Source organism: Paraburkholderia caribensis (assembly GCF_002902945.1).
GTDB classification, from domain to species: Bacteria; Pseudomonadota; Gammaproteobacteria; order Burkholderiales; family Burkholderiaceae; genus Paraburkholderia; species Paraburkholderia caribensis.
The window spans coordinates 3557779-3615449 of the sequence record NZ_CP026101.1 but is presented as its reverse complement, the minus strand read 5'-3'; the positions used below and the strand labels follow the sequence as shown (position 1 = coordinate 3615449).

The 57671-nt window shown below is 60.6% G+C and carries 49 protein-coding genes, 1 tRNA gene, 2 pseudogenes and 2 riboswitches (2 of these 54 only partly in view); of the genes and pseudogenes, 33 read left to right on the top strand and 19 right to left on the bottom strand.

The genetic code is table 11. From position 1 onward, the window contains the following. From C2L66_RS16105 to C2L66_RS16050, 12 genes are all read left to right on the top strand, one after another. Positions 1-758 carry the 3' portion of a ParB/RepB/Spo0J family partition protein gene (locus tag C2L66_RS16105; protein ID WP_054929321.1) on the top strand. It extends 133 nt beyond the left edge of the window, so only the last 758 of its 891 coding nucleotides appear in the window; its start codon lies beyond the left edge, outside the window; the stop codon is at positions 756-758. 12 nt (positions 759-770) lie between these two features. Continuing rightward, positions 771-1919 (top strand): SLC13 family permease, encoded by a 1149-nt coding sequence (locus C2L66_RS16100; RefSeq protein ID WP_060599494.1) that lies wholly within the window; start codon positions 771-773, stop codon positions 1917-1919. Between the two features lie 281 nt (positions 1920-2200). Continuing rightward, positions 2201-2746: an ATP synthase subunit I gene (locus C2L66_RS16095; RefSeq protein ID WP_054929319.1), complete on the top strand. Its 546-nt coding sequence runs from the start codon at positions 2201-2203 to the stop codon at positions 2744-2746. Positions 2747-2906: 160 nt separating this feature from the next. After that, positions 2907-3758 (top strand): F0F1 ATP synthase subunit A, encoded by an 852-nt coding sequence (gene atpB / locus C2L66_RS16090; RefSeq protein ID WP_054929318.1) that lies wholly within the window; start codon positions 2907-2909, stop codon positions 3756-3758. Positions 3759-3831: 73 nt separating this feature from the next. Beyond that, positions 3832-4101, top strand: a complete 270-nt coding sequence (atpE, locus tag C2L66_RS16085) for a F0F1 ATP synthase subunit C (RefSeq protein ID WP_007180033.1) — start codon at positions 3832-3834, stop codon at positions 4099-4101. Between the two features lie 138 nt (positions 4102-4239). After that, positions 4240-4710 carry a F0F1 ATP synthase subunit B gene (locus C2L66_RS16080; protein ID WP_054929317.1) on the top strand — a complete coding sequence of 157 codons (471 nt, stop codon included), beginning with the start codon at positions 4240-4242 and terminating at the stop codon, positions 4708-4710. 2 nt (positions 4711-4712) lie between these two features. Further along, positions 4713-5252, top strand: coding sequence for a F0F1 ATP synthase subunit delta (locus C2L66_RS16075; protein WP_054929316.1), 540 nt, complete (start codon positions 4713-4715; stop codon positions 5250-5252). 58 nt (positions 5253-5310) lie between these two features. Beyond that, the gene (gene atpA / locus C2L66_RS16070; RefSeq protein ID WP_054929315.1) at positions 5311-6852 is read left to right on the top strand and encodes a F0F1 ATP synthase subunit alpha; all 1542 of its coding nucleotides are present in this window, start codon (positions 5311-5313) and stop codon (positions 6850-6852) included. A gap of 90 nt (positions 6853-6942) precedes the next feature. After that, positions 6943-7830 carry a F0F1 ATP synthase subunit gamma gene (gene atpG, locus C2L66_RS16065; RefSeq protein WP_054929314.1) on the top strand — a complete coding sequence of 296 codons (888 nt, stop codon included), beginning with the start codon at positions 6943-6945 and terminating at the stop codon, positions 7828-7830. Positions 7831-7922: 92 nt separating this feature from the next. Further along, positions 7923-9317: a F0F1 ATP synthase subunit beta gene (atpD, locus tag C2L66_RS16060; protein WP_035987422.1), complete on the top strand. Its 1395-nt coding sequence runs from the start codon at positions 7923-7925 to the stop codon at positions 9315-9317. Positions 9318-9395: 78 nt separating this feature from the next. After that, positions 9396-9821: a F0F1 ATP synthase subunit epsilon gene (locus tag C2L66_RS16055; RefSeq protein ID WP_028364002.1), complete on the top strand. Its 426-nt coding sequence runs from the start codon at positions 9396-9398 to the stop codon at positions 9819-9821. Positions 9822-10021: 200 nt separating this feature from the next. Beyond that, positions 10022-11752, top strand: coding sequence for an AMP-binding protein (locus C2L66_RS16050; protein WP_060599495.1), 1731 nt, complete (start codon positions 10022-10024; stop codon positions 11750-11752). Between the two features lie 790 nt (positions 11753-12542). On the opposite strand, the gene C2L66_RS16045 is transcribed toward C2L66_RS16050, so the two are convergent. Next, on the bottom strand, positions 12543-13325 hold the full coding sequence (locus tag C2L66_RS16045; protein ID WP_060599496.1) for a transporter substrate-binding domain-containing protein: 783 nt from the start codon (positions 13323-13325) through the stop codon (positions 12543-12545). 172 nt (positions 13326-13497) lie between these two features. Here C2L66_RS16045 and hemE point away from each other — a divergent pair, with 172 nt between their 5' ends. The 4 genes from hemE (at position 13498) to C2L66_RS16025 (ending at position 19153) form a co-directional block, all read left to right on the top strand. Continuing rightward, entirely contained in the window at positions 13498-14601 is a 1104-nt protein-coding gene (gene hemE / locus C2L66_RS16040) for a uroporphyrinogen decarboxylase (protein ID WP_060599497.1), read from the top strand. A gap of 446 nt (positions 14602-15047) precedes the next feature. After that, positions 15048-17306 carry a primosomal protein N' gene (locus C2L66_RS16035; RefSeq protein WP_060599498.1) on the top strand — a complete coding sequence of 753 codons (2259 nt, stop codon included), beginning with the start codon at positions 15048-15050 and terminating at the stop codon, positions 17304-17306. Positions 17307-17492: 186 nt separating this feature from the next. Next, positions 17493-18917, top strand: coding sequence for a YeiH family protein (locus C2L66_RS16030; protein WP_060599499.1), 1425 nt, complete (start codon positions 17493-17495; stop codon positions 18915-18917). Next, positions 18914-19153, top strand: a complete 240-nt coding sequence (locus tag C2L66_RS16025; protein WP_054929308.1) for a hypothetical protein — start codon at positions 18914-18916, stop codon at positions 19151-19153. The genes C2L66_RS16030 and C2L66_RS16025 overlap by 4 nt, the downstream gene beginning before the upstream one ends. A 54-nt stretch (positions 19154-19207) precedes the next feature. Here C2L66_RS16025 and C2L66_RS40675 read toward each other — a convergent pair whose 3' ends face one another. Further along, the gene (locus C2L66_RS40675; RefSeq protein WP_054929355.1) at positions 19208-19414 is read right to left on the bottom strand and encodes a hypothetical protein; all 207 of its coding nucleotides are present in this window, start codon (positions 19412-19414) and stop codon (positions 19208-19210) included. A gap of 260 nt (positions 19415-19674) precedes the next feature. On the opposite strand from C2L66_RS40675, the gene putA reads away from it, so the two are divergent. Next, positions 19675-23637, top strand: a complete 3963-nt coding sequence (gene putA / locus C2L66_RS16020; RefSeq protein ID WP_060599500.1) for a trifunctional transcriptional regulator/proline dehydrogenase/L-glutamate gamma-semialdehyde dehydrogenase — start codon at positions 19675-19677, stop codon at positions 23635-23637. Between the two features lie 87 nt (positions 23638-23724). After that, positions 23725-24873 carry a branched-chain amino acid ABC transporter substrate-binding protein gene (locus tag C2L66_RS16015; protein WP_054929306.1) on the top strand — a complete coding sequence of 383 codons (1149 nt, stop codon included), beginning with the start codon at positions 23725-23727 and terminating at the stop codon, positions 24871-24873. A 297-nt stretch (positions 24874-25170) separates the two neighbouring features. On the opposite strand, the gene C2L66_RS16010 is transcribed toward C2L66_RS16015, so the two are convergent. From C2L66_RS16010 to gcvT, 6 genes are all read right to left on the bottom strand, one after another. Then, positions 25171-26871 (bottom strand): thiamine pyrophosphate-binding protein, encoded by a 1701-nt coding sequence (locus C2L66_RS16010; RefSeq protein WP_060599501.1) that lies wholly within the window; start codon positions 26869-26871, stop codon positions 25171-25173. Between the two features lie 77 nt (positions 26872-26948). Next, entirely contained in the window at positions 26949-28337 is a 1389-nt protein-coding gene (locus tag C2L66_RS16005) for an L-serine ammonia-lyase (protein ID WP_060599502.1), read from the bottom strand. A 76-nt stretch (positions 28338-28413) separates the two neighbouring features. Further along, entirely contained in the window at positions 28414-29550 is a 1137-nt protein-coding gene (locus tag C2L66_RS16000; RefSeq protein ID WP_060599503.1) for an alginate lyase family protein, read from the bottom strand. A 135-nt stretch (positions 29551-29685) separates the two neighbouring features. After that, the gene (gcvP, locus tag C2L66_RS15995; protein WP_060599504.1) at positions 29686-32616 is read right to left on the bottom strand and encodes an aminomethyl-transferring glycine dehydrogenase; all 2931 of its coding nucleotides are present in this window, start codon (positions 32614-32616) and stop codon (positions 29686-29688) included. Positions 32617-32683: 67 nt separating this feature from the next. Continuing rightward, positions 32684-33064, bottom strand: coding sequence for a glycine cleavage system protein GcvH (gene gcvH, locus C2L66_RS15990; protein ID WP_054929301.1), 381 nt, complete (start codon positions 33062-33064; stop codon positions 32684-32686). Positions 33065-33167: 103 nt separating this feature from the next. Continuing rightward, positions 33168-34286 carry a glycine cleavage system aminomethyltransferase GcvT gene (gene gcvT, locus C2L66_RS15985; protein ID WP_060599505.1) on the bottom strand — a complete coding sequence of 373 codons (1119 nt, stop codon included), beginning with the start codon at positions 34284-34286 and terminating at the stop codon, positions 33168-33170. A gap of 89 nt (positions 34287-34375) precedes the next feature. Beyond that, positions 34376-34517, bottom strand: a riboswitch (glycine riboswitch). 51 nt (positions 34518-34568) lie between these two features. Beyond that, positions 34569-34681: riboswitch (glycine riboswitch) on the bottom strand. 253 nt (positions 34682-34934) lie between these two features. On the opposite strand from gcvT, the gene C2L66_RS15980 reads away from it, so the two are divergent. Further along, positions 34935-35750, top strand: a complete 816-nt coding sequence (locus C2L66_RS15980; RefSeq protein WP_060599506.1) for a hypothetical protein — start codon at positions 34935-34937, stop codon at positions 35748-35750. Between the two features lie 22 nt (positions 35751-35772). On the opposite strand, the gene C2L66_RS15975 is transcribed toward C2L66_RS15980, so the two are convergent. Both C2L66_RS15975 and C2L66_RS15970 read right to left on the bottom strand, forming a co-directional pair. Then, entirely contained in the window at positions 35773-36132 is a 360-nt protein-coding gene (locus C2L66_RS15975; RefSeq protein WP_060599507.1) for a hypothetical protein, read from the bottom strand. A gap of 96 nt (positions 36133-36228) precedes the next feature. Next, positions 36229-37278 (bottom strand): oxidoreductase, encoded by a 1050-nt coding sequence (locus C2L66_RS15970; protein ID WP_060599508.1) that lies wholly within the window; start codon positions 37276-37278, stop codon positions 36229-36231. A gap of 337 nt (positions 37279-37615) precedes the next feature. Between C2L66_RS15970 and C2L66_RS15965 the strand changes: the two genes are divergently transcribed. Beyond that, complete coding sequence (locus tag C2L66_RS15965) at positions 37616-39703, top strand: UvrD-helicase domain-containing protein (protein ID WP_060599509.1); 2088 nt, start codon at positions 37616-37618, stop codon at positions 39701-39703. 101 nt (positions 39704-39804) lie between these two features. On the opposite strand, the gene C2L66_RS15960 is transcribed toward C2L66_RS15965, so the two are convergent. Then, positions 39805-40743 (bottom strand): c-type cytochrome, encoded by a 939-nt coding sequence (locus C2L66_RS15960; RefSeq protein ID WP_054929295.1) that lies wholly within the window; start codon positions 40741-40743, stop codon positions 39805-39807. 340 nt (positions 40744-41083) lie between these two features. Between C2L66_RS15960 and C2L66_RS15955 the strand changes: the two genes are divergently transcribed. The 4 genes from C2L66_RS15955 (at position 41084) to C2L66_RS15945 (ending at position 43767) form a co-directional block, all read left to right on the top strand. Continuing rightward, positions 41084-41159: transfer RNA gene (locus tag C2L66_RS15955), tRNA-Arg, on the top strand. 245 nt (positions 41160-41404) lie between these two features. Beyond that, positions 41405-42124 (top strand): transcriptional regulator domain-containing protein, encoded by a 720-nt coding sequence (locus tag C2L66_RS40670; RefSeq protein ID WP_148654548.1) that lies wholly within the window; start codon positions 41405-41407, stop codon positions 42122-42124. A gap of 158 nt (positions 42125-42282) precedes the next feature. Beyond that, positions 42283-42546 (top strand): AlpA family transcriptional regulator, encoded by a 264-nt coding sequence (locus C2L66_RS15950; RefSeq protein ID WP_060602420.1) that lies wholly within the window; start codon positions 42283-42285, stop codon positions 42544-42546. Between the two features lie 87 nt (positions 42547-42633). After that, on the top strand, positions 42634-43767 hold the full coding sequence (locus tag C2L66_RS15945; protein WP_082670299.1) for a phage/plasmid replication protein, II/X family: 1134 nt from the start codon (positions 42634-42636) through the stop codon (positions 43765-43767). On the opposite strand, the gene C2L66_RS15940 is transcribed toward C2L66_RS15945, so the two are convergent. Beyond that, a complete protein-coding gene (locus C2L66_RS15940) occupies positions 43764-44135 on the bottom strand; it encodes a helix-turn-helix domain-containing protein (protein WP_060599512.1) in 372 nt (123 codons plus the stop codon). The genes C2L66_RS15945 and C2L66_RS15940 overlap by 4 nt on opposite strands. A 180-nt stretch (positions 44136-44315) precedes the next feature. On the opposite strand from C2L66_RS15940, the gene C2L66_RS15935 reads away from it, so the two are divergent. From C2L66_RS15935 to C2L66_RS15925, 4 genes and pseudogenes are all read left to right on the top strand, one after another. Continuing rightward, positions 44316-44765, top strand: coding sequence for a hypothetical protein (locus C2L66_RS15935; protein WP_148654549.1), 450 nt, complete (start codon positions 44316-44318; stop codon positions 44763-44765). A gap of 186 nt (positions 44766-44951) precedes the next feature. Beyond that, a pseudogene (locus C2L66_RS41655) lies at positions 44952-45098 on the top strand (hypothetical protein); the annotation flags it as partial. Between the two features lie 165 nt (positions 45099-45263). Beyond that, positions 45264-45587, top strand: a pseudogene (gene gspG, locus C2L66_RS41650) (type II secretion system major pseudopilin GspG); the annotation flags it as partial. 26 nt (positions 45588-45613) lie between these two features. Further along, complete coding sequence (locus C2L66_RS15925; RefSeq protein ID WP_060599515.1) at positions 45614-46111, top strand: YccF domain-containing protein; 498 nt, start codon at positions 45614-45616, stop codon at positions 46109-46111. A 314-nt stretch (positions 46112-46425) separates the two neighbouring features. Here C2L66_RS15925 and C2L66_RS40660 read toward each other — a convergent pair whose 3' ends face one another. From C2L66_RS40660 to C2L66_RS15910, 3 genes are all read right to left on the bottom strand, one after another. Beyond that, entirely contained in the window at positions 46426-47070 is a 645-nt protein-coding gene (locus C2L66_RS40660; protein ID WP_148654550.1) for a hypothetical protein, read from the bottom strand. Positions 47071-47161: 91 nt separating this feature from the next. Then, positions 47162-48292 carry an SH3 domain-containing protein gene (locus C2L66_RS15915; protein ID WP_060599517.1) on the bottom strand — a complete coding sequence of 377 codons (1131 nt, stop codon included), beginning with the start codon at positions 48290-48292 and terminating at the stop codon, positions 47162-47164. 104 nt (positions 48293-48396) lie between these two features. Beyond that, entirely contained in the window at positions 48397-48978 is a 582-nt protein-coding gene (locus tag C2L66_RS15910; protein ID WP_060599518.1) for a recombinase family protein, read from the bottom strand. Positions 48979-49188: 210 nt separating this feature from the next. Here C2L66_RS15910 and C2L66_RS15905 point away from each other — a divergent pair, with 210 nt between their 5' ends. Then, complete coding sequence (locus tag C2L66_RS15905) at positions 49189-49785, top strand: hypothetical protein (protein WP_148654551.1); 597 nt, start codon at positions 49189-49191, stop codon at positions 49783-49785. A gap of 77 nt (positions 49786-49862) precedes the next feature. Here C2L66_RS15905 and C2L66_RS15900 read toward each other — a convergent pair whose 3' ends face one another. Both C2L66_RS15900 and C2L66_RS15895 read right to left on the bottom strand, forming a co-directional pair. Further along, positions 49863-50651, bottom strand: a complete 789-nt coding sequence (locus tag C2L66_RS15900) for a hypothetical protein (RefSeq protein WP_148654552.1) — start codon at positions 50649-50651, stop codon at positions 49863-49865. A gap of 71 nt (positions 50652-50722) precedes the next feature. Then, positions 50723-51862 carry a tyrosine-type recombinase/integrase gene (locus C2L66_RS15895; RefSeq protein ID WP_060599521.1) on the bottom strand — a complete coding sequence of 380 codons (1140 nt, stop codon included), beginning with the start codon at positions 51860-51862 and terminating at the stop codon, positions 50723-50725. 375 nt (positions 51863-52237) lie between these two features. Between C2L66_RS15895 and C2L66_RS15890 the strand changes: the two genes are divergently transcribed. From C2L66_RS15890 to C2L66_RS15875, 4 genes are read left to right on the top strand one after another with little or no spacing between them, the layout of a single operon-like run. After that, positions 52238-53125 (top strand): class I SAM-dependent methyltransferase, encoded by an 888-nt coding sequence (locus C2L66_RS15890; RefSeq protein WP_158512151.1) that lies wholly within the window; start codon positions 52238-52240, stop codon positions 53123-53125. Positions 53126-53148: 23 nt separating this feature from the next. Next, positions 53149-54345 carry an aminotransferase class I/II-fold pyridoxal phosphate-dependent enzyme gene (locus tag C2L66_RS15885; protein ID WP_060599523.1) on the top strand — a complete coding sequence of 399 codons (1197 nt, stop codon included), beginning with the start codon at positions 53149-53151 and terminating at the stop codon, positions 54343-54345. Further along, complete coding sequence (locus C2L66_RS15880) at positions 54342-55523, top strand: DegT/DnrJ/EryC1/StrS family aminotransferase (protein ID WP_060599524.1); 1182 nt, start codon at positions 54342-54344, stop codon at positions 55521-55523. The genes C2L66_RS15885 and C2L66_RS15880 overlap by 4 nt, the downstream gene beginning before the upstream one ends. Before the next feature lies 1 nt (position 55524). Beyond that, the gene (locus C2L66_RS15875; RefSeq protein WP_201001484.1) at positions 55525-56274 is read left to right on the top strand and encodes a WbqC family protein; all 750 of its coding nucleotides are present in this window, start codon (positions 55525-55527) and stop codon (positions 56272-56274) included. Positions 56275-56276: 2 nt separating this feature from the next. Here C2L66_RS15875 and C2L66_RS15870 read toward each other — a convergent pair whose 3' ends face one another. After that, a complete protein-coding gene (locus C2L66_RS15870; protein WP_060599525.1) occupies positions 56277-57251 on the bottom strand; it encodes an aspartate aminotransferase family protein in 975 nt (324 codons plus the stop codon). Between the two features lie 66 nt (positions 57252-57317). Further along, on the bottom strand, positions 57318-57671 hold the 3' end of the coding sequence (locus C2L66_RS15865) for a DegT/DnrJ/EryC1/StrS family aminotransferase (RefSeq protein WP_082670301.1). It continues 888 nt past the right edge of the window; only the last 354 of its 1242 coding nucleotides appear in the window; the start codon falls outside the window, past its right edge; it ends in the stop codon at positions 57318-57320.

Below are 57671 nucleotides of genomic sequence, written 5' to 3'. Positions count from 1 at the left end.
GCAAGTATCAACCGCGCACGCGGATGGACGAGGGTGCGCTGCAGGAACTGGCGGCCAGCATTCGCGCTCAGGGACTGATGCAGCCGATTCTGGTGCGGCCCGTTTCTCCCGAGAAGTTTGAAATCATCGCCGGCGAGCGGCGTTTTCGCGCTGCGCGGCTCGCTGGTCTCGATGAAGTACCTGTCCTCGTGCGCGACGTGCCCGATCAGGCCGCCGCCGCGATGGCGCTTATCGAGAATATCCAGCGGGAAGATCTGAATCCTCTTGAAGAAGCGCAGGGTATCCAGCGGCTACTCGATGAGTTCAGCTTCACGCATGAACAGGCGGCCGAGTCGGTGGGGCGCTCGCGCAGCGCGGTGTCAAATCTGCTGCGTCTGTTGAATCTCGCGTCTCCTGTGCAAACGATGCTGCTCGCCGGCGACCTCGACATGGGCCACGCGCGCGCACTGCTGGCCGTGGACGGAGCCACGCAGATTACGCTCGCGAACCAGGTCGTCAACAAGCGCATGTCGGTGCGCGAAACCGAAAAGCTGGTCACGGCGACGACCAAAGCTGTACCCGCTGTGAAGGCGAAAGCGAACAACGACGGCGGCCGCGACACGCGACGGCTCGAAGAGGAACTGTCGGATCTGCTTGCCGCCACGGTGAAGATCAAGCTCGGACGCCGTGGGCGAGGGCAGGTGCTGGTCGATTTCGGCGACCTCGACGCGCTGGAAGGCATTCTCGCCCGCTTGCGCGGCAACGCAGCTGCTGCATAAGAACCGTCTCCGATGCCCGTTGCCGAACAAGCGCTAAGATCGCATCGCAACCTGCTGCGTACGATCATCCACTATGCAACGAAGGAGCCGGTCCTCACCGTGCTCGTCGTTGCGTTGATCGCATTGCAGGTTTTTCATCCGCATCCGTGGGGATCGTTGCCCGCGCTGGTCGACTGGCAGACGGTGATGACGCTTGCCGGCCTGCTGATCTTGACGAAAGCCGTCGAATATTCAGGATTCCTGATATGGCTCGCGCATCGCGTCGTCCATCACATCCGGTCGCAGCGAGCGTTGGCGTATCTGTTGATCACGCTCGCGGCTGCGCTGTCGACGTTGCTCACCAACGATGTCGCGTTATTCGTCGTTGTACCGCTGGCACTGTCGCTGAACGAGTTGACGCCGCTGCCGCTCAAGCGGCTGGTCATTTTCATCGCGATAGCGGTCAACGCTGGCTCGATCCTCACGCCCTTGGGCAATCCGCAAAACCTGTTTCTCTGGCAAACGAGCGGCGTCTCATTCGGCGGATTCGTGCTGGCGCTCGCGCCTTTGTGCTTCGCGCTGATGGCGATGCTGTACGCGTTGGCCGCGGTATCGTTCAAGCGGACCGCGCTGGATCTGTCGAACGACACAGAACCGCATCCCGTCGATCGTCCGTTGCTTGGCGTTGCCGTCATTTTGTTTGCAGCATTCGTGCTTCTCGCCGATTCTCATCGGGCGGGCATCGGACTGATTGGCGTCGGCGTCGGATTTATCTTCTGGCGGCCGCGAATCGTTCTGAAGATCGACTGGCTCTTGCTGCTGATCTTCGTATTCATGTTCATCGTATTGAGAAGCGTTGCAGCGCTGCCGTGGGTACACAACGCTGTCGGGCAGTTGCATCTCGCAACGCCACTGCGCGCCTACGCGGCGGGCGCCGTGCTCTCCCAGTTCATCAGCAATGTGCCCGCAGCGATCATGCTGGCCGAGTTTTCAAGGGATTGGCGAGCGCTTGCGTTCGGCGTCAGCGTCGGCGGCTTCGGATTCGCGATCGGTTCGCTGGCGAATCTGATTGCAGTGAGGCTTTCAGGACAGCGTGGAATGTGGGCGCAATTTCACCTCTTTTCGATCCCGTTCTGGGTCGTGAGCGGTGCAATCGGCGGCTGGCTTCTGTTGCGTTTTTGACACTCGTGCGTGTGGCAAAAACACGCGTTCAAACGTGCCGCTCTAGCATAGTCCGGCCCGCATTTCCCGGTCTCCCGCGACGTCCTTACATTTGCAGTCCGACAGCATGAAAATCGGAGCTTTCCCGTATCGTGAAGCACCGTTTCATGCGGGTTATTGGTCGGGCTAAAGTCTTGAATTGCCTGCAACTATCGCTTACAATCGCCCGGATTTATTTGCTAGGCAATCCCGTAAGCGGTGCGAAAGCTCGCGGACTGAACAGGACTCTGCGGAACACTGCGATGGCGGTCAAAGCGTCGAACCAAACGCCGCAACAACGGCACGACGAAAACCGTCACGAGCGCAGCGGCCCGCAAGCGACTGACGGTCAGCGCGCCGTGCATGACGAGGCGTGGGATGCCGAGCAGCAAGATAACAATATCGTTCCGCTCACGCGGGCCGAGGCCGAAAAACTGTTCGGCCCGAACGTGAGTCGTCCATCGCGCGTTACACCGTTCAAGGTCGTGATTGCGCAAATGGTTTTGTCCCTGGGTGCGACGCTGTTGTGGTGGCTGTTCTACGAGCCGCCGGGCGCTGCTGCGCTGTCCGCCTTCCTGGGAGGAGCGATTTGCTGGGTGCCGAGCGCATTGTTCGCGGCACGTCTTAAGAAGTTGAGCGGCGCCCAGACAGCCATGAGCTGGATGATCGGTGAAGCGCTCAAGATGGGGACAACGATCGCGATGTTTATTGCCATCGCCTTCTGGTATCACGACGTACGGTGGATTCCGCTGCTCGTGACCTATCTCATCGCTCTCAAGACGTACTGGATTGCGCTCGCCTGGCGATGAAGCAAACGAGACATTAGGCTGGTGCGAGGCGTGAACAACGCTGCGTCAGCAACGAGGCGCGCGGGTTCGACAAAGACCCGCGCTGGCGTGTTCCCGCAATAAAGCATTGCGGCGGGAGCGGCCCGGAAAGATTTTCGACAATTTGGGTGGCATTAACGATATGGCAGCTAGCGAAGGAACGCGCGCTCTGGATCCGTCCGAGTACATTGCGCACCACTTGCAGAATTTTTCCACCGCTCATCAGACGTCGATTTTCGACATCCACGTCTGGAATCTCGATACGCTTTTCTGGTCGATCGTGTGCGGTCTCGTCACCATTTTCATCTTGCGTCTCGCTGCGCGTAAGGCGACCTCCGGCGTGCCGGGCCGCTTCCAGTGCGCAGTCGAAATGCTGGTCGAGATGGTCGAAGACCAATCGAAGTCGATGATCCACGGCAATCGCACGTTCATCGCACCGCTCGCGCTGACCGTGTTCGTCTGGGTCGCGCTGATGAACTCGCTCGACTTTCTTCCCGTCGACCTGCCGGGCCGCGTGATCGGCGCGCTGGGTCTGTCGGAAGTCATCCCGCACCACCGCATCGTTCCGACTGCCGACCTGAACGGCACGCTCGGCATCGCGCTCGGCGTGTTCGTGCTGATGATTTACTACAACTTCAAGATCAAGGGCGCCGGCGGCTTCGTGCACGAGTTGCTGTCCGCTCCGTTCGGCGCGCATCCGCTGCTGTGGATCCCGAACCTTGCACTGAACATCATCGAGTTCGTCGCGAAGACGGTTTCCCTCGGCATGCGGCTGTTCGGCAACATGTACGCGGGCGAGCTGTTGTTCCTGCTGATTGCCCTGCTCGGCAGCATCTGGAGCTTCGGCGCGGACACGACGGTGCTTGGCTTCATCGGCCACGTGATCGCGGGCAGCGTGTGGGCGATCTTCCACATCCTGATCGTTCTGCTGCAGGCGTTCATTTTCATGATGCTGACGCTGGTGTACATCGGCCAGGCACACGACTCCCACTAACGTGGCGTCGTAAAGAAAGAATCGTAGTTTTTTAAATCCCAGTTCCAAAAAGACTTTTCACAAAGGAGTGATCATGCAAGCTTTCATCGCCAACATCCAGGGTCTGACCGCCATCGGTATCGGCATCATCATCGGCCTGGGTGCTATCGGCGCCTGTATCGGTATCGGTCTGATGGGCGGCAAGTACATCGAAGCATGCGCTCGCCAGCCGGAACTGATGAACCCGCTGCAAACCAAGATGTTCCTGCTGGCTGGTCTGATCGATGCGGCGTTCCTGATTGGCGTTGGTGTGGCAATGCTGTTTGCGTTCGCGAACCCGCTGCTGTCGAAGCTGGCAGGCTGAGGTTCCTCGGAAGTGTGCGCCTGATCTATAACTGATAAGGCGCGAAGCGGAACGGGCACTAAGGCGCTGATCGAGCAATGAATCGATGAGCGCCTTGCCGTTTCCTCCTCCCGACCAAGCAACGTTTAAGGAAACACCGTGAATCTCAACGCAACCCTGTTTGCGCAAATGGTCGTGTTCCTGATCCTCGCGTGGTTCACGATGAAGTTCGTGTGGCCGCCGCTGATCAACGCCCTCGACGAGCGCTCGAAAAAGATCGCCGACGGCCTCTCGGCCGCTGAAAAGGGCAAGTTGGAACTCGAAGCCGCGCACAAGCGCGTCGACCAGGAACTCGCTCAGGCACGCAACGACGGCCAGCAACGTATTGCTGACGCCGAAAAGCGTGCAGTCGCGGTCGCTGACGAAATCAAGGCACAGGCGCAAGCCGAAGCGGCGCGCATCATCGCTCAGGCGAAAGCCGACGCGGAACAGCAGGTCGTGAAGGCCCGTGAAACGCTGCGTGGCGAAGTCGCTGCGCTCGCCGTGAAGGGCGCCGAGCAGATCCTGAAGCGCGAAGTCGACCAGGCAGCTCACGCTGACCTGCTGAATCAACTCAAAGCCGAGCTCTGATCATGGCCGAACTTGCAACCATCGCCCGTCCGTACGCAGAAGCGCTGTTTGGCGTGGCCGAAGCTGGTGACACCGCCGCCTGGTCCACGCTCGTGCAGGAGCTGGCACAGGTTGCGCGTCTGCCCGAAGTGCTGTCGATTGCCTCGAGCCCGAAAGTCAGCCGTGCCCAGATCAGCGAACTGCTGCTGGCCGCGGTGAAATCGCCGCTCAAGGACAACCCGCAGGCGAAGAATCTGGTTCAGATGCTGGTCGACAATCATCGTCTGCCGCTTTTGCCGGAAATCGCCACGCAGTTCGAAGAGTTGAAGAACGCCCGCGAAGGTGCGGCCGATGCGCTGATCGTCAGCGCATTCCCCCTCGAAGGTGCGCAGCTGAACGACCTCGTCGCAAGCCTCGAACGCAAATTCAAGCGCAAGCTGAAGCCGACGGTCCAGGTGGACTCGTCGCTGATCGGCGGCGTTCGCGTGACGGTTGGCGACGAAGTGCTCGATACCTCGGTCCGCGCGCGGCTCGCCAGCATGCAGACGGCTCTGACGGCCTGAAGCCCTCACGTGGTTGTGACGGCTGGCACGCAACAGAATTGACTATCAGGAGCGAATAATGCAACTCAATCCCTCTGAGATCAGCGAGCTGATCAAGAGCCGGATCCAGGGCCTTGAAGCGAGCGCAGACGTTCGCAACCAGGGCACCGTGATCTCCGTGACCGACGGTATCGTGCGTATCCACGGCCTGTCGGAAGTGATGCAGGGCGAAATGCTCGAATTCCCGGGCAACGTGTACGGCCTCGCGCTGAACCTCGAGCGTGACTCGGTCGGCGCGGTGATTCTGGGCGAATACGAAAGCATCTCGGAAGGCGACGTCGTCAAGACGACGGGCCGCATTCTCGAAGTGCCGGTGGGCCCGGAACTGATCGGCCGCGTGGTCGACGCACTGGGCAACCCGATCGACGGCAAGGGCCCGATCAACGCGAAGAAAACCGACGCAATCGAAAAGATCGCGCCGGGCGTGATCTGGCGTAAGTCGGTGTCGCAGCCGGTGCAAACCGGTCTGAAGTCGATCGACTCGATGGTGCCGATCGGCCGTGGTCAGCGCGAGCTGATCATTGGCGACCGCCAGTGCGGCAAGACGGCCGTCGCAGTCGACACGATCATCAACCAGAAGGGCAAAGACCTGATCTGTATCTACGTCGCGATCGGGCAGAAGGCTTCGTCGATCGTGAACGTGGTTCGCAAGCTCGAAGAAACGGGCGCGATGGAATACACGATCGTCGTCGCAGCTTCGGCTTCGGAATCGGCAGCGATGCAGTACCTCGCACCGTACGCCGGCTGCACGATGGGCGAATACTTCCGCGACCGCGGCCAGGACGCACTGATCGTTTATGACGACTTGACCAAGCAAGCTTGGGCATACCGTCAGATCTCGCTGCTGCTGCGCCGTCCGCCGGGCCGTGAAGCTTACCCGGGCGACGTGTTCTATCTGCACTCGCGTTTGCTGGAACGTGCGGCTCGCGTCTCGGAAGAGTATGTCGAGAAGTTCACGAACGGCGAAGTGAAGGGCAAGAGCGGCTCGCTGACGGCACTGCCCGTCATCGAAACGCAGGCAGGCGACGTGACCGCATTCGTTCCGACGAACGTGATCTCGATTACCGACGGCCAGATCTTCCTGGAAACCGACCTTTTCAACGCAGGTATCCGCCCGGCAATTAACGCTGGCGTGTCGGTGTCGCGCGTTGGTGGCGCGGCACAGACGAAGGTCGTGAAGAAACTGTCGGGCGGTATCCGTACCGACCTCGCACAGTACCGTGAACTGGCAGCGTTCGCGCAGTTCGCATCGGACCTCGACGAGGCAACCCGCAAGCAGCTGGAGCGCGGCCGCCGCGTGACGGAACTGCTGAAGCAGCCGCAGTATCAGCCGCTGCAAGTGTGGGAGCTGTCGGTGTCGCTGTTCGCAGCGAACAACGGCTACCTCGACGATCTGGAAGTGTCGCAAGTGCTGCCTTTCGAAAAGGGCCTGCGCGATTTCCTGAAGTCGAAGCACGCTGACCTGATCAAGCGCATCGAAGACAACAAAGACCTCTCGAAGGACGACGAGGGCGCGCTGCATGCCGCACTCAAGGACTTCAAGAAGTCGGGCGCTTATTGATCCGCGAGTGATCCGCAAGGCATAAACGGACCTTGAAGCAGCGTGGGCGCGTGAAAGCGTGTCCGTGCTGCTTCGATCAAGGAGCAAGCAATGGCTGGAATGAAGGAAATTCGCGGCAAGATCAAGAGCGTGCAAAACACGCGCAAGATCACGAAAGCGATGGAGATGGTGGCCGCATCGAAGATGCGCCGCGCTCAGGAGCGCATGCGCGCTGCTCGCCCGTACGCCGACAAGGTCCGCGATATCGCTGCGCACATGAGCAGTGCTACGCCGGAGTACCGTCACCCGTTCATGGTCACGAACGAAGGGGCGAAGTCGACGGGCTTCATCCTTGTCACGACTGACAAGGGTCTGTGCGGCGGTATGAACACGAACGTGCTGCGCGCTTCGCTCCAGAAGTTCAAGGAGCTGGAAGGCCAGGGCAAGACGGTCGAAGCGACGGCAATCGGCGGCAAGGGTCTGGGTTTCCTGAACCGTCTGCGCGCGAAGATCGTGTCGAACGTCGTGCAACTGGGCGACACACCGCACCTCGAGAAGCTGATCGGCGCAGTGAAGGTTCAGCTCGACATGTACTCGGAAGGCAAGGTTTCCGCCGTGTACATCGCGTACACCCGCTTCGTCAATACGATGAAGCAGGAGCCGGTGATCGAGCAACTGCTGCCGCTGTCGGCGGAACAGTTCGAGAGCAAGGGCGACAAGGATGGTCCGACGCCGAAAACGTCGTGGGACTACATCTACGAGCCGGACGCGCAAACCGTCGTCGACGAATTGCTGGTGCGTTATGTCGAAGCGTTGGTCTATCAGGCCGTCGCGGAAAACATGGCATCGGAACAGTCGGCACGGATGGTCGCAATGAAGGCCGCTTCGGACAATGCGAAGACGGTCATCAACGAACTGCAGCTCGTGTACAACAAGAGCCGTCAGGCAGCGATCACGAAGGAACTGTCGGAAATCGTCGGTGGCGCCGCGGCAGTCTGACGCTAACGTCGACACGCGGAAGCGCCTTCTGGCGAGTCCACCGAAACTGCGCCGTTGCGCGAGTGAAGAATTGAGTATCTAAAGGAAAAGCGATGAGTACTACTGCTTTGGTAGAAGGCAAGATCGTACAGTGCATCGGCGCGGTGATCGACGTGGAATTCCCGCGTGAGAGCATGCCGAAGGTTTACGACGCGCTCATTCTCGAAGGTTCGGAACTGACGCTCGAAGTCCAGCAACAGCTGGGCGACGGCATTGTCCGTACCATCTGTCTGGGTTCGTCGGACGGTCTGCGCCGTGGCGTCGTGGTGAAGAACACCGCGAAGCCGATCAGCGTGCCCGTTGGCAAGCCGACTCTGGGCCGCATCATGGACGTGCTGGGCCGTCCGATCGACGAAGCCGGCCCGATCTCGAGCGAAACGACCCGCTCGATCCACCAGAAGGCACCGGCGTTCGACGAACTGTCGCCGTCGACGGAACTGCTCGAAACGGGTATCAAGGTTATCGACCTGATCTGCCCGTTCGCAAAGGGCGGTAAGGTTGGCCTGTTCGGCGGTGCTGGCGTGGGCAAGACCGTCAACATGATGGAGCTGATCAACAACATCGCTAAGGAACACGGTGGTTACTCCGTGTTTGCCGGTGTTGGCGAGCGTACCCGCGAAGGGAACGACTTCTATCACGAAATGAAGGACTCGAACGTTCTGGACAAGGTCGCGCTGGTGTACGGCCAGATGAACGAGCCGCCGGGCAACCGTCTGCGCGTCGCGCTGACGGGCCTGACGATGGCCGAGCACTTCCGTGACGAAGGCCTCGACGTGCTGTTCTTCGTCGACAACATCTACCGTTTCACGCTGGCCGGTACCGAAGTGTCGGCACTGCTGGGCCGTATGCCTTCCGCAGTGGGCTATCAGCCTACGCTGGCTGAAGAAATGGGCAAGCTGCAAGAGCGTATTACGTCGACGAAGACGGGCTCGATCACGTCGGTTCAGGCCGTGTACGTCCCTGCGGACGACTTGACCGACCCGTCGCCGGCTACGACCTTCGGCCACCTGGACGCAACCGTCGTTCTGTCGCGTGACATCGCTTCGCTGGGTATCTACCCGGCAGTGGACCCGCTCGATTCGACCTCGCGTCAGATCGACCCGCACGTGATCGGCGAAGAGCACTACTCGATCACGCGCCGCGTTCAGCAGACGCTGCAGCGCTACAAGGAACTGCGCGACATTATCGCGATTCTGGGCATGGACGAACTGTCGCCGGAAGACAAGCTGTCGGTCGCGCGCGCTCGTAAGATCCAGCGTTTCCTGTCGCAGCCGTTCCACGTTGCTGAAGTGTTCACGGGCTCGCCGGGCAAATACGTGCCGCTGAAGGAAACGATCCGTGGCTTCAAGATGATCGTCGACGGCGAGTGCGATCACCTGCCGGAGCAGGCGTTCTACATGGTCGGCACGATCGACGAAGCCTTCGAAAAGGCCAAGAAGATCCAGTAAAGGCTGGGTGTAAACAGGCGGACGCTGCATCGGTGATTCAGCGTCCACGCAATTACGCTCAACTCGGAGTCGACATAAATGGCAACCATCAAGGTAGACGTCGTCAGCGCGGAAGAGCAGATCTTCTCGGGCGAGGCGAAGTTCGTTGCGCTGCCGGGCGAAGCGGGCGAGCTCGGCATTCTGCCGGGTCACACGCCGCTCATCACACGGATTCGTCCGGGTGCCGTGCGCATCGAATCTGAAAACGGCGAAGAGGAATTCGTGTTCGTCGCTGGCGGCATTCTCGAAGTTCAGCCGGGCGCGGTGACGGTTCTGGCCGACACGGCGATCCGCGGCAAGGATCTCGACGAAGCGAAGGCCGAGCAGGCTCGCAAGCGCGCAGAAGAAGCGCTGCAGAACACCGGCTCAAACCTCGAGTACGCGACTGCGCAAGCGGAACTCGCGTATGCGACGGCTCAGCTGGCCGCGATCCAGCGCCTGCGCAAGCTGCGCGGACAGCAGTAAGCAGCACAATTGAAAAGCAGCCCTCGTGGCTGCTTTTTTTTGCCATCTACTTGACGTTTACGGAAAGGTCAGCAAAATCGTACCGACGCCCGAAACAGCTAGAAAGCTGCGGGTAAGACTTGATGCCGGACGGATCATTCGCGCGGCACAATCGGTCGCACACTCATTCGAATACTGGATTCATCTCTGGAGACAACACCATGGCAACGCAAGCGGCGGGAGTGGACGCAGTCATCGAACCGAAAGACGGGCTGTCGTACGTGCGGGGTTCGACTGACGTACCACTGAGCGAATCGACGGTCGGACAGTTTCTTGTCGATACGGCACGGCGTTTCCCCGAGCGGCCGGCTGTGGTGTTCCGTGAGCAGGAGATTCGCTGGAGTTGGCAGGAATTTCAGCAAGAAGTCGACGTTTTGGCAGCGGGATTGCTGGAGCTCGGCATCCAGAAGGGCGACCGCGTCGGCATCTGGTCACCGAACCGCGTCGAGTGGCTGATGACGCAATTTGCGACGGCGCGTATCGGCGCCGTGCTCGTCAATATCAACCCCGCTTATCGTCTGGCCGAACTTGAGTACGCGTTAAACAAGGTCGGCTGCAAGGCGATCATTTCGGCGGAGAAGTTCAAGTCGTCGATGTATCTGCAGATGCTGCAGGAGTTGGCACCCGAACTGGCGTCGGCCGCACCCGGAGATTTGCGCGCAGCACGGCTCCCCGACTTACGCATGGTGATCCGGATGTGCGACACCGAGACACCCGGCATGCTGACGTTCTCGGATGTCATCGAACGGGGGCGCGCGTCATTCGATCCGGCAAGACTCGACGCGATCGGCGCCACGCTCAACGCGAATGAGCCGATCAACATCCAGTTCACGAGCGGCACGACGGGAAATCCGAAAGGCGCGACGCTGACGCACCGGAACGTCGTGAATAACGCACGATATATCGCGATGGCAATGCGGCTCACCGAGCAGGATTCTCTGTGCATCCCGGTACCGCTGTACCACTGCTTCGGGATGGTGCTTGCGGTGCTGGCGTGCGTTTCGGTCGGAGCCGCGATGGTATTCCCCGGCGAGGCGTTCGATCCCGGTGCGACGCTCAAAGCCGTCGCCGAGGAAAAGTGCACGGCGTTGCATGGCGTACCGACCATGTTCATTGCCGAGCTGGATCATCCGGACTTCCGGACTTTCGATCTCACGCGTCTCCGCACGGGCATCATGGCAGGCTCGCCTTGCCCGATTGAAACGATGAAACGCGTCGTGTCGCAGATGCACCTGGATGAAATCACGATCGCCTACGGGATGACTGAGACCAGTCCGGTGTCGTTCCAGAGCTCGACGACTGATCCCCTGGACAAACGGACGACAACGGTCGGCCGGATTCAGCCGCATCTGGAAGTGAAGGTGGTCGACGCGCTCGGCAATATCGTGCCCGTGGGCGAAACGGGCGAGCTGTGCACACGCGGCTATTCGGTAATGAACGGTTATTGGGGCGACGAAGCGAAGACGCGGGAAAGCGTTGTCGACGGCTGGATGCACACCGGCGACCTGGCGACGATCGACGCCGAGGGCTACTGCAATATCGTCGGCCGTCTGAAGGACATGTTGATTCGCGGCGGCGAGAACATCTACCCACGCGAAATCGAGGAGTTTCTGTTCCGCCACCCGAAGATTCAGAGCGCACAGGTGTTCGGCGTGCCGGATCCGAAGTACGGAGAGGAAGTGTGCGCGTGGATCGTCGTGCGCACGGGGGAGCATCTTACGGCCGAAGAAGTGCAGGAATTTTGCCGCGGCCAGATCGCGCACTACAAGATTCCGAAGTACATCCGCTTTGTCGACGAGCTTCCGATGACAGTGACGGGCAAGGTTCAGAAATTCGTGATGCGCGAACGGATGATCGACGAGCTTCGCTTGAAAGAAGACAAGACCGCCTGACGTAGCACAGGCGTACCGCAAAGCAGAAAAGCAAAAACGCCGTGTGCAGGGCACGCGGCGTTTTGCTTTGAGGACAAGTGCCCGCTCGCGCAGAGAAGCTTGATGACGCGCAAACGTTTGGCAGGGCAAAAAAAAAGCGGGCCTGGAGCCCGCTAAAAACCACACGCTACGGGGTTAGCGCGAGGAGACCATTGGAGGAACCGACTACTCAGCGCGATCGACGCCGATCACGATTCCAGCAGAGATGCCCCTGTGAAGAGCTTCGGCGCTTTTCCGCCGACCGCCCAGGAAGATGTGTACAAAGACACTACCGCCCGGCCGCATCCGTGCTGATCCCGTGAAAGGCATTGTGGGCGAATTACCCGGCTCGCGCGGTAACAAAGTGTTTCAGGTTGTAACGCCCGCCAGATAAGGCGTTGCAGGATTTATTGCAGTATCGGAACGCCGGTTCGGCAAATATTGCCGATACCTTTCGAGTCCGCTGCCTCGCCTTTCGCTCGGTCGTTCGAAACGGATACTGCGCTGCGCTATCCGGTTCTGGTCCCCTCACGTCCATCCACTCCAGCCATGCAAGGCTTTGAAGTGGAATGCTCATACGGATCACGTGAGTACCTGTTTGAAACCGCCGTTTGCCACGCACCGTGAAGAATGCTGCATCACAGCAATCACCGACCGTCCTGACGGGACTTGTCGGCTGCCTCGCGATGACATAACTGCGCCACGCTGATTGGCAGGCAGTCGCTCGTACCGATCGGTAAATGCGACTGCCTCGGCCGTCACAATCTCGGCGTCATTTCAGCCACTTGTCGGATATGGACTGGTATTCCCCCGACGCGCGCGCGAGGTGCAACCACTGGTCGACATACTGCTGGAACACTACATCGCCGCGCGGCACCAGCCATGCTTTTTCTCCGTACTGGAACGGCTTGTCAGGATGCACCGAGCACAACCCGGGATTGAGCTTCTGCTGCAACAGCGTCTCAGACGCGTCCGTCACCATCACGTCCGCCTTGCCCGCGAGAATCTGCTTGAAGATCGTCACGTTGTCCGGATAAACAACCTGGGTTGCATGCGGGAGGAACTGCTTCGCGAACCGCTCATTGGTGCCGCCCGGATTAAAGATCACCCGAGTGGACGGCTGATCGATCTGCCCAACCGTCTGGTACTTGTCGACGTCCTCGCAACGCACGATGGGCGACTTTCCGTCCACCTGATACGCGGCCGTGTAGAACGCCCGCTTTTGCCGGTCGAGTGTCGTCGACACGCCGCCGACGGCGACATCGCACTTCGCAACGAAGTCAGTCATCAGGTTCGACCATGACGTTTTCACGAACTCCGCCTTGACCCCGAGCGATTTCGCCAGCGACTCGGCCATGTCGATGTCGATGCCTTCGAACTGGCCGTCCTGCTTGTAGAACGAGTAAGGCTTGTAGTCGCCCGTCGTGCACGCTCGCATCGTGCCGCGCGCGAGAATCTCGTCGAGCCGCGACGCCGCCGCAGGTGCGACACTTTGCGCCTGGACCGCGCCGGCACAGCATAGGGCGGCAAGCAGGGCCAACGTAGCTTTCTTCATTGAGTCTCCTTTATCGTTATCTATGTGGGTGCTACGGAATCGATCATAGACCGCACAACTACCGGTGACCATCGACCGGAAGGCATAGGACAAACATCAATTGCCAGGATTACGGAGGCGGCGTCGGGCGCTCAGCGGTTAAAATGCCCCTTTGCCTTCAGTCGCGAGCGCCGTGGCCCATAACCTCCTCAACGACACCTTCCTGCGCGCGTTATTGCGCCAGCCGACCGAGTACACGCCGATCTGGCTGATGCGCCAGGCCGGGCGATATCTGCCGGAGTACAACGCGACGCGTGGCCGGGCGGGCAGTTTCCTCGGGCTCGCGAAAAATCCCGATTACGCAACGGAAGTCACGCTGCAACCGCTCGAACGCTATCCGCTCGACGCCGCGATTCTTTTCTCCGACATCCTGACCATCCCGGACGCAATGGGCCTCGGCCTCGATTTCCAGGTCGGCGAGGGGCCGAAGTTTGCGCGTCCGGTGCGCACCGAGGAGGACGTCGCGCGTCTGGCCGTGCCCGATATCGACAGCACGTTGCGTTATGTCACCGATGCCGTGCGCCAGATCCGCACCGCGCTCACCGACGCTCAAGGCCGTCAGCGCGTGCCGCTGATCGGCTTCTCGGGCAGCCCGTGGACGCTCGCGTGCTACATGGTCGAAGGCGGCGGCTCCGACGACTTCCGCACTGTGAAGTCGATGCTGTATGCCCGTCCGGACCTGATGCATCGCATCCTGGACGTCAACGCGAAGGCTGTTGCGGCCTATCTGAACGCGCAGATCGAAGCAGGCGCGCAAGCCGTGATGATTTTCGACACGTGGGGCGGTGCACTCGCCGACGGCATCTATCAGCGCTTCTCGCTGCACTACATCCAGCAGGTCGTGAGCCAGTTGAAGCGCGAGCACGACGGCAACCGCGTGCCGGTGATCACCTTCACGAAGGGCGGCGGCCTGTGGCTCGAAGAGATCGCGGCTACGGGCGTCGATGCTGTCGGGCTCGACTGGACGGTCAATCTGGGCAAGGCGCGCGAGCGCGTCGGTGGCAAGGTGGCGTTACAGGGCAACATCGATCCGTCCGTACTGTTCGCGCCGCCGTCGACGATCCGCATCGAAGCGCGCGCGGTGCTCGACAGCTTCGGTAATTTCCCCGGCCACGTCTTCAATCTTGGGCATGGTATTTCGCAGTTCACGCCGCCCGAGAACGTTGCCGAACTGGTCGACGAAGTGCATCGGCATAGCCGCACGCTGCGGTCAGTGGGTGGCGGCGCCAAGGCGTGAAGGTATCGCCCCCGGATTGTGACGTTTTTGTTGCGATGCAACGAAGCGGTCTCTCGGTCTGAGGGGAAAATAGCGTTCCAAAGTCCGCCCCGAGGCCCTCTTAGCGTTGTCAAGACTTGACTTATGCACACTTGTCACGTTGCGGCGCGGTAGAGGGATCGATCGTGGCAGCCGTCTTGAAAAGTACGCGGAATTCTGTTGAAGGCCTTGAGCGACAAGGGTTTCGGGGTTCTTAAGACTAATGTGCGTTATCCCACACAGAGGCCCGTACCACGGCCCTTGCGGGGCATCCGGTTCAAGTTCTCAACAAAGTTATCCACAGGCAGGCGAGGTCGGGCGCAATTGTCGATGCAAAATCAAAACTTAGCGCCGAAATTGAAGTTTTACTTTAAGTGTGTCGACAGCGGCTCTCGGCCTGTGAATAACTTTGCCTGCGAACGGTGCCTATGCGGGTCGTCGATCTGACGGGCACCTACGTCCGCGTCGCGCTCGATCATCCCCTGCCGACGCTGTTCGACTACCGCTGTGACGCCTCACTGGCGCCAGCGCCGGGCATGCTCGTCAGCGTGCCGTTCGGCAAGCGGCATGTCGTAGGCCTCGTCATGGAAGTGACGGCTCACAGCGACGTGCCTGCCGACCGCCTCAAGTCCGTCCATAGCGTCTGCGCTGCTTGCCCGCCGCTTTCTGAGCACTGGCTGCAACTCACGCAGTTCGCCGCCGATTACTACCAGCGCGGCATCGGTGAAGTTGCGCTGCCGGCGCTTCCCCAGGCATTGCGCGATGCGGCACGCTGGACGCGGCTTTTCGTTCCCGAGGAGCGCTATCGTCTGTTGCCCGCAGGGCGCGCCGCGCTGCCCGACGCGCTCCCGGCGCGCGCCACTGCGTTGCGCCGTCTTGCGGCCGCGCTCGCGGACGCCGACACGCTGCCCGCTGCGGAAGCCCGTGCGTTGCACGCAAAGGCCATCGCGACGCTCGAAGCGTGGCAAGCCGAAGGGTGGGTCGCGCTCGAAATAGTCGATCCCGCCGCGCACAGCCTGTCGCGGGATCACACGCCGCGCAGCGCAACATTGCCGACGCTCACGGACGAGCAGACGGCCGCGGTCGAAGCGATCCGCGACGCGCGAGCCTTCGCGCCGTTCCTGTTGCATGGCGTGACGGGCAGCGGCAAGACGGAGGTTTATCTGCGCGCGCTGGCCGCACTGCTGGCGATCAACCCCCAGGCGCAGGCGCTCGTCCTCGTTCCCGAGATCAACCTGACGCCGCAATTCGAGGCGGCGTTCCGCGCCCGCTTCGCGTCGATGGACGATAGCGAAATCGTCACGCTGCACAGCGGTCTTGCCGAGGGCGAGCGCGCCCGCAACTGGTTTGCCGCGCACACCGGGCGCGCGCGCATCGTGCTGGGCACGCGGCTCGCCGTGCTGGCGTCGTTGCCGCATCTGGCCATCATCGTCGTCGACGAGGAACACGACCCGGCATACAAGCAGCAGGAAGGCTTGCGCTATTCCGCGCGCGATCTCGCCATCTGGCGAGCGAAGCAACTCGGCGTGCCCGTGGTGCTCGGCTCGGCGACGCCGTCGCTGGAAAGCTGGTGGCAGGTCGAGCAAGGACGCTACACGCGGCTCACGTTATCGCGCCGCGCCGTGGCCGACGCAGTGCTGCCAACCGTCCATCTTGTCGATCTCGAAGAGGAGCGGCGGCGCGGACGCGCTTCGGTGGAGGGCTTGTCGGGGCCGCTGATAGCGGCGCTGAAGGCGCGCCTTGCGCGCAGCGAACAGAGTCTCGTGTTCCTCAACCGTCGCGGCTACGCGCCGCAACTGGCGTGCGACGCGTGCGGCTGGGTCGCGGGCTGCCCGCGATGCAGCGCCTACGTCGTGCTGCACAAGCCAGAGCGCGCGCTGCGCTGTCACCACTGCGGCTGGGAGTCGCGTATTCCGCGCTCGTGCCCGGAATGCGGCAATGTCGATATCGCGCCGCTCGGACGGGGGACGCAGCGCATCGAAGAAGCGCTTGCCGGCGCGGTGCCGGGCGCGCGCGTGCTACGCATCGATGCCGACAGCACACGGCGCAAAGGCAGCGCTCAGGCGCTGTTTTCGGACGTGCACGCGGGCGAGGTGGATATTCTCGTCGGCACCCAGATGATCGCGAAGGGGCACGATTTCCGGCGGGTGTCGCTGGTGGGCGTGCTGAACGCGGACACGGCGCTGTTTTCCCACGACTTCCGCGCAAGCGAGCGCCTTTTCGCGCAACTCATGCAGGTGAGCGGCCGGGCGGGACGTGCCGGTTTGCCCGGCGAAGTGCTGGTGCAAACGCGCTATCCGCGTCACGCGCTGTATCACGCGCTGGCTCGCCACGATTACGTCGGCTTCGCCAATTCGACGCTGGCCGAGCGGCGCGACGCGCATCTGCCGCCTTTCGTCTATCAGGCGATGCTGCGCGCCGAAGGCCGCACACTGGACGCCGCGCTGACCTTCCTGCAACAGGCGGCCGCGTCGCTGGCCGACATTCCTGCTGCGAGCCGCGTGACCGTCTACGACGCTGTGCCGCTCACCATCGTCAAGGTGATGCATGTGCATCGCGCGCAATTGCTGCTCGAAAGCGCGTCGCGGGCGGCGTTGCAGACTACGCTGCGCAGCTGGCAGCCCATGCTACGCACGGTGAAAGGCGTGCTGCGCTGGAGCATCGAGGTCGATCCGCTCGACATATAGTCAATTGCGTCACGAGCTGTTTTCTTTCATTTTGCATGCATCTGCTGTTAAATCCATTTAAGTCATATCGATAAAACGAAAGGTCGTTTCGTTTCGCGACATTGCTCGACTATATTTCGCCGGATCGGCGCATGAATCACAACAATCGATAGCGCGTGCGCCGCCAACTTTGATCGGGGCACAGCAATGAGCGATACGAGACATACCTTGCCGGCGGGCGCCCAGCCTTCGCGACGGGCAAGCACGACAGGCGGCGGCGGACTTTTTTCGACGGAAGACTGGTGGGCCGTGTGGGTCGGCCTGCTGGTGATCGTCGTTGCATGGGCGCTGTTCGCGTCGGGCAGCAGCATCAAGTGGCTCGCGACGGCGCCCGCCAAATGGACCGATCCCGGCGCGGCCGCGCAGGACCTGGTCAGGCATCTGCCGAACTACATCGCGCTATTCATCGTGTTTGCGGTGCTGTTCGGTATCAGCCTGAGCGTGCTCAAGCAGCGCATCGCACATTTCCTGGCGTCGTTCGCGATCCTGTTTGCCGTGTCGGTGCTGATTTTCGAAGTCGGCGCGTGGGCCAATGCGTCGAAGTACAACCTCGAGCCGCCACTCGTCGCGCTTGCGCTTGGCTTGCTGATCTCGAATGTGTTCCGCCTGCCCGACTGGTTTTCGGCGGGATTGCGCGTGGAGTTTTACATCAAGGTGGGGATCGTGCTGCTCGGCGCGACGCTGCCGTTCACGCTGCTCGTCTGGGCGGGCCCCGTTGCCGTCGGACAAGCGACCATTGTTTCGCTCGTCACGTTCTTCGTGATCTTCTTCGCCGCGAAGGCGCTCGGGCTCGACAAGCGTTTCGCGGCGGTGCTGGGCGTCGGCGGCGCGGTGTGTGGCGTGTCGGCGGCGATCGCCATTGCAGGCGCGGTCCGCGCGAAACGCGAGCATGCGTCGGTGGCGATCACGCTGGTCATCCTGTGGGCGATCGTGATGATCTTCGTATTGCCGTTCGCATCGCGCTCGCTCGGACTGTCGACGGCCGTCGCGGGCGCATGGATCGGCACCTCGGAATTCGCCGACGCGGCTGGCATCGCCGCCGCCCAGGCCTACGGCGACTTCGCGAAGCACGCGGGCGGCGCGATTGCGGGGTCGCCCGAAGCGTCGCTTCAGGCGTTCACGCTGATGAAGGTCGTTGGCCGCGACATCTGGATCGGCATCTGGGCGTTCCTGCTCGCGATCGTCGCGACGACGCGCTGGGAGTCGAGCGAAAACGGTGTGACCGCAAAGGCCGACGCGCGCGAAATCTGGGCGCGCTTTCCGAAGTTCGTGATCGGCTTCGTGATTGCGTCGGCGCTCGTCACGTGGATCGCGAGCCATTACTCGCTCGCTGACTACCGCAAGGTGGTGACGCCGGAATTCGTCGCGCCGATCACCGCGTTGCGCACGTGGGCGTTCATCTTCTGCTTCTTCAGCATCGGACTGACGACGCGCGTGCGTTCACTGGCTGCCACGGGCATCAAGCCGTTTATCGCCTTCACGGTCGGCGTCGCCGTCAATATCGCCATCGGCTACGCGCTGTCCGCGCACGTGTTCGCACCGTATTGGAATAGCTTGGGGCAGGGCTCGTGAGCGCGCCCGCCGATCTCGACGACGCCGTCGACGCGCAGCCCGGCGAACGCCGGCCGTGCTGCGCGGATTGCCGGTTTCGCGCCGACGATCGGCATTCGCTTGAGCAGAGCATTCCGGGCCTCGCTGTATTCGGTTCGGGCTTCGGCGCCAGTGTTTCCGACAGCCGCTTGTGCCTCATTCACGACCAGCTCGTCGCGCCGCGCGACAGCTGCCGCCGGTTCGCACGAATCCGCTGACGGCATCCGCGTCATCGAGGCGCGTGCTTGTCGCGCGCCTCTCACGCGAAGCGTTTAGCCGCGAATCGACTTCGCTTGCGCGTCGCGCTCGTCGTCGTGCACTTCGATCGGCACCAGTTCACGCCGCGCTCCGCCTGTCGCGCCGCGGATGAACAACACCATGCACGTGGCGAACAGCATCCAGACGCCCGTCACTACCAGCCATTTTTCCATTTTGGTCACCCCGTATCGCGAGACTTCGAACCCAGTACCGTGCGTCATTGCGCATCTCATGACCGGTATAACGGCGCGGTTTTCATTTCGATAAGGGTTGTCTGAAAAATAAACCAATCCAGGGAAAACACCGAGCACAATCGCATGCATCCCGGCGGTGCACGTTCGGCGCTCAGCCTTGTGCGACAAGCCTCAACGGAGGGTGCAACCGTTTCTCGCAACTGGTTGCACCTTTTTATTGGGAGGGGTACGATTCGGCCAACTTTTTAGTCTTTGGCCGGCGTCCGTCGGCGCATAAAGAAGGAACCATGGCGAGCACCACCCTTGGCGTCAAAGTCGACGACCTGTTGCGTACCCGGCTGAAAGATGCCGCCACGCGTCTCGAACGCACACCGCACTGGCTGATCAAGCAGGCGATCTTCGCGTACCTGGAGAAGATCGAACACGGTCAGCTTCCCGCCGAACTGTCGGGCCACCATCACGCAACCGAACTGGCCGACGGTGCCGCCGATTCCGACGAAAGCGACGGGTTGCATCCGTTCCTCGAATTCGCGCAGAGCGTGCAGCCGCAGTCCGTGCTGCGCGCGGCGATCACGGCCGCGTATCGCCGTCCCGAGCCGGAGTGCGTGCCGTTCCTGCTCGGCCAGGCGCGCCTGCCCGCGAATATCGCGACTGACGTCCAAACGCTGGCGGGCAAGCTGGTCGAAACGCTGCGTGGCAAGAGCAAGGGCGGCGGCGTCGAAGGATTGATCCACGAGTTTTCGCTGTCGAGCCAGGAAGGCGTCGCGCTGATGTGTCTCGCGGAAGCGCTGCTGCGCATTCCCGATCGCGCGACCCGCGACGCGCTGATCCGCGACAAGATCAGCAAGGGCGACTGGCGCTCGCACGTCGGCCATGCGCCGTCGCTGTTCGTGAACGCGGCGACGTGGGGCCTGATGATCACCGGCAAGCTGGTGACGACCAATAGCGAAACGGGTCTGTCGTCGGCGCTCACGCGCATGATCGGCAAGGGCGGTGAGCCGCTGATCCGCAAGGGCGTCGATATGGCGATGCGCCTGATGGGCGAGCAGTTCGTCACGGGCGAAAACATTTCGGAAGCGCTGGCGAACAGCCGCAAGTTCGAAGCGCGCGGTTTCCGCTACTCGTACGACATGCTCGGCGAAGCCGCGACGACGGAAGCCGACGCGCAGCGCTACTACGCCTCGTACGAACAGGCGATCCACGCGATCGGCAAGGCGGCAGGCGGCCGCGGTATCTACGAAGGCCCGGGCATCTCGATCAAGCTGTCGGCGCTGCATCCGCGCTATTCGCGTTCGCAGCACGAGCGCACGATGACTGAGTTGCTGCCGCGCGTGCGCTCGCTCGCCATTCTCGCGCGCCGCTACGACATCGGACTGAATATCGATGCCGAAGAAGCGGATCGCCTCGAAATCTCGCTCGATCTGCTCGAAGCGTTGTGCTTCGATCCCGAACTGCAAGGCTGGAACGGTATCGGCTTCGTCGTGCAGGCATATCAGAAGCGTTGCCCGTTCGTGATCGACTACATCGTCGACCTCGCGCGCCGCAGCCGTCACCGCATCATGGTGCGCCTCGTGAAGGGCGCGTACTGGGATACGGAAATCAAGCGCGCGCAGGTGGATGGCCTCGAAGGCTATCCGGTGTACACGCGCAAGATCTATACGGACGTGTCTTACCTCGCGTGCGCGAAGAAACTGCTCGGCGCGCCGGATGCCGTCTATCCGCAGTTCGCGACGCACAACGCGCATACGCTGTCCGCGATCTATCACCTCGCGGGCCAGAACTACTATCCTGGCCAGTACGAGTTCCAGTGCCTGCACGGCATGGGCGAGCCGCTGTACGAAGAAGTCACGGGCCGCGACAAGCTGAACCGTCCGTGCCGCGTGTATGCGCCCGTGGGCACACACGAAACGCTGCTCGCGTATCTCGTGCGCCGCTTGCTGGAAAACGGCGCGAATACGTCGTTCGTGAACCGTATCGCCGATGAAAGCGTGGCCATCAAGGACCTCGTTGCCGATCCGGTGGAAGAAGCCTCGAAGGTCGTGCCGCTCGGCGCGCCGCACGCGAAAATTCCGCTGCCGCGCAATCTGTTTGGTGCGGAGCGTACCAATTCGATGGGCCTCGATCTGTCGAACGAGCATCGTCTCGCGTCGCTGTCGTCGGCACTGCTGGCGAGCGCGAATCATCCGTGGCGTGCGGCGCCGATGCTCGAAGACAACGAGATCGCCGTCGGCAATGCGCGCGATGTGCGCAATCCGTCGGATCATCGCGACCTCGTCGGCACCGTTGTCGAAGCGACCCCGGAACATGTGAGCGCTGCGCTCTCGCACGCGGTCGCCGCCGCGCCGATCTGGCAGGCGACGCCCGTCGAAGCGCGCGCCGATTGCCTCGCGCGTGCCGCCGATCTGCTCGAAGCGCAGATGCATACGCTGATGGGCCTCGTGGTGCGCGAAGCGGGCAAGTCGCTGCCGAACGCTGTTGCCGAAATCCGCGAAGCCATCGACTTCCTGCGTTATTACTCGACGCAGATCCGCGACGAGTTCTCCAACGACACGCATCGTCCGCTGGGTCCCGTGGTGTGTATCAGCCCGTGGAATTTCCCGTTGGCGATTTTCATGGGCCAGGTGGCCGCTGCGCTCGCCGCAGGCAATACCGTGCTTGCGAAGCCCGCTGAACAGACGCCGCTGATCGCCGCGCAAGCCGTGCGCATTCTGCGCGAAGCGGGCGTGCCGGCAGGCGCGGTGCAACTGCTGCCGGGCGACGGCGAAACGGTCGGCGCCGCTCTGGTCGCCGATGCGCGCACGCGCGCCGTGATGTTCACCGGCTCGACGGAAGTCGCGCGCCTGATCAACAAGACGCTGTCGAACCGTCTCGACCCCGAAGGCAAGCCGATTCCGCTGATCGCCGAAACGGGCGGGCAGAACGCGATGATCGTCGATTCGTCGGCGCTGGCGGAACAGGTCGTGGCGGACGTGCTGCAGTCGTCGTTCGATTCGGCTGGTCAACGTTGTTCGGCGCTGCGCGTTCTCTGTCTGCAGGACGACGTGGCGGACCGCACGCTCGAAATGCTGACGGGCGCGATGAAGGAACTGGCGGTCGGCAACCCGGACCGGCTGTCGGCTGACGTCGGTCCTGTGATCGACGCGGACGCAAAGCGCAGTATCGACGCGCACATCGCATCGATGCGCGAAAAGGGCCGCAAGGTCACGCAATTGCCGATGCCGGATGGTTGCAACGCTGGCACCTTCGTTCCGCCGACGCTGATCGAACTCGACAGCATCGACGAACTGAAGCGCGAAGTATTCGGCCCGGTGCTGCACGTGGTGCGTTATCGCCGCAGCGCGCTGGACAAACTGCTCGAGCAGATCCGCGCGACCGGTTATGGGCTGACGCTCGGCATCCATACGCGTATCGATGAAACCATCGCGCATGTGATCAGCCGCGCGCACGTCGGCAACATCTACGTGAATCGTAACGTGATCGGCGCCGTGGTCGGCGTGCAGCCGTTCGGCGGCGAAGGGTTGTCGGGTACGGGTCCGAAGGCGGGCGGCGCGCTGTATCTGCAGCGTCTGCTTGCGACGCGACCCGCTGGCCTGCCGAAGTCGCTCGCGCAGACGCTGATGGTTGACGGTTCGCAACGCGCATCGAATGGTGCTCAAAACGGCGCACAGAATGGCAACGCGGCGAGCGATAATCCTGCCGCGGCGCTGGCGTCGCTGCGCGACTGGCTGATCGCGGAACGCCAGCCGGTGCTGGCTGCGCGTTGCGACGGCTATCTGGCGAACATTCCGGCGGGCGCGACGGCTGTGCTGCCCGGTCCGACGGGCGAGCGCAACACGTACACGCTCGGCGCGCGCGGCACGGTGCTGTGCGTTGCGTCGACGGCAAGCGGCGCGCGCGTGCAGTTCGCGGCGGCGCTGGCGACGGGCAACAAGGCGCTGTTCGAAGGTGCTGCGGGCGAGCAGCTGTATGCTGCGCTGCCGGCGCAGCTGAAGCAGTACGCGAGCGTGAAGAAGAATGCGGAAGCATCGTTCGATGCCGTGCTCTTCGAAGGAGACAGCGACGAGCTGCTGACGCTCGTGAAGGACATCGCCAAGCGCGCGGGTCCGATCGTGTCGGTCCAGGGCGTCGCGGCGCGGGCGCTGGAAAGCGGCGATGAGGATTACGCACTCGAACGTCTGTTGACGGAGCGTTCGGTGAGCGTGAATACGGCAGCAGCAGGCGGTAATGCGAATTTGATGACGATCGGCTGAGCGAACCTTGCTCGATCGATTCAAAAAATGGCGCGAGACGGCGACCCCGATCACCGCGCCGTCCACACCTGGTACCAAGGAGAAGCTATGCAACACACGATGAAAAAGCTGGCAGGCGCGACGCTGTTCGCTGCCATGTCGCTGGCGGGGACTGCGCACGCACAGCAGGTCGAAGACGTGAAGATCGGTTTCGCTGGCCCGATGACGGGCGCGCAGGCGCACTACGGCAAGGACTTCCAGAACGGCATCACGCTCGCAGTCGAAGACATGAACGCGACGAAGCCGGTGATCGGCGGCAAGCAGGTTCGCTTCGTGCTGGACACGGCCGACGACCAGGCTGACCCGCGCACGGGCACGACGGTCGCGCAGAAGCTCGTCGACGACAACATCAAGGGCATGCTCGGCCACTTCAACTCGGGCACGACGATCCCGGCATCGCGCATCTACGCGAACGCGGGCATTCCGCAGATCGCGATGGCGACGGCACCGGAATACACGCAGCAAGGCTTCAAGACGACGTTCCGCATGATGACCTCGGACACGCAGCAAGGCTCCGTCGCGGGCACGTTCGCTGTGAAGACCCTGGGCATGAAGAAGATCGCGATCGTCGATGACCGCACGGCTTACGGCCAGGGTCTCGCGGATCAGTTCGAGAAGGCAGCGAAGGCTGCGGGCGGCACGATCGTCGATCGTGAGTTCACGAACGACAAGGCCGTCGACTTCAAGTCGATCCTGACGAAGCTGAAGTCGGTCCAGCCGGATCTGATCTATTACGGCGGCGCCGATTCGCAGGCTGCGCCGATGGTCAAGCAGATGAAGACGCTGGGCATCAAGGCTCCGCTGATGGGCGGCGAAATGGTTCATACGCCGACGTTCCTGCAGGTCGCAGGCGATGCGGCTAACGGTACGGTGGCTTCGCTGGCTGGTCTGCCGCTGGAAGAAATGCCGGGCGGCAAGGACTATGTTGCAAAGTACAAGAAGCGTTTCAATGAAGACGTTCAGACGTACTCGCCTTACGCTTATGACGGCGCAATGGCCATGTTCGATGCCATGAAGAAGGCGAACTCGACGGACCCGGCGAAGTACCTGCCGGTGCTGGCCAAGACCAGCATGCCTGCTGTTACGACCAAGGATCTCGCCTATGACGCGAAGGGCGATCTGAAGAACGGTGGTATCACGCTGTATAAGGTCGTTGATGGGAAGTGGACGACGCTGCAGAGCGTGGGTGGCAAGTAAGGTTTTTGCCTTTGCGGCGCCTGGTGATTAGCTGAGCGTTGCTGATTTTTTCGAAGCCTCGTAGGGTTTTTTGCTCTGCGAGGCTTTTGTGTTTTTTGCGCTTGTCGCTGGCATCCGCGTTTCGCTTTCGTACTTCACGCGTCGCCCCTGTGCGGGGCGGCACCTACTTTTCTTTGCCGCCGCAAAGAAAAGTAGGCAAAAGAAAGCGGCTCAAACCGAGCCGCTTGACGTTTGCCCACGGGCCCTCAACGGCCCGGGGCTCCTGCTGCATAGCGCTTGAGGCCGCCGTGCTTCTGGCTATTCTCCGCGTAGCTTCTTCCCCTGCTCGCGCACCTGCTCCAACGTCGCGCCCGGTGTGCTCGCTTCCTGAAGCAGGCGAATTTCGATCACCGCCGGTTTCTTCGATTCCTGCGCGCGTTTGAACGCCGGCATGAAGTCTTCCGTGCGCTCCACCGTTTCGCCGTGGGCGCCGAACGACTTCGCGAACGCCGCGAAGTCCGGGTTCGTCAATCCCGTTCCATGCACGCGGTTCGGATAGTGCCGCTCCTGGTGCATGCGGATCGTGCCGTACTGGCTGTTGTTCACGACGATGAAAATCACCGGCAGATCGTATTGCATCGCCGTCGCGATTTCCGATGACGACATCATGAAACAGCCGTCGCCCGCAAACGCCACCACCGCGCGATCCGGATACAGCGACTTCGCTGCAATCGCCGCCGGCACGCCATAGCCCATCGCACCGCTCGTCGGCGCAAGCTGCGAACGGAAGTGACGGTACGCGAAGTGCCGGTGCAGCCACGTCGCGTAGTTGCCCGCGCCGTTCGTCAGGATCGCGTCCTTCGGCAAGTGCTCGCGCAGTTGCAACATGATTTCGCCAAGCTGCACGTCGCCCGGAATCTTGCGCGGCTTGCGCCATTCGAGATACGCGTCGTGCGCTTCTTTTGCCGTGCCTTCCCATGCGGGTTTCGTCGACGGCTTCAGTTGCGCCAGCATCGACGCGATCTCCGGCATGCCGGAGACGATCGGCAGGTCAGCTGAGTAGACGCGGCCCAGTTCTTCCGCACCCTGGTGGACGTGGATCAGCGTCTGCTTCGTCTTCGGGATGTCGAAGAGCGTGTAGCCGTTGGTCGTCGCTTCGCCCAGACGTGGACCGAGCGCTAGCAGGACGTCGGCGTCCTGGATGCGCCTGGCGAGCGCCGGATTGATGCCGAGACCGACGTCGCCCGCATAGTTCGGGTGCTCGTTGTCGAGCGTGTCCTGGAAGCGGAAAGCGAGGCCGACCGGGAGTTGCCAGTTTTCGATGAACGTGCGCAAGTCTTCGCACGCTTGCGGCGTCCAGCCGCTGCCGCCTGCGATCACCATCGGTTTCTTTGCGCCTTCTAGCAGGCCGCGCAAACGCTCGATTTGCTGCGGCGCGGGCGCTGCTGCCACGCGCTGATAGGCGGGCGCGCCCGGCATTGCGGCGCATGCGTCGCTCAACATGTCTTCCGGCAGCGACAGCACCACGGGACCCGGACGGCCCGACGTCGCCGTGTGGAACGCGTGGCTCATGTATTCGGGAATACGGCGCGCGTCGTCGATCTGCGCGACCCACTTCGCCATCTGGCCGAACATGCGCCGATAGTCGATTTCCTGGAACGCCTCGCGGTCCAGATGCTCGCGCGCGCATTGGCCGATCAGCAGGATCATCGGCGTGGAGTCCTGAAACGCGGTGTGCACGCCAATCGACGCGTGCGTCGCGCCCGGGCCGCGCGTGACGATTGCAATGCCCGGCCGGCCCGTCAGCTTGCCGACGGCTTCCGCCATGTTGGCGGCGGCCGCTTCGTGGCGGCACACAACCGTCTGAATTTGCGACGTTTCGTCGTGCAGCGAATCGAGTACTGCCAGAAAACTCTCGCCGGGCACGCAGAACACGCGCTCGACGCCATGCGTCAACAGCGCGTCGACCATGAGCCGCGCGCCGGTAGTCATATTTGAAGCATCGGAAGACAGCGACATTGCGAAGACACCTCCAGTCAGAAGAGCTTCGACAGCTTACGCCGAGACCCTCGCGGATGTCATTCGTAAAAGCGGCATCAACATTCGATGATGTTCACCGCCAGCCCGCCGCGCGACGTTTCCTTGTACTTGGTCTTCATGTCGGCGCCCGTTTCGCGCATCGTCTTGATGACGGAATCGAGCGACACATAGTGACTGCCGTCGCCGCGTAGCGCCATACGCGCGGCGTTCACCGCTTTCACCGACGCCATCGCGTTGCGCTCGATGCAAGGAATCTGCACCATGCCGCCGACCGGGTCGCACGTGAGGCCGAGATTGTGTTCCATGCCGATTTCGGCGGCATTTTCCACTTGCAATGGCGTTCCGCCCATCACGGCCGCGAGCGCGCCCGCCGCCATCGAGCATGCGACGCCCACTTCGCCCTGGCAGCCGACTTCCGCGCCGGAGATCGACGCGTTCAGTTTGTACAGAATGCCGATCGCGGCCGCCGTCATCAGGAAATCGAACACGCCTTGCTGGTTCGAGTTCGGCATGAAGCGCGTGTAGTAATGCAGCACGGCGGGGATGATGCCCGCTGCGCCGTTGGTCGGCGCGGTGACCACGCGGCCGCCCGCCGCGTTTTCTTCGTTGACGGCGATCGCGTACAGATTGATCCAGTCGACCATCGACAGCGGATCTTGCAACGCGCGCTCCGGATTGCCCGTCAGCGCGCGATACAGTTGCGGCGCGCGCCGCTTCACCTGGAACGGGCCGGGCAGATTGCCGTCGGCGTCGGGATTGTTGATGCCGCAGCCGCGCGCGACGCAGGATTGCATCACGTCCCAGATCTTCAGCAGGCCGGTGCGCGTTTCATCGTCCGTATGCCAGGCGCGCTCGTTGTCCCACATCAGTTGCGCGATGCTCTTGCCCGTCGTTTTGCACATGTCCAGCAAATCGGCACCGCTGCGGAACGGATGTGGCAACTGTTCGACAGCGGCGAGCACCTTCGTATTCGGCGCGCCCGCCGTCACGACAAAGCCGCCGCCAACCGACAGATACGTCGATTCGCGCAGCGTCTCGCCGTTTGCATCGAAAGCGCGCAGCTTGAGGCCGTTCGGATGTTCGGGCAGCGCCTGGCGGTAAAACGAAATGTGGTCCTTCTGCACGAACGGAATGACGTGCTTGCCGAGCAGCGCAAGCGTGCGTGATGTGCGGACCTGTTCGAGGCGGGCCGCGATCGTGTCGGGATCGACGGTATCGGGCGCGTCGCCGAGCAGGCCGAGCATCACGCCGCGATCGGTGCCGTGGCCTTTGCCCGTCGCACCGAGCGAACCATACAGATCGACCTTCACCGATGCCGTGTTGTCGAGCAGCCCGTCGCGCTCGAGCCCTTGCGCGAACATCAGCGCTGCGCGCATGGGACCGACCGTGTGCGAACTCGACGGGCCAATGCCGATTTTGAAGAGATCGAAAACGCTGACTGCCATCACTGCTCCTGCTAGCTGGAAATTCGTTTGTGCTGCACTGCGCGGGTAGCGCGGCAGCGAAATGTGTCGCGCGTGATCAACGCGCCGGCAACGGCAGACACACGGCGAGCCACGCGGGCGGCGTCGGTGCCAGTTTCAGCGCGACGGGCGTGTAGCGTCCGTCGAGCCGCGCGGCGAGGTGATACAGCTCGGCCGCATTCTTCGGGTCCCACTGTCCACTATAGCCGGGCAAACCGGCCTCGCGGCGCTTTGTATCGAAAGGCACGCTCGAATGCACGAATTCGTCGTGCGTCTTCGCGCCCGTTGCATACGGCGTGAGCCAGTTCAACGCGGCCGCGAGCGTCGCGCCGCTCGGCGCGCGCTCGTTGAGCCAGTTGCGGTTGTGGCGGCGCGCGGCGAGCGCCGCCGTCACCAGCGGCTGAAGATCGTACGTCACATAGTGCAGCGCATCGCGCTCACCGAAATCGACGGTCGTGCCGTCGGGCGCGATGTTGTCGTTGACGTGCTCGACGTACAGGCGCTGCGCCGCCTCGATCATCTTGCGGTTGTCGAGCGTGAAGGCCGCCATTGCGATCAGCTTCACGCGATGGCTTTGCCAATTGTTACGGAAGGTGCCCGTCAGCGGCCGCGGTTGCCCGTCGATCTGCGCGATGTAGCCGTTCGCGAGCTTCGCGAGGAAGGTCATCGTGGCATTGCGCGTCTTCACGGGCAGGGCGCTCGCTGTCATGTCGTACGCGAGGATCAGCCCTTCGAAAGGCGTTTCGTCGATCGGATTGAACGACGGCTGGTAGGTCGTGACCCATGCGTACAGCAGGCGGTCGACCAGCTTCAGATAGCGGTCGTCGCTGGTGGCGCGCCACGCGAGGGCTGCATCGCGCAACAGGTCGAGATCTTTCTCCGCTTCCTTGCTCTGGTCGTAGATGCCCTCGTGAGGCAGCGTGCCTTCCGTATGCAACTGGCGCACCGCGTGCGCCGGTTCGTTCAGATGCGCCTGGACATTGCTCACCAAAGCCTTGACGCCCGGGTCGGAATTGGTGCGCTCGCTGGTTTGCAGCGCGGGGGCGGCGCAGAGGTTCATGGCGGCGTGGGCGTTCTGGGCGCAGAACGCGACGGCCGCGATCAATAGCGCGGTGAGCGGGAAGGCAGGAGAGGGTTGTTGCGGCGCACGCGTACGGTGTGTCGTTGGTTGCATCATTCGCACCTGTCGCACCATGCGAAACTCCTTCGTTGGGCTGATTCGGTGTGAGATGGTAACGGTTTGACGCGCGGAGTAACAGGACTGCGGGCAGAACCGTGCGCCGGTCGAGATCGGCCGGCGCACGGTTTACACCACTTCAATACTTCGCATTTACTCGTAATCAGCCACAGGCACGCACGAGCAGAACAGGTTGCGATCGCCGTACACGTTGTCGGCGCGACCAACCGGCGGCCAGTACTTCTTCGCAACCAGCGACGGCAACGGATACGCCGCCGTTTCGCGCGCATAGCCATGCTGCCATTCGTTCGCGACGACGACCGCCGCCGTATGCGGCGCGTGCTTCAGCGGATTGTCTTCGCGATCGCTGCGGCCTTCCTCGACGTCGCGGATTTCGTTGCGAATCGCGATCATCGCTTCGATGAAGCGATCCAGCTCTTCCTTCGATTCCGATTCGGTCGGCTCGACCATCAGCGTGCCCGGCACCGGGAAGCTCATCGTCGGCGCGTGGAAGCCGTAATCCATCAGACGCTTTGCGACATCGTCGACGGAAATGCCGCTCGTTTCCTTGATGGGACGTAGATCCAGAATGCACTCGTGCGCGACCAGTCCGCCCGGGCCCGAATACAGCACCGGGTAATGCGGCGCGAGCTTCTTCGCGACGTAGTTCGCGTTGAGGATTGCGGTTTCGGTGGCAGCCGTCAGATTCTTCGCCCCCATCATCGCGATGTACATCCACGAGATGGGCAGGATCGACGCCGAGCCATACGGCGCAGCGGAGACAGCACCGATGCCGCTCGCGTCGCGCTCATAGCCCGTCGAGGTTTGATTCGGCAGGAACTTGGCCAGATGCGCGCCGACGGCGACAGGGCCGACGCCCGGTCCGCCGCCGCCGTGCGGAATGCAGAACGTCTTGTGCAGGTTCAGGTGCGAGACATCGCCGCCGAACTGACCCGGCGCCGCGAGGCCGACCATCGCGTTCATGTTCGCGCCGTCCACATAAACCTGGCCGCCGTGTGCGTGCACGATCTCGCAAACTTCGCGGACGTTCTGCTCGAACACGCCGTGCGTCGACGGATACGTGATCATGATGGCCGCGAGCTTGGCCGAATGCTGTTCGGCCTTCTTCTTCAGGTCTTCGATATCGACGTTACCTTGCGCGTCGCAAGCAACGACGACGACCTGCATGCCCGCCATCTGCGCCGACGCCGGGTTCGTGCCGTGCGCCGAAGCGGGAATCAGGCACACGTTGCGATGACCTTCGCCGCGCGATTCGTGATACGCGTGGATGATCAGCAGACCCGCGTACTCGCCTTGCGAGCCCGCGTTCGGTTGCAGCGACACGGCCGCGTAGCCGGTTGCGGCGACCAGCATCTGTTCGAGCTGATCGATCATTTCGCGGTAGCCGACGGTTTGCTCCGCGGGCGCGAACGGGTGAATCTGGCCGAACTCGGGCCACGTGACGGGCAGCATTTCCGACGTCGCATTCAGCTTCATCGTGCACGAGCCGAGCGGGATCATCGAGCGGTCGAGCGCGAGATCCTTGTCCGACAGGCTGCGCAGATAGCGCAGCATTTCCGTTTCCGAGTGGTGACGGTTGAACACGTGGTGCGTCAGATACGCGCTTTCGCGTTCGAGCGCTGCCGGGAAGGTGTTCGACGCGCCGAGCTTTGCATCGAGTTCGTCGATTTGCGGCACGGCTTCGACGAATGCAGCTTGCGCGAACGCGGCGAGCAGATCGGCGAGATCGGCGCGCGTGGTCGTTTCGTCGAGCGACAGACCGACGCGCGTGTCGCTCACGTGGCGCAGGTTGATGCCCTTCGCCGTCGCGGCGTCGTGCAGTGCTTGCGTGCGCGCGCCCGTTTCGAAGGTGAGCGTGTCGAAGAACGATTCGTTGACGAGCGTATAGCCGAGTTGCTTCGCGCCTTCCGCGAGCAGCGCGGCGATGCGGTTCACGCGTTGGGCGATCATCTTCAGTCCACGTGGGCCGTGATAGACCGCGTACATGCTGGCCATGATCGCGAGCAGCGCCTGCGCCGTGCAGACATTCGACGTCGCCTTTTCGCGGCGGATGTGCTGTTCGCGCGTTTGCAGCGCGAGACGCAGCGCGGGATTGCCTTGTGCATCGACGGTGACGCCGACCAGACGGCCCGGCATCTGACGCTTGAATTCGTCGCGCACGGCGAGATACGCCGCATGCGGGCCGCCGAAGCCGACGGGCACGCCAAAGCGCTGCGAGTTGCCGACGGCCACGTCCGCGCCCCATTCGCCGGGCGGCGTGAGCATCGTCAGCGCGAGCAGGTCGGCGGCGGCGACGACATGGCCGCCCGCTGCGTGGATCGCTTCAGCGAGCGCGCGGTAGTCGTGCACATCGCCGTTCACGCCCGGATATTGCAGCAGCACGCCGAACGCATTCGAGCCCGCCGCATCGGCAGCCGGGCCGACCTTCACTTCGATGCCGACGGGCTTCGCGCGCGTCTTCACGACTTCGATGGTTTGCGGCAGCACGTCGTCTGCCACATAGAAAATGTTTGACTTGGGCTTGCCCACGCGTTGCAGCAGCGTCATCGCTTCGGCGGCGGCCGTCGATTCGTCGAGCAGCGACGCGTTCGAAATTGCGAGGCCCGTCAGGTCGACGATCATCTGCTGATAGTTCAGCAGCGCTTCGAGACGGCCCTGCGAGATTTCCGGCTGATAGGGCGTGTAAGCCGTGTACCACGCCGGATTTTCGAGCACGTTGCGCAGGATGACGGCAGGCGTGTGTGCGTTGTAGTAGCCCTGGCCGATATACGAGCGGAACACCTGGTTCTTGTCCGCGAGTTCGCGCAGCGCGGCGAGCGCTTCGGCTTCGCTCTTCGGCTGGGCGAAGGGGCCGAGCGGCAGCGCGTCCTGGCGGCGAATCGCCTTCGGAATCACCGCGTCCATCAACGCGGCGCGCGATGCAAAGCCGAGGGCTTCGAGCATCGACTGCTGATCGGCCGCGTCCGGGCCGATGTGCCGTTCGGCGAAGGCGTCATGCACTTCGAGCGCGGCGAGCGAGAGAGGAGTGCGGTTCATCAGACGATCCGGGTGTTCGAGCTTCATGGAATGTTCCTGCTGGCGCGGCTTGCGTCTGTCATTGCGAACGCCGCGCCGGTCGTGAGTAAGTGGCTTATTCGCCGATCGACTTGCCGTACGCGGCGGCGTCCATCAGACGGTCTTCCGACGCGCCCGCCGCCGGCTTGATCTTGAACAGCCAGTTGTCGTACGGCGCGCTGTTCACGGCGTCGGGCGTATCGGCGACGTTCTGGTTCGCCTCGATGATCTCGCCCGAAACCGGTGCGTAGATATCGGAGGCGGCCTTCACCGATTCGATGACGGCGACGGTATCGCCTGCCGAGACGGTCTGGCCCAGCTGCTGCACTTCGAAGAAGACGATGTCGCCGAGTGCTTCCTGCGCGTGGTCGGTGATGCCGACCGTCAGCGTGCCGTCCGCCTCGGTGCGGACCCATTCGTGCGATTCGGTATATTTCAGATCGGCCGGGATGCTCATCGGATGCTCCTATGCGGTAATTCGGTTGATTTAAATGGTGGGACGCACGCGACGTTTTCGTGTCTGTCCGGTGTCTGTCTCGTGACGCTCATCGTGTGACCGATCAGCCGACGAGCACTTTGCCGTTGCGCACGAATGGCAGTTTAACCACGCTGGCGGGAAGTGCCTTGTCACGGATCTGAACGTGCACGACGTCGCCCGGCTGCACGCCCTTCGGCACGCGCGCGAAGGCGATCGATTCCTGCATGGTCGGCGAGAACGTGCCGCTGGTGATTTCGCCGTCGCCTTGAGGCGTGACGACCTTCTGATGCGCGCGCAGCACGCCCGCTGCCTTGCCGTTGTCCTTGTGCAGGATCAGGCCGACAAACGACGACTTCGAACCGTCCGCTTCGAGCTTCGCGCGGCCGATGAAATCGCGCGGCGCGGACAGGTCGACCGTCCATGCGAGGCCGGCGTCGAGGGGCGACACGTTGTCGTCCATGTCCTGGCCGTACAGGTTCATGCCGGCTTCGAGGCGCAACGTGTCGCGCGCGCCGAGACCGGCCGGGCGCACGCCCTGTGCCTGCAGCGCGTTCCACAGCGCTTCGACGTGATCGGCGGGAACGATGATTTCGAAACCGTCTTCGCCCGTGTAGCCGGTGCGCGCGACGGTGAGTTCGCCAAACGGCGTATCGGTGACGCGCGCGGCATTGAACGGCTTGAGGGCTTCGCTGGCGGCGCGCGCGTGGGGCACGGTCGCCCAGACTTTTTCGCGCGCATTCGGGCCTTGCACGGCGACGATTGCGTAGTCGCGGCGCGGCTTGATGGTCAGGCCGAAGCCTTGTTCGTCATTGAGCTTGTTGAACCACGCGACGTCTTTCTCAGCCGTACCGGCATTCACGACGACGCGGAAATGATCTTCGCCGAAGTAATAGACGATCAGATCGTCGATCACGCCGCCTTCGGGGTTGAGCAGACAGGAGTAGAGCGCCTTGCCCGGGGTTTGCAGCTTGCCGACGTTGTTCGCCAGCGCGTGCTCGAAGAACGCGCGCACACGCTCGCCCGTGAAATCGACGACGCACATGTGGGATACGTCGAACATGCCGGCGTCGGTGCGCACGGCGCGATGTTCTTCGATCTGCGAGCCGTAGTTGACGGGCATGTCCCACCCGCCGAAATCGACCATGCGGGCATTGAGCGCACGGTGCGTGGCGTGGAGCGGGGTGTGTTTGAGTTCGGTCATCGGGGCCTCGGGGCGTCGCTAAACAGGAAAGGCCATGCGGCGAAACCCCTCGCGGCCTGATCCCATCTCGGGCCAACGAGCGATAACTGCATGCCCCCTCTGTCCTCGATACCTGAGAGATTGCGCTGCCGTCAGCGAGTGCTGTCCGGCGTGGCGCGCGCCCCTTCGGTGGGCAGCCTGCGCGTGCGGGTTAGTGCACGGGCGCTACTGCCGCTCTCCAGAGTGCGAAAAACGGGCGCTCATTCGAATGAGGTCGCGATGACCGGATGACGAGCGGGTTTTTCGACGCGGTCGGTCCTTTTGCCTGAGAGTTTGCGGGTGTGCCCCTTCGGCGGCGCTGACTGCTGGGCGTTCTGAAAACGACAGCGGACGGCGCGCTCTCCCGACGCGTGCGGCGAATGTACGCGAGGGCCGGAGCGATGTCAAATCGGGGCGAGGGACCTTTTGGGAAGGCGGCTCGGCGGGCGGCGCGACCCCTCGCACAGTCAAAAAAACCCGGGCTGCGCGTTGCGGTCTGACATGGGGCGCGATCGACCGAACTGGTGCCGGATCTACCGGCTGATCGAGTAATTGGCTTGCCGGATTGCCCCGGATACTTGCAAAACGGCTGCATGCGGCCACTCGTGTCCACCCATTACCATCCAATCGATGACCAAGGCGCACATTTACCAGATCTACTATTCGGATCAGACGCGCAGCGGCCTGGACGAAGGTTTCATTCCGCTTGACAACGTCGGACAGCGGCCCGACTGGCGCGAGTACTGGCCAATCCGCCGCTTTCTGCACGAGCAGACGCTGGACGACACGGCATTCTACGGTTTCCTGTCGCCCAAGTTCGCCGTCAAGACGAATCTCGAAGCAAGCGACGTCCATGCGTTTCTTGCCACGGTACCGGAATCGACGGATATCGTGTCGTTCTCACCCTTCTTCGATGCGGGTGCATTGTTTACGAACGTCTTTCTACAGGGCGCGCAGGGACATCCGAACGCATGGGGGCCGTTCGATGAAATCGTGCGGCTGTTAAAGCCGGGCATCGAACTGAGCACGCTCATCATGGATTCGTCGAACAGCGTGTATTGCAACTACTTCGTCGCGAAGCCGCGCTTCTGGCGGCACTGGCTGGACCAGGCGGAGATCGTGTTCGGGATCGCGGAATCGAACAGTACACCGCTCGGCAAGGCGCTCAACGCGTCGGGCCGCCACGCAATGGGCGATACGCCCGTGAAAACGTTCCTGATAGAGCGGCTCGTATCGTTGTTGCTCGCAACCGAGAAGCACTGGCAGGTGGCATCGTTCAATCCCCTACAACTGCCGCTGGTGTATCCGGGTTCAGGAAAGGTCGCGCAGGAACTCGTGATGCTGGATGCACTCAAGCGCGCTGCCGTCGGAAGCGGACGCGCCGAGTACATGACCGTGTGGTCTCAGTTGCGCGAGCGCGTCGTGGCCACGATAACGGGGCCCTGATCCCGCTCGCGCCGAAGTGCGATCAGCGGTTGATGGCCGCCGACGCCGTGTCCAGTTCCTGATTCAGCACGCGCTGCTCGTCGCCCGTGAGGCCGCCACCGTGCTGTCCGGCCATGTCGTGCGCTTCGTGGCGGATCGTGTCGAGCCGGCGGTGCAGCGCGGCGCCGTCGGGCGGCGGAAAGTGACCCTGATTCACGCGCGCATCGATGCTGCGGCCCATATTGTCGATGCGGCCGTCGACCTGTTCGAGGCGATGCACGGCCATTTCATGTGGATTCGGCGCGCGAGACGGCTCGGCGAGCTGCTGCGACGGGGAGACCACGCACGCGGCGAGCGACGAAACCAACGCGAAACAGCCCAGCGCGCGGACGATATGCTGCATATTCCTTCCTTTCTGTTTAATCCCGCATGGATGCGGAAGGGCCCTGAAGGCCCATGTGACGTGACGGGTGGCAGCGAAATCGCCGCCCCCCGACTGCTACGCCTCGCGCCTGAACGCCAGCCTCGCCCCTTCCTTCTCACTGCGATCCGCCAGTTCGATGATGGCCATCACGTCCACCGCGTCAGCCGCGCTGACCGGGAACGGCGCGCCATCGCGAATCGACGCCGCCAGCGCGCGGTAGAACTCGACGTACGCGCCGTCGCGAGTCGGCAGTTCGCGCTGCACTTCCTGTTCGCCTTCGAGCACGCGCAACGTGCCAGCGTCATTGCCGCCGCCGAAACCGGCGTCGCCCGGACGCAAGCCCGCCTTCAACTGATCTTCCTGCGTGTCCAGTCCGTATTTCACATAACTGCCGCGCGTGCCGTGGATCGTATAACGCGGCGCGACGATCGCCGTCAGCGCGCTAGCGTGCAGCACCACCTCGTGATTCGCGTAGCCAAGCAGCAGATGCACGTAGTCCGGCGCGCTCGCGTTGTCGCGATACGCCTTCACCGTTGCATAGACCGTTTCGGGCGCGCCGAACAGCGTCAACGCCTGGTCGATCAGGTGCGGGCCGAGATCGAACAGCAGGCCGCCGCCACGCGATGCTTCTTCGCGCCAGCGTTGCCGGATGCCCGGTCGAAAGCGGTCGAAGTGCGATTCGAAATGCGTGATGCGGCCGAGTTCGCCGCTCGCGATCAGTTCGCGCACGGTCATGAAGTCGCCGTCCCAGCGACGGTTGTGGAACGGCGCGAATACCAGCCCCTTGCTTTGCGCGAGGTCCGCGAGCGTACGGGCATCGGCGGCGGAGAGCGTGACGGGTTTGTCGACGACGACATGCTTGCCCGCTTCGAGCGTGCGGCGCGCCAGGTCGAAGTGCGTGTCGTTCGGCGTCGCGATGACGACGCATTCGATGTCCGGCAGCGCGAGCAGCGCGTCGATATCGGCGACGATCGTTGCGTTCGGATAATCGGCGCGCGCCTTGTCCGGCTGGCCCGTGGCGATCGCGGCGACGCTCGCCCGCGAGCAGTGTTCGATCACCGGCGCGTGAAATGTGGCGCCGGCAAAGCCGTAGCCCATCAAGCCAATTCTCAGCGATGAAGACATGCGTGTTCCCTGCAAAACCGGCGCGCCGCGGGGGCGGCGCACAACGCCGCAATTTTGGCATAGCTGCGCAGCGCATCGTGGCGCATCGGGCGGCGCGCGCCGGGAGGATGCCGTCCGAAAGGCATAAGCCGAGGCATCGGAAAGGGCATTCGTGTTAACATCGCGGTTCTCACGCGAACGGCAAAAAGCGCATGGAATCAATTGCGTGGCGCATCGGCGGCGGGTTGGCGGCGCGCCGCGCGGCCACCTGATCCGACGCGTCGCAAGCGCCGTCGCGCTGGATGTTCTCGGGCCGTTCGTAACGAAGCGCCCTCAATCCCTTACTCATCCACACACGATGTCCGCAGGCCTGAATTCCGCCCAAAGCGAAGCGGTGCGCTATCTCGACGGTCCGTGTCTCGTGCTCGCGGGCGCGGGCAGCGGCAAGACGCGCGTGATCACGCAGAAGATCGCGCATCTGATCGAAAACAAGGGCTTCGAGCCGCGCCATATCGCCGCCGTCACCTTCACGAACAAGGCCGCTGCGGAAATGCGCGAGCGCGTGAGCAAGCTGCTCGAAGGCAAGACGCTCACGACGCCCGGTAAGGAAGGCCGCAAGGTGCCCGTCAACCAGCTGACGGTGTCTACGTTCCACTCGCTCGGCGTGCAGATTCTGCGTCAGGAGGCGGAGCACGTCGGCCTGAAGCCGCAGTTCTCGATCATGGATTCCGACGACTGCTTCGGCATGATCCAGGAGCAGGTTGGCTCGACGGACAAGGGCTTCATCCGCAAGATCCAGACGATCATCTCGCTGTGGAAGAACGGCCTCATCATGCCGGACGAAGCAATGGCGATCGCCTCGAATGAAGACGAGCATCAGGCGGCCATCGTCTATCGCAACTACGTCGCGACGCTGCACGCCTATCAGGCCGTCGATTTCGACGATCTGATCCGCCTGCCCGCCGAGCTGTTCAAGAACAACGAGCAGGTGCGCGACCGCTGGCAGAACAAGCTGCGCTATCTGCTGATCGACGAGTATCAGGACACCAACGCGTGTCAGTACGAGCTGGTGAAATTGCTGGCCGGGCCGCGCGCCGCGTTCACGGCCGTCGGCGACGACGATCAGGCCATCTACGGTTGGCGCGGCGCGACGCTCGAAAACCTCGCGCAGCTCGGCAAGGATTTTCCGAAGCTGCACGTCATCAAGCTCGAGCAGAACTACCGCTCGACGGTCCGCATCCTCACGGCCGCGAACAACGTGATCGCGAACAATCCGAAGTTGTTCGAGAAGAAGCTGTGGTCCGAACACGGCATGGGCGACTCGATCACCGTCACCGGGTGCAACGACGAGGAGCATGAAGCGGAGTCGGTCGTGTTCCGGCTGTCGGCGCACAAGTTCGAGCGACGCGCGCAGTTTCGCGATTACGCGATCCTCTATCGCGGCAACTTCCAGGCGCGCATCTTCGAACAGGTGTTGCGCCGCGAGCGGATTCCGTATGTGCTGTCGGGTGGCCAGTCGTTTTTCGACAAGGCCGAGATCAAGGACATTTGCGCGTACCTGCGCCTGATCGCCAATGCCGACGACGATCCCGCGTTCATCCGCGCGATCACGACGCCGCGCCGGGGCGTCGGCAATACCACGCTCGAAGCGCTCGGCGCGTTCGCGGGGCAGGCGAAGGTGTCGCTGTTCGAGGCCGTGTACATGGGCGGCATCGAGGCGCGATTGTCGGCGCGCCAGGTCGAGCCGTTGCGCGTGTTCTGCGATTTCATGCAACGTCTGCGAGACCGGGCCGACAAGGATGCGGCGACGTCCGTGCTCGACGACATGATGGAAGCGATCCACTACGAAGCCTATCTGTACGACGCATTCGACGAGCGCCAGGCTCAGTCGAAATGGCAAAACGTGCTGGAGTTCCTGGAGTGGCTGAAGCGCAAGGGCACGAAGCCTGAGCCGGCAGCGGGCGCGGAGCAGACCGGCTACGACAACGCCGATGGTCTGGCCGACACTGGCAAGAATCTGCTCGGACTGATTCAGACGGTTGCGTTGATGTCGATGCTCGAAGGCAAGGACGAAGATCCCGATGCGGTGCGGTTGTCGACGGTGCATGCGTCGAAGGGGCTGGAATATCCGCATGTATTTCTGGTTGGCGTCGAGGAGGGCATCATGCCGCATCGCGGCGGCACGGAAGACGACGGCCCGATCGACGACGAGCGCATCGAGGAAGAGCGGCGGCTGATGTATGTCGCGATCACGCGTGCGCAGCGCAGCCTGCATCTGAACTGGTGCAAGAAGCGCAAGCGGGCGCGTGAGACGGTGGTGTGCGAGCCGTCGCGGTTTATCCCTGAGATGGGTCTCGACGAAGCGCCGCCGCCGACACCCGAAGAAGCGCCGATGTCGCCGAAGGATCGCCTGGCGAGTCTCAAGGCGCTCTTGCAGAAGGCCTGACGGGCGCGAACGCGCGCCGCGTATCCATGCTGATGGCATAAAAAATCCCCGCTCAAGGCGGGGATTTTTTGTTTGCGCGTTGACCGATGGATGCGCGCTGCTTATTTCGACGCGTTGACCATGTAATCGACGGCGGCCTTCACGTCGGCGTCCGACGCGCTCGATCCGCCTTTCGGGGGCATCGCGCCCTTGCCGTGCAGCGCGTAGTTGTAGACGGTTTCCATCGGCTCCTTCAGGCGCGGCGCCCAGGCTTCCTTGTCGCCGAACTTCGGCGCGTTCAGCACGCCCGCCGCGTGACAGGCCTGGCAAACCTGCTGATACAGCGCCTTGCCCGCCTGCGATGCGTCCGCGCTCTGCGTCGCGCCCGATGCGGGCGCCGCGTTCTGCGGAACATTGGCCATGGCGGCCATCGCGGCGGCGGCCTGCGTGCCTGCTGCATCGGACGCGCCTGCTGCGGCTGCGCCTGATGCCGCTTCGGCGCCGGAAGCCGCTGCTGCGCCCGAAGCGCCCGCCGGACCTGCGGCTGGCTGGCCCGGCACAGGCTTCGGCGGATCTGCGAACTTCGCGCCCGCGTTGTTCGCCATGTACGCGACGGCGAGGCCGATTTCGTAGTCGCTGTAGTCGTCAGGGCTCGTGCCGCCGCGCGCGGGCATCGCGCCCTTGCCCACTAGCGCGTTGTGCCAGAGCGTGTCGAAACCTTCGGCGATGCGCGGCGCCCAGTCGGCCGTGTTGGTGAATTTCGGCGCGCCCGCCGCGCCCGCCGCGTGACACGCGGAACACACGGCTTTGTAGACTTCCTCGCCCGTCTTGTAGACGCGTGGCGCGTTGGCGTCGCGGATGTCGACTTTGGCGAGGGGCGCGGTGCGCGCGTCGACTGCGGCGTCGGACAGACCGTCGGTGCCCGCGCCCGTGCGGGTCGAGTTGTCGACGTAATAAGCGAGCAGGACGATGATGACGATGGGGACAGCAAAACCAGCGATGACTGCGGCGATCAGCTGTCCGGGGGTTTTGATCGGGGCTCCGTGTGGTGCTTCGCTCATGCTTGTCTCGTCTCCCGTGGGTATTGTGAGCGGTACAGCGCGACGGCAACAACTTTGTTCTTGATCAGCCACGGACGATTATAGACGGAAGGTTTCGGCGTCGGCGAGCGGGCCCGGGAGGTCTTCAGTAGGCGTTTACGCGAACACTTTGGGCGATTGGGCGGCGTTTAATGCGTGGCTGGCTGGGGGCGGCGGGCTGTCATGAGCCGTTCGGCTGCGCTTTAGGCCCTGCGCAGCCCGCTCCGGTGGACGGGCCGTCCGAAACCGGGTATGCTCTCGGTCTCGCTTTAGCGCCATAACTCGCATCAACTGCGTGATTTTGCAGCGCTTTTTGCCGAATGCGCCCGTAGCTCAATGGATAGAGTACTGCCCTCCGAAGGCAGGGGTTGCTGGTTCGATCCCAGCCGGGCGCGCCAAGAAAGCGGCAAAAAATCAAGCACTTGTCTTTTAATATTCGGTAAAGGGTTTGATCCGTACGAAAACGATACGGAAATTCAACCTTCAGGCTACGTCGACAACAAGTCAAGTAAACTCGCCCCTGCATGCGCTTGGCCGCAGCGTGGGCAAGCAAAGCCGATTGCCTCCACGCTGTTTTCGATATCGTGTGGGTTGCGCGATCGGACTTGAACCCGCCGACCCGCGTTTGGAACCATTTCTAGACGTGAACCCGAAAACTCAACCAGAAGAGCTCAAGAACCCGTTGCCCGATGGTAGCGACATCAACGCGTATGTCGACTGGGAAGCATGGGACTACCGCCGACTCGGGTGGGAATATTTACGCCGAAATGAGGAATTTCGTGCAGGTTGTAGCGAGGCTCAAAAACTTCAGGGTGACGAACGCGTATCAAAAGAGCAGCAGATCGCGGAAAAATTTATGCTTCGGGATTTTCGCGATTGTGACGCGACAATCACAGTCGATGATGCCATCGCATTTCTAGCGCAGCGTACTTTTGAACCGAAAGCTAAACATATAAAGTTGAGAGATTATGAAGTTGCGATCGCATTCGATCTGCGATTCTCTCTATACGCGAAGGATGCCATCGAAATTCAGCTAGAAAATGCCAAAAGAACTCTGCAAAAACGAAGCGAGCAGTTGAAAAGGCGCACTGGTATCGAAGAGAAACCATCCTCCGTTACGACGAAGCGTGAATCGCATATTGATCAATTGCGAATTCTGGATTTACGTCGAAGCGGCAGAACTTGGAAAGAAGTCGCCGCGATCATGCAACCGAAATCTAATAAAAATTCTGCGAGTGATTTTATCGAAGTAGCACGAAAAAAACACGCGGCAGGATTGAGACTCATCGACTTTGGATATGTGAGGTTGTTCGCGTCTAGTGCCAGTAGGAAATCCTTACCACGTCGTTCACGCAAAGATTAAGCAGCGGGTGGTGACGTCCACCGGAAGAAAAATACAGCAAAAAAACTTCCGGTGGATGGACTTTTTTCGCACCGAATTTCTGTCCCGAGACATCAAGTCGGAGATAGATCACTATGTCGTTCATGCCGCAGCCAGCGGCGCTTCCTGGACGATACAACATGACTTCTCTCGCCTCGCCGACCGAAACCGGCAACGCATCGCATTTCAGCCAACGCATCTTGCGCCGCCCCGCCGTCGAGCAAATCACCGGCCTGCCGCGTTCTTCGATCTACGCCGAAATGAAAAAGGGCACGTTCCCGCAGTCCGTCAAATTGTCGAAGCGCGCCGTCGGTTGGTTTTCCGGCGAAATCGATATGTGGATGCAACGTCGAATCGAGGGTCGCGCTGCGCAAGATAACAAAGCCGATTCGAATATCGCCTAAAGCTAAACTCGTTACCGATAGATGGCCTGTTTTCTGTAATACGGGCTTTCTCTACATTTGATGTCAGAACTCATCGCGGGATAGGTGATGGATAAATCAAAACCGGCAATACTGCCGGATAAATTTCGAGTGAACATTGACACTGTCAAATTCTCTGTCGATAATGTCGGTGTCCCATTCAAAGATGTGACAAAATCGATAATCACAAACGATGACGGTGAAATATTCACAATTAAGACAAATCGCAAGCCCCTTGCCGGGATGAATGGGCGTCATAAACTCCAGATGCGACATGCCGGAAAAGGGAACGAATCAAACGGGGAATTGACAGTCGAAGGGTCACCCTACGGTAATCGATATGGTCAAAACGTTTACTCGTCGCCGAATTTGCGGAACGCCTGTCTTTGGGCACTGAGGCGTATTGGTAAATTCCACGACCTGCGCGCAACACCTGAGAATCTCGACGCATGGAAGGCCGGGCAAATCCGACTGCATCGCGTCGACCTGGCTGTAAATTTCAAGCTTGAAAGTGAAGCGCAGGTTATTCGAGTGCTGAGCCAGCTGAGGTTCTTGTTAGCAGCGCGTCGTGTTGAGTGTCATTTGTATCGAACATACGTGTCGCTAGCGCCGCGCAGCGGCAAAAGTTACAAAATTTCAGCATATGCGAAGGGTGCGCAGATGCGCTCTTCGCTGAAAAAGAAGGATCAAGGTAGCGATAAATCTTTGATGAAACTGGCGCAGGAATGTGAGCCGCTTCTGCGCGTTGAGCTTCGTTTGATGGGGTCGGAACTTCGTCGTTTGAATCTGGACCAGGTTTGGGCGTGGTCGGCGTCCACTGCTCGCGAAGTGTTCCGCAAATACTTCGCGCGCTTGCCCCTTGCTGATATTACGTTCGGGCAACTAAAGCCGGAAGACTTCAAGGGCATGGATATGAGGATGCGCGCGGCGTTTGCGCATCACAAATTAGGCACGGACCTTTCGGCGATCTACTGCAAACGCACGCGCGAAAGGCACCTCGCATACTTTCGAAAGCGTGGCTTTAACCTGAATGTACCGAATCAACCGAAGGCACAACTGATGTTGACCGACATCTTGTCAAAGCCGGGAGTCATCGCACACGCGCCGAAGTGGCTTGCCGACGCGGGGATGGCACCGCGTGCAAAGTCGCGTAACCGTGGGGATCCGGGGAATCATAGCCCGCGAATCGTGGACTGCTCCTAACCACGACTTGGTGCCGCTTGATGTGCGAGGCGTCTGCACATCGCGGCAACCCATTCACGTACGAATTCACGATCGCTATCGGACAGCTCGCTCATCATGGCTGCAATGTCTGTCGCAGGATGTAGCGAGCGCTCAGCACCCCCAGCAATCAGCGCTTCAGGTGCCACGTTGTAGAGGTTTGCCAGCTCGAACAACCGACCGAGCGGCGGCAGCGTGTGACCTCGTTCGAATCGGCTAACTGTTTCTGTATTCACGCCAAGCGATTCCGCCGCCTGTTCTTGCGTCATCCCGCTATCGCTCCGCGCTTGAGCGAGCGCGTGACCGATCCGTTTCGCAAAAATTCTCTCTTGATTCGCGGCTTCCGTCATCCCCACGCTCCGTGTAGAACTCAACAAAAATGCACGGGTGGATATTGACCAGCTATGGAAATTCGCATAACACCGTAAAATGTTGACAGCAACACTAAATGTTGTTGTTCATCTGCCGATATACAGGAGCGAACGTCAGCAGCTTCACGCGCGAGCGCTCACGATGTTCCGCTCGATCATGTGATTGATGCACGTCTGCGCGCGATCGCACTTTATGAATCGTTAAAGGGATTTGCCGTGAAACTCGCTATGAACTGGCTCTCGATCGGAGCCACACTTGGATTGCTAGTCGCGACCCAGAACGCGACGGCGCAATCCTTCCCGCCCGCATGCCAGCAATACGTGACCACCATAAAAATCTGCGGCGCAGACTTGGTTAGGCTGGCCGAATTGAAACAACCGGCGCAGGCCGACGAAGTACGCGCAAATTACAAAACCGCTGTTACGCGAATCAATTCAGCGCTGGAGAAAGCTATCGAAGAGCAAGGCGCAACGGCCGTAGCTCAACGATGCGCTACCGCTCCCGGCAATGAAGTTCTTCGAAAGCAGGTTGCTGACATCGTGACGGTGCTTGGATTCGGTGGGGGAATCAGCGACCAATGCTCAACCGCATATTCAGCCATTCGATAGGCCGTAGACGGTAATGATCGACTTAGACCGACGAGCGCGCAGCGCTGTACACCGTCATTGCTAGATTTCTTGGCGTTCACGGCGAAATTCCAAGTGAAAGACATGCATTCGAAACGCATTTAAGCATCAAGGAGTGGCATTGGTTGCCGTTAATCGGAAAAACAACCGTTGGTGTCCACACTGGAAATGAAAAAAATCTGTCTTGTTGCTTTACTTCCGATCGCGCTCGCGGCCTGTAATCCAACTCGTGTGTCCGGGCTGGATCGAGTGGTCAAAGTAGAAGAATTTGATCAGCAGCCTGACCTGAGAAAACGGGTCGTTGGGGAATGCAATTCGAATCCTGGACAACTGAGTACTGATCCAAACTGCATCAATGCGAACGCCTCACAAGTGAAGGCAGACGCGGAAGAGGCAAAGAAGAAGGCGGAAGAGCAAGCAAAGGCAGCTATGGCGATGGTGGCCGGAATTGCCGCACTCGCCAATAGTCCCGATGCAATACGCCAAGATGAAGCACGCCGCGTTGCCGCGAAGCAGGATATCAGCACCATGATGCAAGCAATCAAGCTGTATCGTCTCGACAATGGTCAGTATCCGACTCAAGAGCAAGGGTTGCGAGCACTTATCGACCTGCCAACTTCGGCACCGGCTCCGAGCAACTGGAAGGACGGTGGTTACCTCACCGGCCTACCAAACGATCCGTGGGGCAACCCGTATCAGTATTTGAATCCAGGTGTCCACGGTGAAATCGACATCTTTAGTTACGGCGCGGACGGGAAACCGGGCGGCGAGGGCAACGATGCCGACATCGGCTCGTGGCAATAATCTATTGAATCGTCAGGAGCGAACGTATGCGAACTCTTGGAAACATCATTTGGTTTCTTTTTTTGGGCGGATTTTGGGCATGGCTGATCTGGCTGATCGGTTCGCTATTCGCGTTTATCTCGATCGTCGGAATTCCATGGGGTCGAGCCTGCTACAACATTTCGGAACTTGCGGCTGCTCCCTTCGGGAAGGAAGCGATCAATCGCCGAGAGCTGACGTTGAAGCGAGACATTGGCACTTCCGTTTTTGGCACGCTTGGTAATATCGTTTGGCTGTTCGTTATCGGAATCTGGATCGCGCTCGCTCACACGGTTGCTGGCATCGCCTGCTGCATCACCATCTTGGGGATTCCTTTCGGGTTGCAGCATTTCAAACTGGCAGGGCTGGCCGTCGCACCGATCGGCAAATCTATCGTGCGAAAGGAGCTAGCCGAGGAAGCCCGTCTCGCAAATGCTAAAGCTGATCTAGCAAAGGTGCGCGGCGGCACGCCGGTCATTGCAGTGCAAAACTTCGAAGACGTTTGATTGGTGTGATCCGTTTGGGCAGAAGGTGGGTCGATCTTGACCCATACCATGCATCATGATGCCGAGATAAACGCGGGCCACGATCGATCAAGTCGCCGACAAAAATTGCGATGCGCTCTTCACGACAGATTGCCCCGTTTCGCTCCGAATAAGCCAGGCGATACAGGAGCGCTCGCAACTTCTCGGCGTGCCTATGCACGTCGCCGATAATGTCGTATCCCCTATCGCGCTCCCAAGAGATGTGTCATTTGCACGTCGGTGGGGTCTGGCAGAGCTGACGCCCGGCCTCATCGTATGCGCATACAGCGGAAACTCTACAATCTGGTAGCTATTTGTTCATCGAAACGGCCGGGTGCAATTCGTCGCACGACTTCAGCTAGCTCAATAGAATGGCGGCGGGCTGCGCTGGTCAATTCAAGGTTGCGCGTCCTGTGCCGCAAAACGAATTGCTCGCCGCCCAGATCGGGGTCCGATCGGAGGATGCTACTCATTTCGAGAGCGATCCGGCGCAAATGCAGAAGCACGTGCATCTGTCCTTGTGCGGCAACCGTTCCTATTGGAAAGTCGTGGAATATTCGCGCGATCGCGTCAAATTCGCCTGCGGCATCAGCGTAGATGATTTGGCCGCTCCTATCTTGCTTCTGATACATGGAAAGCGTGCACATGCGCGCAAGTTCGTTTGCCAAGACCTGCAAGCTAAGGATCGTGGTGGCGGCTTCCTGTTTCGCTTCCTCATCACGCGCCGACCGTTGAGCCCGCGTATCGTGTGCGGCAACTACGAATGCGCCTGCAATTGCAGCTACGGTCCCGAATGCTTGTGCCCATGAGGCCCAAGTGGGAGAGTCTCCGGGCACGTGCGCAAAAGCGGCTGCAAGTACACAGCCGAGTGCGAAACCACCGACGGCCATCCCAAAATCGCGAAAGCTATCTTCTTTTGATTCTGTCTTTCCGTGATCCATGATTTAGTCGACGGACTCGTTCCCATACCTGTCTTGTCTGCCCGCTTTTCGTCGGGTATCAAGAGAATTTCTTAGACATGCCATTGCCGCTTTACTGTGTAAATCGACGAGTAAACTTGCGCGACACCCATCCTTCCGAGTCGACTCCATCAAGCTCGATGTGCACGTAGAGCCAGTTGCGATCGGTTTCGTCCAGTATCGCAAGCACGACACCTTTCGGTAGGGTTTCGATCACCTGTGATCGGACGGCGGGCCGTTGGTAAAGATTCACACCGTCGTCGTCGGTATATCGGAGGCTCTTCATTACGTCCGGTGGCAACTCGCATACGAAACCTCGTGTTAGCTTTCGCAACTCACGACGTGATTCGGCGGACATTAGGCGAGTTTGAAGGTCACAGAGGCCGGATTGGAAGTCGGGCCATTGAGCGATTGCTTGGTACACGCACCAGAGCAACATCAGCATTTTGAATAACCAATATTGTGCTGAGGCCGACAGTGGTTTTACTTGACCTCTTCCGGTCAGCGCTTCTTGCAACTCTACGGCTGCGTCATCGAACGAAAATTTTCCATCTACCGACGTTTCGGTGACTGCGGATGCAGTCGACTGTGATGTATCAGTAGCAGCATCCAGCAAAGCTTCCAGACGGCTACTGTCCGCCGACGAAATCCAATGAAACAGCGGCGAATTCTGGACGATCTGCATTGTTGTCCCGAGCGCGGACAAGCGAGGCAGGCCGTGCATGGCGGTCGCCGATGACACGCTTTCCGCGAGCGATGACGCTTCGAGCGTCCGCGCGGTCTTCATGATCGGCGAATCTTCGAGCATCCGCATGCTCTTCATGATGGGTGAGTCTGCGAGCATCCGCGCGGTCTTCATGATCGGCGAATCTTCGAGCATCCGCATGCTCTTCATGATGGGTGAGTCTTCGAGCATCCGCGCGGTCTTCATGATGGGTGAGTCTTCGAGCATCCGCGCGGTCTTCATGATCGGCGAATCTTCGAGCATCCGCGCGGTCTTCATGATCGGCGAATCTTCGAGCATCCGCATGCTCTTCATGATGGGTGAGTCTTCGAGCATCCGCGCGGTCTTCATGATGGGTGAGTCTTCGAGCATCCGCGCGGTCTTCATGATCGGCGAGTCTTCGAGCATCCGCGCGGTCTTCATGATCGCGGCCTCTTCCATTGCCCACATGCCTTTCAATACATGCACGCTTTCCGACATAGTTGTTTTGTCCGTAGGTGTGAAGTTCTAAGCAATCGATGCATTGTGCTGCGATCCACTTGGGGCGAACAACTTTGAACAGGCTCAGTGGAGCTTGTTGCGTCTCAGGCGGTTACGTCCGATGCAGCTTTCGCGATCGTGGGATGGCTTACGCCGTACTCTTTCGCTAATCCACGCGCCGTCGCGCCTGCGGCCAACTTTACTCGAATTTCGATTCGCTGTTTTTCCGTCAACGATCGAGGTCGGCCGGAAATCTTTCCTTCCGCCCTCGCGCGTGCGAGCCCGGCATTCGTTCGCTCAACAAGCTGGTCGCGCTCGAATTGCGCGAACGCGGCGAACATTCGCATCACAAGATCGCCTGCCGCGCTCGTAACTTCCATCACGGGCAGGTCGAGCACGATGACTGAAATTCTTTTGTCTCGCAGCATCGCGACCGTCGTGTCAATATCACGTGCATTCCTGCCGAGTCTATCGAGTTTTGTGACGACGAGCTTATCGCCATCTTCGAGTCTGTCGACGAGTTTGGCAAACATCGGACGGTCCATTGCAGCAACGGTGCCACTTACCGTTTCCGCAAACACGCGCTGCTCCGCGACTGCATAGCCGGCCTTTTCTGCAAGTAGAACTTGATTCGCTGTTGACTGATCGGCCGTGCTAACGCGAGCGTAAAGAAATGTTCTCGACATGGTGTCGCAGCATTGGAAAGAAAACGTGGTAATTATACATCGTGGAAAAAAACCCTGGAAGATGGGCTTGTTTTCCAATTTTCAGTTCGAGTTTTGCTGGCAATAAATCGGTCGATTCTTTTCCAGTCTGCATAAAATCTACCGTTGCGGCTGTTGACTGAGAATCAGCGTTTTAGACAACGGATGTAGACAAACGATATGGGGTCGGGAATGGACAAGCAGATCGCCTTGATAGCGCGCTGGCATCGGCGCGTCGTTGATGCAGGAGCACGGCTTCTCGCGGTTTCGTGTTTCGACAATACAAAGTTCGTGCACGGTCACAACGCGCTAGAAGACGACATCATGAGTTTTGAGCCGTGGTCGTTAGAGTTCACAATTGAGGTTGTCGATAGCCTTCACGACTTTTGTTTTTTTTGCAGGAAGGTGATTGAGCGCGCAAATATGCGCGCCCTCGCTCAAACGACTTTTCCGCATGCAAACATGATCTCTCACAAGATCAAGCAGGGTGGTCTGGATGAAGTCGAAGTCTCGCTCTGTCAACGAGACCTATGGTGGATCTTGGGTCGAGTCATTCACTCGACTTCAACCTTCGTGCTTGGCGGTGCTCGCGAAGACTTGATCGTGTATCCCGATGGGAAAACACGAAGCTATGCCGACTCACGTGTATTCGTTCAGATCGAGTCCGATTTCGACAAACAAACGGGTAACAGCCACGTCATTCATATCCCGTCTCTCGTGCATTGTTATGTGTCGTCCATGTTGGCACACAACGTCCGCGAGGTCGTGAGGAGCAACACACTGTCATAGCTGCCCGCGCACGAACACGTTTTTCGATTAGCCATCAGACACGCATATGAGACGGATTCTTGCGATATTTGAATACGCTACGTTGTGTTCGGTAGCACGATTGCGCGCATCCGAGGGGCAAAACCGTCGTCTTGCGAAATCTTCGTAAGCGGTGCACTGAACGGCCCTACGCGCTGTTCTAGGAAGTTAAACCATTTCGGGCCTAGATCGTCGATGAAGCTAACTAGAGAGTCGGAAGCGCGATCGCTGTACGTGGGCATCCACAGGAGCCCAGCAATATCGCTGTCTGCGATCTCTACATATCGATTCACCGTTAAATAGAGAAAGCAGTCGATCGAAGTGTAGGAAGTCCCGAGCAAGTTGCTGGCAAGGGCGCGGACATAGTGTGGCTCAAGCGACGTGAAGCCATCATTCACAAGTACCAACACACCTTTTGCGGCTGAAATCTTGAAATGTCCCTTCGTCTCTCGGATCTGCCTATTCGCCTTCTTCAGTATGCGTGAGATAGGTGGGCGAAACAGACGGATAAATTCTGTGCGAAACCAATTCGGATACTCACCGGAACCGCCCAATAGAGCCGGACGCCATGCTGGATCTTCTTTTGCCAGCCGCGCAAGCAATGCTTCGAAACCATTGCGGATGGCTGAGGTATTCCAGAACTCGGTTTGGACCTCCTTGAGTTCCACGACTACATCATCCGAAGAAAACAAAAAGTCGGCGTTTTCAAAAGTTCGCGGCTGTGGGATCAAGTCTTCAACTACTTCGCCCCCCACAGTACGAACAAAATCTCTCCAGCAACCTTCGACATCCACAGGCGTGTGCGGCTCATTCAGTGCATCCGTTGACATCTGATTGTTAGATTCCAAGCGAGTCGTGCATGTTATTGGTCGGAGACCCGATCTTCGTGTAACGGTCAAGTGATGGTCAAGGTATAACGTCAGAGAATTCCAACAGCGTCTAGCTTTGCTCGCATTCGGTCGTGGCGGAGATGGCCGTAATGTTTATCGATCATCTCGCTCGATGTTCCAGCCATGCGGGCAACTTCGAAGCTATCAAGTCCGTGCGCGATCATTTCGCTGATAGCTGTGTGACGCAGCGAATACATGACGACGGTCGGCGGTAATCCTGCTGCCGTGACCGCCGCTTTGAATGGTTTTTTCCAGAGATCCTTTGTCCAGCGTTGCCCGAATTCGTTAGTGAAGATCGGAGCGTTCCCGATTTTGTCGCGCGTAGCGTGCTCAAAAAATTCGATCGCACGCGTGGACAATGAGACGACCCTGTGTCCAGTTTTCCCGTCGAGAGTGAGCGTACCTTGGCCGATATCGAAATCCTTCGAACTGGCGTTCGCCAATTCACCCGGGCGAGCACCCGTATAAAGCATAGCTTTTACGAGTTCGCGAATATTTTCGCCGCACGCCTGAATCAATGTAGCCCGCTGTTCTGCTGGCAAAAACGACTGTCGCCGTCGTCCTACGTCTGCAAACTTGGCGACCGTTTTCCAACCAGCGTCCGTGAGAACGTAGCGATCGTGAAGCGACCGATTTAAGGCGGCTTTGAATGAAGCGAGATTCCTGTTCGCGCTGTCTTTGGCGCGGCGTAGATCATCTTCGTCCTCTGCATCGTCATCGCCGATCTCGATTTGTTTGGAGAGCCAGCTTGTTACGTGTGCTGTGCGCAGCGCTGACAATTCGACCTTTGCGAGTTGCGTGTCGTATATCAGGCGTTTGAAACGTCCGTCCGCGTCCGCCTTGCTTGCTTTGCCCTTATGCAGCTCCAGGTGCTTCACATAGTGCTCACATGCGTCTTTTACCGTCCAACTGGTGGGCGAAATACCCGCTTCGGCTGCCGATGCCCACTCTCTCGCAACTTTCACGGCATCGTCAAAATGTTCGAATGCACCGATGGCGTGATATTCCTGCTTCCCGCTTTCGTTGCGTCGGCGCGCGATCCAGGTACCGTCGCCCTGTGCAAGCTTCCGGAAGCCTACATAGACGCCGGTGCGAATCCGAGCGAAATACGGCTCGCGACGCGGTGGCAGCTTGTCGCGAGCGGTTTTGGAAATAATAGATGCGGACATAAATTTTCGTACGGAACTCGTACGGAAATTCTAGGCTGAAAACACATAGACATCAATAGTCACTAAATTCATAAAAATCAGCAACTTATGGAGTTTTTTGGACGCACTTAGAAACCTAGAGACACAATTTCCAGCCCTCCGAAGGCAGGGGTTGCTGGTTCGATCCCAGCCGGGCGCGCCATATCTGTGGGGACGTGATCAGCAATTGATCCGTCGCTTCATCCATTCCCCCCAAGCCCTCTATCTCTGCTTTCCGTTCGCGCGATCTACCGAGCGTGCTTGCATCGCGTAGTTCATGCCGCGTGTAGAACCGCCGGTAAAGGTTTTAGCGCGATGCCTCCGGCAGTGCGCCATGCAACAAGCGTTCGTGCCGAAATGGCACCGAAACCCGATTCTTTTCACCTGATTGCCGCCCGGCGATCGCCGCTATGCTTGAGACCATTGAAATTCCGGCGCGGCGATCTGTGTTTGCGGCGCTCAGCAGTGAGTTTGTGCTGCGAGCGCCATTCGATACGCATCGATCGTTCGGCACTAACTCGCGTAATACTCCTTCCTGAATGGCTTGCACGAATGGAATACCCGAAATCCGACTACAAGGAGTATCCGAAGACCCTGCCTCCCGACGACCTTTGGGGACAAGTGCGGCGCACGGTTTACGGAAAGCCGGTATCAGACGACCAGATCCAGATGATCGTCGATTCGATTCGCTCCGGACTCGCTCTGACAGGCGAAGACCGACTGTTGGAACTGGGTTGCGGCAACGGTGCGCTTTCGCAGTTCCTGTTTGACGGGTGCAGCGAATTTGTCGGCGTGGATTTTTCGGACTATCTGATTTCGGTGGCGCAGCGCAAGTTTCAGCGGGCTGGCTTTGCTTTCGTCGCAGGCGACGCGATGGCGTATCTCAGCGCTGAAAGTCTCCCCGCGCGCTTTACCAAGGCGCTGTGCTACGCAATGCTGTCCTATTTGAGCGATGACCAGGCGGAAGCGTTGCTGACTGGACTGTCGAACCGCTTCACGGGCATCACGACTGTCTTTCTCGGCAATTTGCCGGATCGCGACCGCGCGCATCTGTTCTTCCCAGACGGCAAGGATTTCAGCCGAGAACTCGACGATCCAGCGTCGCAGATTGGCAAGTGGCGCTCGCCCGCGCAACTTGAAGCGCTCGCCGCCCGAAGCGGCTGGCGCACACGTATCGAACTGATGCCCGAGGATTTCTATCAGGCGCATTACCGCTACAACGCCGTGCTTGAACGTGCACGCTAACCGGATTTTGGGGTAACCAATTCATGTTCGGCAAGACTCAGCCTGCTGATCTCGCAATCTTCGGCGGCGCGCCGCTTTTCGATACGATCCGCTCGATCTCGAATCTGGTGCAGCCCGATGTCGAGCAGTTCCTTTTGTATTCGAAGCTGTTTCATGATGCGCGCCAATATACAGACCATGGGCGCGTCGAGCACATGCTGGAACGTCGGCTTGCCGAATTCCATCAGGTGGAGCATTGCGTCTCGTTCGCCGGGGGCTTCTGGGGGTTGGTGCTATCGATGAAGTGCCTGGCCCTGCCGGGCAAGAATGAAGTTGTAATGCCATCGCTGACGTACCGGCGGCTCGCTGACATTGTGGCGTGGGCCGGTCTGGTCCCACACTTTTGCGAAGTCGACCCTGTCACGCTCGCGATTACCGCCGAGACGGCGGCGCCCTGCATCAACGAGAACACCGCACTGATTCTAGGGGTCCACCCCATCGTCAATTGCTGTGACGTCGACGGTCTCGAGCGACTCTCTGTGCAGACGGGCATTCCGCTCCTGTTCGATGCCGTCGAGTCGGTCTACGAAACCTACCGGGGCCGCAAGGTTGGCTCCTGCGGCCGGGCCGAGTGCTTTTCCATGCAGTCCAGCAAGCTATTCAACGCGTTCGAAGGCGGCTATGTAACGACTAACGACCATGCGCTCGCGGCGCGATTGCGCGACATGCGTCACTTCGGCATCCGGGACGATGGTTCGCTCGACGATATAGGCATCGACGCCAAACAGAATGAGATGCACGCCGCGATGGCGCTGGCCGCGATCGACGACGTAGAGGCGCAGGTCCTTCGCAATCGCGACCGCTATCGCGCCTACCAGCGACTCATTCCAGCGGTACCTGATATGCGTTTGGTGCCGTTCGACGAGAGCGAACGCTGCGGCTACAAGAACATCGTCGTGGAACTGAAAGACGGCTGGCCCGTGAAGAGAGAGCGCGTACTCGCGATCCTGCACGCCGAGCACATGCTCTCGCGTCCGTACTATTTCCCGGCGCTGCACCAGAAACGCGTCGATTACCCGACCGTCGCGGGCGATTTGCGGGCGACCGAGCAATTGGCAGAGCGCTTCCTGATGCTGCCGTGCGGTCACTTCGTCGACGAAGCCGACATCGCGCAGATCGTCGCGCTGCTGGGATTCATTCACAAGCATGCCGTGCAAATCAACGAGCGCTACCCGACATGAGCACAAGCACTTTCACCACTGGCAACCTCGCGGTTCTGGGCGGGGTCCCGGCGCTTCCGCAGCGTCTCGCGTTGGGTCAGCACAATTTCCCGTCCTGGGATCGCTACGAAGCTGCATTTCGGGATATCTTCGCGCGGCAGTACTACACGAATCACGGTCCGCTTGCCCAGGTGCTCGAGGCTCGCCTCGCGGAGCGCCTGCAGGTACGCCATGCGATGTGCGTGACCAACGCCACGATCGGTCTCGCGCTCGCCGCCCAGGCACTCGGGTTGAAGGGTAAGGTCATCGTGCCGGCCTTCAGCTTTGTGAACACCGCACAGTCGCTCGCCTGGGCCGACGTCGAGGTTGAGTTCTGCGATGTGTCGCGCGAAACCGGGCATCTGAGTCCGGAGACTGTCGAGCCGTTGTTGAGGGACGGCATCAGCGGCATTCTGGGCGTCAACCTGTGGGGCGACGCCACCGATGTCGAAGCTCTGCAGGCTCTCGCCGCGCGGCATGGCGTTGCACTCTATTTCGACTCTGCACAGGGGTTTGGGTGTGAGATCTCGGGCAAGCCGCTTGGCGGCTTTGGCCGGCTCGAAGTGATCTCCTTTCATTCAAGCCAGATTCTTGGCTCGACGGAAGGCGCGGTGATCTGCACCGACGACGACGACCTGGCGGCCCATATTCGCAATATCCGCAGCAACTACGGAATGGGACGCCCGGTACCGGTCGGCAAGACCGGCAACGGGCGGCTGTCGGAAGCCCAAGCCGCGATTGCACTGATGAATCTGGATGATCTGCCGGAACTCATCGCGCGCAACCGTCGCGTGTTCAATGCATATGAAGCGTTGTTGCGCGACGTGCCGGGCCTGCGACTGAGAAAACCGGAGCAGGTCAGCGCGAGCAATTTCCAGAATGTTGTGTACGAGATGGACGCGAGCGCGTTCGGCCTGTCCCGCAATGCGCTGATTGAGGTACTTCGCGCGGAGAATATTGAAGCCGCTGGTGACCGGGGCCTCGGCGCGCGGCGCGGCGCGGCCAGCGTTGTGCTGCCGAATACCGGGTATTGGTGTGACTCGATCCTGCAGTTGCCAACGGGCGCGCAGGCAGATGAAGCGGTGGTCGAGCGTATCGCCACGGTGATACGAACGGCGCAATGTCACTCCGCGCGCATTGCAGCAATACTCGGAGCCTGATGTGAAGCTCGGCATCATGCAGCCGTATTTCTTTCCGTACCTGGGGCATTTTGCACTGATTGCCTGCACGGATGCGTGGGTGGTATTCGACATCACGCAGTACACGCCCAAGACCTGGATGAATCGCAATCGGGTCTTGCATCCGAAGGAGGGCTGGAATTACGTCAGCGTGCCGTTGTCGAATTCGACGATCTCGATCAAAACTAGCGAGGCACGCGTACTCAATCTGGCAGAAACACGCCGCAGCGTGCTCGGCAAGCTCAGTCACTACCGGCAGAAGGCGCCGTACTATCGCGCTGTTGATGAGTTGGTGAAGGCCGCGATGGCGGATGACACGATTGACCAATTGACGCATCTGAACGTGCGTGGGTTGCGTGTCGTCTGTGACTACCTGGGACTGCCTTTCAACTACCGGATTTGCTCCGAACTCGACTTGCGCTTGCCGGAGAAGCTTCCGCCGGGCGGATGGGCGCCCGCCATATGCTCGACGCTAGGGGCGAGCGGGTATGTGAATCCCGTCGGGGGACAGGCCTTGTTCGACCCGGATGACTTTGCGTCACGCAATATCTCGCTGGAGTTTCTGTCCTTCGAGCACTTTACGTATGACACTGGCACGTACCAGTTCGAACCCGGTCTTTCGATTCTCGACGTCCTGATGTGGAACTCTCCACAGACGGTCGTCGATGCATTGCGTGCCGGCGCGACGCTGCTCCCCCAACAGCCCGCAATAGCCCGCAATAGCCCGCAATAGCGTTATGCGGCAGCTTCGCGCAGCGCGGCTATCACCAGATCGATTTCGCTTTCTCCATAACGCTGATCGCACGGCAGCGCGAGGCATTCGGTTGATAGCCGGAACTCGAGGTCATTTGGCGTGCCGCTGCGGCCGCGCGTGTTGGGCCAATATTTCGCGACGAAGATACGCTGCTCCGACAAGGCGGCGTGCAGATCCGTCCGATGATTCCAAAAGGGGTAACAGAGCGGCGCCCGCGCTCGCGCGTCGAGCGATGTAAGTGCATTCGCGTTGCCAAGCAGCCGGTGATAGCGCGCGAAATTCTGCTTGCGGCGCTCGAACGCGGCGGCATAGTCGATATGGGCGAGCAGGCGTTGCGTGAGCGTGGACATGCGCTTCGGACGCTGACCTCGCAACGTGGCGCGGGCCATCCGAATGCCTTCATAGCCCGCTTCGGGTCCTTTATCGATACGGATCAGCAGTGGCTGCAAACGCTCGATCGAACTGCCGTCCTGCTCTTCGGGTTCCGGAATGGGCAGATCGGTTATCAGATAGCCGCCGTCTGGAATGCCGAAAAACTTGCGTGGGGAATACAAAGTTGCGAGGCAGGCAGTCGGAGGAGAAAAGAAAGCCTGCGAATTATCGATCACGACCTGCGTGGGCGGAAATTGTGAGAGAACCCGTTCGACCTGGGCGTCGCATACGCCGAAATAGTTGACGTAAAGCAGCCAGTCATTTTCGCCAAGGACGATGTCTTCGGCGATTTCGAAGTGCTGGTCGATCTGGTATCGATGAACCGGGATGCCCGCCATTGCCGGCGGTTCGAGCATCGTTTCGCAGTTGTACCACGGCATCCAGATACGTTGAGGCGGGTGCGCCGCGAGCAACGCCAGAAGCGCGGCGCGGGCGGACTGGAAGCGCTGCGCACCGGGGTAGCGTTCGCCGTTGCCAGGCGGCAATTCCAGTTCAAGGTATCCGCCGATTGCGTCGCGATTCATGGTCCTGCCTCTGAGGTTCGAATGGTCGTCGGGCAGGCGCCGACTTCGTCACTGCCAAACATCCGTTCAGCTCGCTCGACGATTATGGTGCGCGCACGCAAGGATCACGTCGATGATCCGATCCTGTTCGCTTTGCTCGAGCGCCGGGAAGATGGGCAGGCACAGCACCTGGCGCGACAGCTCCGTAGAAACCGGCAGGTTGTGCGCCCCGGAGGAAGGCAGACCTCGATACATCGGGAACTCGCTGATAAGAGGATAAAAATAGCGGCGGGCGGCGATCCGGTGCGTCCTCAACTCACCGTACAGTTCGTCGCGGTCGAGTGGAAACTCGGGCCGGACAAGCAGCGGGAAATATGAGTAATTCTTAGTGCAGTATTCGGGCACCTCATGCATGGCAAGGCCGGGCACGTTGCGAAATGC

Bases quoted from the DNA above. Each gene is read 5' to 3' on its own strand.
- C2L66_RS16100 (WP_060599494.1), top strand. From the start codon at position 771: ATGCCCGTTGCCGAACAAGCGCTAAGATCGCATCGCAACCTGCTGCGT.
- C2L66_RS16095 (WP_054929319.1), top strand. From the start codon at position 2,201: ATGGCGGTCAAAGCGTCGAACCAAACGCCGCAACAACGGCACGACGAA.
- atpB (WP_054929318.1), top strand. From the start codon at position 2,907: ATGGCAGCTAGCGAAGGAACGCGCGCTCTGGATCCGTCCGAGTACATT.
- atpE (WP_007180033.1), top strand. From the start codon at position 3,832: ATGCAAGCTTTCATCGCCAACATCCAGGGTCTGACCGCCATCGGTATC.
- C2L66_RS16075 (WP_054929316.1), top strand. From the start codon at position 4,713: ATGGCCGAACTTGCAACCATCGCCCGTCCGTACGCAGAAGCGCTGTTT.
- atpA (WP_054929315.1), top strand. From the start codon at position 5,311: ATGCAACTCAATCCCTCTGAGATCAGCGAGCTGATCAAGAGCCGGATC.
- atpG (WP_054929314.1), top strand. From the start codon at position 6,943: ATGGCTGGAATGAAGGAAATTCGCGGCAAGATCAAGAGCGTGCAAAAC.
- atpD (WP_035987422.1), top strand. From the start codon at position 7,923: ATGAGTACTACTGCTTTGGTAGAAGGCAAGATCGTACAGTGCATCGGC.
- C2L66_RS16055 (WP_028364002.1), top strand. From the start codon at position 9,396: ATGGCAACCATCAAGGTAGACGTCGTCAGCGCGGAAGAGCAGATCTTC.
- C2L66_RS16050 (WP_060599495.1), top strand. From the start codon at position 10,022: ATGGCAACGCAAGCGGCGGGAGTGGACGCAGTCATCGAACCGAAAGAC.
- C2L66_RS16045 (WP_060599496.1), bottom strand. From the start codon at position 13,325: ATGAAGAAAGCTACGTTGGCCCTGCTTGCCGCCCTATGCTGTGCCGGC.
- C2L66_RS16035 (WP_060599498.1), top strand. From the start codon at position 15,048: ATGCGGGTCGTCGATCTGACGGGCACCTACGTCCGCGTCGCGCTCGAT.
- C2L66_RS16030 (WP_060599499.1), top strand. From the start codon at position 17,493: ATGAGCGATACGAGACATACCTTGCCGGCGGGCGCCCAGCCTTCGCGA.
- C2L66_RS40675 (WP_054929355.1), bottom strand. From the start codon at position 19,414: ATGACGCACGGTACTGGGTTCGAAGTCTCGCGATACGGGGTGACCAAA.
- putA (WP_060599500.1), top strand. From the start codon at position 19,675: ATGGCGAGCACCACCCTTGGCGTCAAAGTCGACGACCTGTTGCGTACC.
- C2L66_RS16015 (WP_054929306.1), top strand. From the start codon at position 23,725: ATGCAACACACGATGAAAAAGCTGGCAGGCGCGACGCTGTTCGCTGCC.
- C2L66_RS16010 (WP_060599501.1), bottom strand. From the start codon at position 26,871: ATGTCGCTGTCTTCCGATGCTTCAAATATGACTACCGGCGCGCGGCTC.
- C2L66_RS16005 (WP_060599502.1), bottom strand. From the start codon at position 28,337: ATGGCAGTCAGCGTTTTCGATCTCTTCAAAATCGGCATTGGCCCGTCG.
- C2L66_RS16000 (WP_060599503.1), bottom strand. From the start codon at position 29,550: ATGGTGCGACAGGTGCGAATGATGCAACCAACGACACACCGTACGCGT.
- gcvP (WP_060599504.1), bottom strand. From the start codon at position 32,616: ATGAAGCTCGAACACCCGGATCGTCTGATGAACCGCACTCCTCTCTCG.
- gcvH (WP_054929301.1), bottom strand. From the start codon at position 33,064: ATGAGCATCCCGGCCGATCTGAAATATACCGAATCGCACGAATGGGTC.
- gcvT (WP_060599505.1), bottom strand. From the start codon at position 34,286: ATGACCGAACTCAAACACACCCCGCTCCACGCCACGCACCGTGCGCTC.
- C2L66_RS15980 (WP_060599506.1), top strand. From the start codon at position 34,935: ATGACCAAGGCGCACATTTACCAGATCTACTATTCGGATCAGACGCGC.
- C2L66_RS15975 (WP_060599507.1), bottom strand. From the start codon at position 36,132: ATGCAGCATATCGTCCGCGCGCTGGGCTGTTTCGCGTTGGTTTCGTCG.
- C2L66_RS15970 (WP_060599508.1), bottom strand. From the start codon at position 37,278: ATGTCTTCATCGCTGAGAATTGGCTTGATGGGCTACGGCTTTGCCGGC.
- C2L66_RS15965 (WP_060599509.1), top strand. From the start codon at position 37,616: ATGTCCGCAGGCCTGAATTCCGCCCAAAGCGAAGCGGTGCGCTATCTC.
- C2L66_RS15960 (WP_054929295.1), bottom strand. From the start codon at position 40,743: ATGAGCGAAGCACCACACGGAGCCCCGATCAAAACCCCCGGACAGCTG.
- C2L66_RS15950 (WP_060602420.1), top strand. From the start codon at position 42,283: ATGACTTCTCTCGCCTCGCCGACCGAAACCGGCAACGCATCGCATTTC.
- C2L66_RS15945 (WP_082670299.1), top strand. From the start codon at position 42,634: ATGGATAAATCAAAACCGGCAATACTGCCGGATAAATTTCGAGTGAAC.
- C2L66_RS15940 (WP_060599512.1), bottom strand. From the start codon at position 44,135: ATGACGGAAGCCGCGAATCAAGAGAGAATTTTTGCGAAACGGATCGGT.
- C2L66_RS15925 (WP_060599515.1), top strand. From the start codon at position 45,614: ATGCGAACTCTTGGAAACATCATTTGGTTTCTTTTTTTGGGCGGATTT.
- C2L66_RS40660 (WP_148654550.1), bottom strand. From the start codon at position 47,070: ATGGATCACGGAAAGACAGAATCAAAAGAAGATAGCTTTCGCGATTTT.
- C2L66_RS15915 (WP_060599517.1), bottom strand. From the start codon at position 48,292: ATGTCGGAAAGCGTGCATGTATTGAAAGGCATGTGGGCAATGGAAGAG.
- C2L66_RS15910 (WP_060599518.1), bottom strand. From the start codon at position 48,978: ATGTCGAGAACATTTCTTTACGCTCGCGTTAGCACGGCCGATCAGTCA.
- C2L66_RS15905 (WP_148654551.1), top strand. From the start codon at position 49,189: ATGGACAAGCAGATCGCCTTGATAGCGCGCTGGCATCGGCGCGTCGTT.
- C2L66_RS15895 (WP_060599521.1), bottom strand. From the start codon at position 51,862: ATGTCCGCATCTATTATTTCCAAAACCGCTCGCGACAAGCTGCCACCG.
- C2L66_RS15890 (WP_158512151.1), top strand. From the start codon at position 52,238: ATGGCACCGAAACCCGATTCTTTTCACCTGATTGCCGCCCGGCGATCG.
- C2L66_RS15885 (WP_060599523.1), top strand. From the start codon at position 53,149: ATGTTCGGCAAGACTCAGCCTGCTGATCTCGCAATCTTCGGCGGCGCG.
- C2L66_RS15880 (WP_060599524.1), top strand. From the start codon at position 54,342: ATGAGCACAAGCACTTTCACCACTGGCAACCTCGCGGTTCTGGGCGGG.
- C2L66_RS15870 (WP_060599525.1), bottom strand. From the start codon at position 57,251: ATGAATCGCGACGCAATCGGCGGATACCTTGAACTGGAATTGCCGCCT.